This is a genomic window from Limnoraphis robusta CS-951 (assembly GCF_000972705.2).
Window position 1 is genome coordinate 1 of record NZ_LATL02000045.1, and the last position, 45,007, is coordinate 45,007.

The 45,007-nt window shown below is 44.2% G+C and carries 49 protein-coding genes, 1 tRNA gene and 1 pseudogene; 12 read left to right on the forward strand and 39 right to left on the reverse strand.

Going from position 1 to position 45,007, the window contains the following annotated elements; translation table 11 throughout:
- Positions 1–330: 330 nt before the first annotated feature.
- The 31 genes and pseudogenes from WN50_RS03395 to rplC form a co-directional block, all read right to left on the reverse strand.
- Positions 331–543, reverse strand: coding sequence for a helix-turn-helix domain-containing protein (locus WN50_RS03395; protein WP_046277201.1), 213 nt, complete (start codon positions 541–543; stop codon positions 331–333).
- Positions 540–653, reverse strand: a pseudogene (locus WN50_RS33175) (IS607 family transposase); the annotation flags it as partial. The gene WN50_RS03395 and the pseudogene WN50_RS33175, both read right to left, overlap by 4 nt.
- 134 nt (positions 654–787) lie before the next feature.
- Positions 788–1,198 (reverse strand): 30S ribosomal protein S9, encoded by a 411-nt coding sequence (gene rpsI / locus WN50_RS03400; protein WP_046277200.1) that lies wholly within the window; start codon positions 1,196–1,198, stop codon positions 788–790.
- Positions 1,198–1,656: a 50S ribosomal protein L13 gene (rplM, locus tag WN50_RS03405; protein WP_046277199.1), complete on the reverse strand. Its 459-nt coding sequence runs from the start codon at positions 1,654–1,656 to the stop codon at positions 1,198–1,200. The genes rpsI and rplM overlap by 1 nt, the downstream gene beginning before the upstream one ends.
- A 102-nt stretch (positions 1,657–1,758) precedes the next feature.
- Positions 1,759–2,649 (reverse strand): tRNA pseudouridine(38-40) synthase TruA, encoded by an 891-nt coding sequence (gene truA, locus WN50_RS03410; RefSeq protein WP_046277198.1) that lies wholly within the window; start codon positions 2,647–2,649, stop codon positions 1,759–1,761.
- A gap of 51 nt (positions 2,650–2,700) precedes the next feature.
- A complete protein-coding gene (gene rplQ, locus WN50_RS03415; protein ID WP_046277197.1) occupies positions 2,701–3,051 on the reverse strand; it encodes a 50S ribosomal protein L17 in 351 nt (116 codons plus the stop codon).
- Positions 3,052–3,176: 125 nt separating this feature from the next.
- Complete coding sequence (locus tag WN50_RS03420; RefSeq protein ID WP_046277196.1) at positions 3,177–4,121, reverse strand: DNA-directed RNA polymerase subunit alpha; 945 nt, start codon at positions 4,119–4,121, stop codon at positions 3,177–3,179.
- 114 nt (positions 4,122–4,235) lie between these two features.
- On the reverse strand, positions 4,236–4,628 hold the full coding sequence (rpsK, locus tag WN50_RS03425) for a 30S ribosomal protein S11 (RefSeq protein WP_046277195.1): 393 nt from the start codon (positions 4,626–4,628) through the stop codon (positions 4,236–4,238).
- A gap of 90 nt (positions 4,629–4,718) precedes the next feature.
- Positions 4,719–5,102 (reverse strand): 30S ribosomal protein S13, encoded by a 384-nt coding sequence (rpsM, locus tag WN50_RS03430; protein WP_046277194.1) that lies wholly within the window; start codon positions 5,100–5,102, stop codon positions 4,719–4,721.
- Positions 5,103–5,427: 325 nt separating this feature from the next.
- Entirely contained in the window at positions 5,428–5,541 is a 114-nt protein-coding gene (rpmJ, locus tag WN50_RS31765; RefSeq protein ID WP_071782548.1) for a 50S ribosomal protein L36, read from the reverse strand.
- Between the two features lie 109 nt (positions 5,542–5,650).
- Positions 5,651–5,875, reverse strand: coding sequence for a translation initiation factor IF-1 (infA, locus tag WN50_RS03435; RefSeq protein WP_009782729.1), 225 nt, complete (start codon positions 5,873–5,875; stop codon positions 5,651–5,653).
- A 276-nt stretch (positions 5,876–6,151) separates the two neighbouring features.
- Positions 6,152–6,736: an adenylate kinase gene (locus tag WN50_RS03440; protein WP_046277193.1), complete on the reverse strand. Its 585-nt coding sequence runs from the start codon at positions 6,734–6,736 to the stop codon at positions 6,152–6,154.
- Positions 6,736–8,043, reverse strand: coding sequence for a preprotein translocase subunit SecY (gene secY / locus WN50_RS03445; protein WP_046277192.1), 1,308 nt, complete (start codon positions 8,041–8,043; stop codon positions 6,736–6,738). The genes WN50_RS03440 and secY overlap by 1 nt, the downstream gene beginning before the upstream one ends.
- Positions 8,044–8,084: 41 nt before the next feature.
- Entirely contained in the window at positions 8,085–8,582 is a 498-nt protein-coding gene (gene rplO / locus WN50_RS03450) for a 50S ribosomal protein L15 (protein ID WP_046277191.1), read from the reverse strand.
- A gap of 87 nt (positions 8,583–8,669) precedes the next feature.
- Complete coding sequence (gene rpsE / locus WN50_RS03455) at positions 8,670–9,209, reverse strand: 30S ribosomal protein S5 (protein ID WP_046277190.1); 540 nt, start codon at positions 9,207–9,209, stop codon at positions 8,670–8,672.
- Between the two features lie 43 nt (positions 9,210–9,252).
- On the reverse strand, positions 9,253–9,615 hold the full coding sequence (gene rplR / locus WN50_RS03460) for a 50S ribosomal protein L18 (RefSeq protein ID WP_046277189.1): 363 nt from the start codon (positions 9,613–9,615) through the stop codon (positions 9,253–9,255).
- 3 nt (positions 9,616–9,618) lie between these two features.
- Entirely contained in the window at positions 9,619–10,164 is a 546-nt protein-coding gene (rplF, locus tag WN50_RS03465; RefSeq protein ID WP_046277188.1) for a 50S ribosomal protein L6, read from the reverse strand.
- A gap of 94 nt (positions 10,165–10,258) precedes the next feature.
- A complete protein-coding gene (gene rpsH / locus WN50_RS03470) occupies positions 10,259–10,660 on the reverse strand; it encodes a 30S ribosomal protein S8 (protein WP_046277187.1) in 402 nt (133 codons plus the stop codon).
- Positions 10,661–10,795: 135 nt separating this feature from the next.
- Positions 10,796–11,344, reverse strand: a complete 549-nt coding sequence (gene rplE / locus WN50_RS03475) for a 50S ribosomal protein L5 (protein WP_046277186.1) — start codon at positions 11,342–11,344, stop codon at positions 10,796–10,798.
- Positions 11,345–11,434: 90 nt separating this feature from the next.
- Positions 11,435–11,785: a 50S ribosomal protein L24 gene (gene rplX, locus WN50_RS03480; RefSeq protein WP_046277185.1), complete on the reverse strand. Its 351-nt coding sequence runs from the start codon at positions 11,783–11,785 to the stop codon at positions 11,435–11,437.
- On the reverse strand, positions 11,785–12,153 hold the full coding sequence (gene rplN / locus WN50_RS03485; RefSeq protein ID WP_046277184.1) for a 50S ribosomal protein L14: 369 nt from the start codon (positions 12,151–12,153) through the stop codon (positions 11,785–11,787). The genes rplX and rplN overlap by 1 nt, the downstream gene beginning before the upstream one ends.
- 63 nt (positions 12,154–12,216) lie before the next feature.
- Positions 12,217–12,465 (reverse strand): 30S ribosomal protein S17, encoded by a 249-nt coding sequence (rpsQ, locus tag WN50_RS03490; protein ID WP_046277183.1) that lies wholly within the window; start codon positions 12,463–12,465, stop codon positions 12,217–12,219.
- A 75-nt stretch (positions 12,466–12,540) separates the two neighbouring features.
- A complete protein-coding gene (gene rpmC / locus WN50_RS03495) occupies positions 12,541–12,795 on the reverse strand; it encodes a 50S ribosomal protein L29 (RefSeq protein WP_046277182.1) in 255 nt (84 codons plus the stop codon).
- Between the two features lie 42 nt (positions 12,796–12,837).
- On the reverse strand, positions 12,838–13,269 hold the full coding sequence (gene rplP, locus WN50_RS03500; protein ID WP_046277181.1) for a 50S ribosomal protein L16: 432 nt from the start codon (positions 13,267–13,269) through the stop codon (positions 12,838–12,840).
- A gap of 70 nt (positions 13,270–13,339) precedes the next feature.
- On the reverse strand, positions 13,340–14,059 hold the full coding sequence (rpsC, locus tag WN50_RS03505) for a 30S ribosomal protein S3 (RefSeq protein ID WP_046277180.1): 720 nt from the start codon (positions 14,057–14,059) through the stop codon (positions 13,340–13,342).
- A 94-nt stretch (positions 14,060–14,153) separates the two neighbouring features.
- Complete coding sequence (rplV, locus tag WN50_RS03510) at positions 14,154–14,513, reverse strand: 50S ribosomal protein L22 (RefSeq protein ID WP_046277179.1); 360 nt, start codon at positions 14,511–14,513, stop codon at positions 14,154–14,156.
- 82 nt (positions 14,514–14,595) lie between these two features.
- Positions 14,596–14,880: a 30S ribosomal protein S19 gene (gene rpsS, locus WN50_RS03515; RefSeq protein ID WP_046277178.1), complete on the reverse strand. Its 285-nt coding sequence runs from the start codon at positions 14,878–14,880 to the stop codon at positions 14,596–14,598.
- Positions 14,881–14,942: 62 nt separating this feature from the next.
- Positions 14,943–15,806, reverse strand: coding sequence for a 50S ribosomal protein L2 (gene rplB, locus WN50_RS03520; RefSeq protein ID WP_046277177.1), 864 nt, complete (start codon positions 15,804–15,806; stop codon positions 14,943–14,945).
- A 53-nt stretch (positions 15,807–15,859) separates the two neighbouring features.
- The gene (locus WN50_RS03525) at positions 15,860–16,168 is read right to left on the reverse strand and encodes a 50S ribosomal protein L23 (RefSeq protein ID WP_046277176.1); all 309 of its coding nucleotides are present in this window, start codon (positions 16,166–16,168) and stop codon (positions 15,860–15,862) included.
- Positions 16,161–16,793, reverse strand: a complete 633-nt coding sequence (gene rplD / locus WN50_RS03530; protein ID WP_046277175.1) for a 50S ribosomal protein L4 — start codon at positions 16,791–16,793, stop codon at positions 16,161–16,163. Before rplD ends, WN50_RS03525 begins: the two co-directional genes overlap by 8 nt.
- 13 nt (positions 16,794–16,806) lie before the next feature.
- Entirely contained in the window at positions 16,807–17,496 is a 690-nt protein-coding gene (rplC, locus tag WN50_RS03535) for a 50S ribosomal protein L3 (protein ID WP_046277174.1), read from the reverse strand.
- A gap of 826 nt (positions 17,497–18,322) precedes the next feature.
- Between rplC and ndhN the strand changes: the two genes are divergently transcribed.
- The 9 genes from ndhN (at position 18,323) to cheB (ending at position 31,629) form a co-directional block, all read left to right on the forward strand.
- Positions 18,323–18,799 carry an NAD(P)H-quinone oxidoreductase subunit N gene (gene ndhN / locus WN50_RS03540; RefSeq protein ID WP_049557898.1) on the forward strand — a complete coding sequence of 159 codons (477 nt, stop codon included), beginning with the start codon at positions 18,323–18,325 and terminating at the stop codon, positions 18,797–18,799.
- A 314-nt stretch (positions 18,800–19,113) separates the two neighbouring features.
- On the forward strand, positions 19,114–20,304 hold the full coding sequence (ldpA, locus tag WN50_RS03545; RefSeq protein ID WP_410175555.1) for a circadian clock protein LdpA: 1,191 nt from the start codon (positions 19,114–19,116) through the stop codon (positions 20,302–20,304).
- 118 nt (positions 20,305–20,422) lie between these two features.
- Complete coding sequence (locus WN50_RS03550) at positions 20,423–22,168, forward strand: R3H domain-containing nucleic acid-binding protein (protein ID WP_046277171.1); 1,746 nt, start codon at positions 20,423–20,425, stop codon at positions 22,166–22,168.
- Between the two features lie 185 nt (positions 22,169–22,353).
- A complete protein-coding gene (locus WN50_RS03555) occupies positions 22,354–23,877 on the forward strand; it encodes a CheR family methyltransferase (protein ID WP_046277170.1) in 1,524 nt (507 codons plus the stop codon).
- Positions 23,878–23,886: 9 nt separating this feature from the next.
- Positions 23,887–24,945, forward strand: a complete 1,059-nt coding sequence (locus WN50_RS03560) for a chemotaxis protein CheW (RefSeq protein ID WP_046277169.1) — start codon at positions 23,887–23,889, stop codon at positions 24,943–24,945.
- 37 nt (positions 24,946–24,982) lie between these two features.
- Positions 24,983–26,434: a methyl-accepting chemotaxis protein gene (locus WN50_RS03565; protein WP_046277168.1), complete on the forward strand. Its 1,452-nt coding sequence runs from the start codon at positions 24,983–24,985 to the stop codon at positions 26,432–26,434.
- Positions 26,435–26,458: 24 nt separating this feature from the next.
- Positions 26,459–27,913: a methyl-accepting chemotaxis protein gene (locus WN50_RS03570; RefSeq protein WP_046277204.1), complete on the forward strand. Its 1,455-nt coding sequence runs from the start codon at positions 26,459–26,461 to the stop codon at positions 27,911–27,913.
- A gap of 207 nt (positions 27,914–28,120) precedes the next feature.
- On the forward strand, positions 28,121–30,496 hold the full coding sequence (locus WN50_RS03575; RefSeq protein WP_082172280.1) for a hybrid sensor histidine kinase/response regulator: 2,376 nt from the start codon (positions 28,121–28,123) through the stop codon (positions 30,494–30,496).
- A gap of 23 nt (positions 30,497–30,519) precedes the next feature.
- Positions 30,520–31,629 carry a chemotaxis-specific protein-glutamate methyltransferase CheB gene (gene cheB / locus WN50_RS03580; protein WP_046277166.1) on the forward strand — a complete coding sequence of 370 codons (1,110 nt, stop codon included), beginning with the start codon at positions 30,520–30,522 and terminating at the stop codon, positions 31,627–31,629.
- Between the two features lie 8 nt (positions 31,630–31,637).
- Here the strand turns inward: cheB and WN50_RS03585 are convergent, their stop codons facing one another.
- Complete coding sequence (locus WN50_RS03585; RefSeq protein ID WP_046277165.1) at positions 31,638–32,027, reverse strand: response regulator; 390 nt, start codon at positions 32,025–32,027, stop codon at positions 31,638–31,640.
- Positions 32,028–32,569: 542 nt separating this feature from the next.
- Here WN50_RS03585 and WN50_RS03590 point away from each other — a divergent pair.
- The 3 genes from WN50_RS03590 to guaD all read left to right on the forward strand — a co-directional run bounded on the left by WN50_RS03590 (position 32,570) and on the right by guaD (position 37,956).
- Positions 32,570–36,220 carry a PAS domain S-box protein gene (locus tag WN50_RS03590; RefSeq protein WP_063847362.1) on the forward strand — a complete coding sequence of 1,217 codons (3,651 nt, stop codon included), beginning with the start codon at positions 32,570–32,572 and terminating at the stop codon, positions 36,218–36,220.
- Positions 36,221–36,365: 145 nt separating this feature from the next.
- Positions 36,366–36,437 (forward strand) — tRNA-Gln (locus tag WN50_RS03595).
- A gap of 181 nt (positions 36,438–36,618) precedes the next feature.
- Positions 36,619–37,956, forward strand: a complete 1,338-nt coding sequence (gene guaD / locus WN50_RS03600) for a guanine deaminase (protein WP_046277163.1) — start codon at positions 36,619–36,621, stop codon at positions 37,954–37,956.
- 38 nt (positions 37,957–37,994) lie between these two features.
- On the opposite strand, the gene WN50_RS03605 is transcribed toward guaD, so the two are convergent.
- The 7 genes from WN50_RS03605 to WN50_RS03635 all read right to left on the reverse strand — a co-directional run bounded on the left by WN50_RS03605 (position 37,995) and on the right by WN50_RS03635 (position 44,949).
- A complete protein-coding gene (locus tag WN50_RS03605) occupies positions 37,995–40,502 on the reverse strand; it encodes a sigma 54-interacting transcriptional regulator (RefSeq protein WP_046277162.1) in 2,508 nt (835 codons plus the stop codon).
- Positions 40,503–40,731: 229 nt separating this feature from the next.
- Positions 40,732–41,400, reverse strand: a complete 669-nt coding sequence (locus tag WN50_RS03610; RefSeq protein WP_046277161.1) for a response regulator transcription factor — start codon at positions 41,398–41,400, stop codon at positions 40,732–40,734.
- A 307-nt stretch (positions 41,401–41,707) separates the two neighbouring features.
- Complete coding sequence (locus WN50_RS03615; RefSeq protein ID WP_046277160.1) at positions 41,708–43,297, reverse strand: glucose-6-phosphate isomerase; 1,590 nt, start codon at positions 43,295–43,297, stop codon at positions 41,708–41,710.
- Positions 43,298–43,508: 211 nt separating this feature from the next.
- Entirely contained in the window at positions 43,509–43,766 is a 258-nt protein-coding gene (locus WN50_RS03620) for a hypothetical protein (RefSeq protein ID WP_063847363.1), read from the reverse strand.
- 48 nt (positions 43,767–43,814) lie between these two features.
- On the reverse strand, positions 43,815–44,027 hold the full coding sequence (locus WN50_RS03625) for a hypothetical protein (protein WP_046277158.1): 213 nt from the start codon (positions 44,025–44,027) through the stop codon (positions 43,815–43,817).
- Positions 44,028–44,111: 84 nt separating this feature from the next.
- The gene (locus tag WN50_RS03630; RefSeq protein WP_046277202.1) at positions 44,112–44,360 is read right to left on the reverse strand and encodes an HNH endonuclease; all 249 of its coding nucleotides are present in this window, start codon (positions 44,358–44,360) and stop codon (positions 44,112–44,114) included.
- Positions 44,361–44,553: 193 nt separating this feature from the next.
- Entirely contained in the window at positions 44,554–44,949 is a 396-nt protein-coding gene (locus tag WN50_RS03635) for a KGK domain-containing protein (RefSeq protein ID WP_049557908.1), read from the reverse strand.
- Between the last annotated feature and the right edge of the window lie 58 nt (positions 44,950–45,007).

A 45,007-nucleotide genomic window follows, 5' to 3' on the forward strand; every position in this document is an offset into this window, starting at 1 on the left:
TCTCCAAGCCTCACGGCTTTGGATTACTGATTCATTGACAACCCTTACAGCAAGCTGGTTTCCTAACCTACTCCAGAGGGGTGAGTCTCCCCAGTCGTTCATCCCATTTCAGAGATAGTTTCGGTATGCCCTACCGTACTTGAGAAAAAATGCTTTATTCTCTGTACTTGGTGCTTTAAGGTTTTATATGGCCAAAGCATTTCTTGCAAGAACCCCATACCTTAAGTTTTCAAGGTTCATTGCATCCATTAGATGCTGGGTTTTTAGACTGGTTGAATACCCTGCCAGTAGAGTTATTATAGCATTTTTCCTGGCCTTATATCCCCATACCTAAAAGGTAGGGGCGTGTGCGGCAATTTTTGGTAAATCAATTCCGGTGGGAAATTTAATCTTTTTATTCGGGTTGGCTTTGTTGTGTTCGAGAATACCCAAGGTAATACTTAACCCCCAATTCCAAGCATGGCGTGCGGTTCCGGCGTGACGGATAAATGCCGTTTGCTGTTTATTGTTGGGATTAATCTCGGTCTTAAATGCGATTCTCATTTAAAGGATTCAGCAACGTCTCTCAACTCTTTCATCAGATTCTTGTTCTTGTGACTTCTTGACCCATAAAGTCTAGCGGAAAAAACGGTGATTATTTCTAGAACATCCTCGAAAGCAGGATTTTTGACGGGCCGATCAGGGGCTATAGACGGTTTGTGCCATTTTAGTCGCCACTTTACCGAGATTAGACCCCATACAGAGACTTCTGTGAAGTCCCTGTTCGTTCGTTGAAATGGGCTTTCGTTTATCGTTTCGAGTATTGAGGAGCTTTACGGGCTTTGCGTAACCCATACTTTTTCCGTTCTTTAGCACGGGGGTCACGAGTTAAATATCCCTCAATTTTCAAAGGATGACGATTATCAGGACTCAGTTCACACAAGGCTCGAGCTACCCCTAAACGGATAGACTCAGCTTGACCCGTTAGACCTCCCCCTTTGACATTAACCAGAATGTCATAATCGGTTTCTAAGCCCAGAGTTTCCAGAGGGGCTTTAGCAGAGGAGACATAACTAGCATTAAATTGGAGATAGGATTCACCATCTCGACCATTAATCAACAGTTGTCCTGTGCCTGGAACCAGGCGAACTCGGGCGATTGAAGATTTCCGACGACCCGTACCCCAATAAACGGCGCGTTCAGTATCGGTTACTTGCATTATTTTTCTCCTGTGGGAATGGTGTTAATGGTAAGGACTTCAGGCTGTTGAGCGGTGTGGGGATGATTCGGGCCGGGGTAGACTTTCAGCTTTGTAAACAGTTGTCGTCCCAGGGCATTTTTCGGCAACATTCCCTTAACGGCTTGTTCGATAATTCGTTCAGGAATACGACCTTGCAAATGTTCAAAGGTTTCCATCTTCATACCGCCCGGTCTACCCGAATGGCGGCGATAAAGTTTTTGGGAGCTTTTTTTGCCAGTCACTTGAACTTTTTCGGCATTAACAACAATTACAAAATCTCCCGTATCCATATGGGGAGTATAGGTCGGCTTTTTCTTGCCCCGAATAATGCTGGCAATTTCAGTCGCTAGGCGACCCAGCCGTTGATCAGCCGCATCAACCACATACCATTTTCGCTCAATTGAGTCTTCGGTAGGAAGGTAAGTTTTAATGGTCATTGTTCGCTATCCTTTAGCTTACGGACATTAAGTTATCATCAGATCAACTATTGACAACAGAGCAATAGTCATAGGCAATTAGATCAAGTCACTTCAGGGAGCTTAGGAGAAATGAGTCCTGGAGAAAGAGGCGGGAGTAGAACCCAGTACCCACTCCGGATAGGTATCAAACCAGACATCCGGCTCGAAGGGAAAGTCAGGATAGCCGACTCGCAGTAGACAAAGACCCTGAGCTGGAGCCGAATATTTAACGAGATCTCGGCGTTCCTGAACCCAGATCTCGGTAAAGTTTTCCAGCGATCGCCCCAGGGAGCCGACTTCGACCAATAATCCCACCAGCAGCCGCATCATCCCGTATAAAAAACCACTGGCTTGTACTTCAATCCGAATAAACGGCCCTTGTCGCTGACAGGAGACTTCCTGCACCTCCACCCAGGCGTGAGGGCGACGGGTGCCAGCGCGTTGGAAAGCACTGAGATGATGACGTCCCAGTAAGGGGTTCAATGCCGCTTGCATGAGGTTTTCATCCAAGGGTGCATGGTAATAGTGCCAACTCCAAGGACGCACAAACAAATTCGGTCGCGAGTCAGTGTACAGCAGATAACGATAACGTCTCCAGAGGGCGGAGAAGCGGGCGTGCCAACCTTGGTCTACTTGAGCAGAGGCGCGAATCAGAACATCTGAAGGCAAGCGATGATTGAGGATGGTTGCCCATCGATAGCCAGGAATCGGCCCCGTTGCCTCAAAATGAGCCACTTGAGCGGCAGCATGAACGCCTGCATCGGTGCGGCCAGCACCATGTAGGGTGACAGGATGATTCAGGACAGTGGCAATAGCCGTTTCTATTTCTTCCTGCACGGTTCGTCCATTGGGTTGCCGTTGCCACCCGTTAAAGTCAGTTCCCTGGTATTGAATCACTAAGGCAATGCGTTTGCGATCGCTCGTCGGCAAGTCTTGGGTTTCCCTGATTCCTTCTGATGTCGTCGGATTCATGCCTGAGTGTCTCTTGTCTTCGGTCTCGGTTTTCTCCTGAACATCTCAAGATTAAACCAGTTCAATGATCGCCATTTCTGCATTATCACCCCGACGGCGTACCGTTCTGACGACGCGGGTATATCCCCCGTTCCGCGATCCGTATCGGTCTTGAGCCGCTTCAAACAAAGCGTGTACAAGCTGTTTATCATAGATGTATCCCATTGCCGCCCGTCTGGCGGATAAGGAGCCATCTTTAGCCAAGGTAATCATTTTTTCGGCTTCAGATTGTACCGCTTTGGCTCGGGTTTTGGTGGTGGTGATTCGACCATGACGAATCAATTCAGTCGCCAGCGATCGCAGTAAGGCTTTGCGCTGGTCTGCGGGTTTACCCAGTTTGGGAATACGACAACGATGACGCATAATAACTTCCGATTAACAACGTGATAACTAGCGATCTAGCAGGTCTAGTGTGATTTTTCCCAAGCGTTGCAGGGGAGCTAGCCATTTGCCTTCCCCTGCGATTGCATCCTCTCTGTCTCGGACGCTCAGGGTTTACTTGCCCTTTCTTGAGGTAAAGTAATTCCCAGGCGTTTTTGTAGAGCTTCAATCACCTCTTCGGCTGACTTTTGACCAAAGTTTTTGATTTCTAACAGGTCTTCTTGGGTATAGTCCCGTAAGTCGGCCACTGAGTTGATTTGAGCGCGTTTGAGACAGTTGTAAGCTCGCACAGAAAGCTGGAGTTCTTCGATCGGGATTTGACTGGTCGGATCGACATCATCCGTCTGATCCGTTTTAATAGATTCAAGGGTGATATCTTTGAGCGGAACAAACAAATCCACCAAGATTGTCGCGGATAGGCTTAAGGCTTCTTGAGGAGTCAGACTGCCATTCGTCCAGATCTCCATAATCAGCCGATCTTTCTCCACCGCTCCCCCAATCCTCGCATCCTCAACCGTATAATTGACCTTGCGAACGGGCATGAACACGGCATCAATTTGTAGAAAATCAACCGCCGTTGTTTCATCTCGATTCCGATCTACCGCTCGATACCCCGTTCCTTTCTCGACCTGAAATTCCATTTCCAAGGTTGATCCCGGAGACAGGGTAGCGATATATTGGTTTTTGTCTACAACTTCAACCTCTGAGGGCAGGTCAAAGTGACCTGCGGTAACAGTAGCCGGCCCTTGAACCAGTAAACGACCAATTTGTCTTTGGTTAGAATAACTATTAAGGACGACTTCCTTCAAGTTCAGCAAGATTTCTAATACATCTTCTCTTACCCCTTCAATTGTGGCAAACTCATGGTTAACTCCGGCAATCCGAACGGCTGTGATTGCTGTTCCTTCTAAGTTTGACAGGAGTACCCGTCTGAGTGCGTTGCCGACAGTTGTTCCCTGACCGCGATCTAGCGGTTCCAGGACAAATTTACCGTATTGACTCCGGTCTGTATCAGTGTTTGACTCAATACACTCAATCTTAAATTGCGCCACCGATTGACCTCCCTTCTCCTTTGAACCCCGAAGTGTATTTGATTAAAAGCGAAAAATGAAAAAGGACTGACATTTTTCATTTTTCATTCGCATCCCAGCACTGTGAGTTCCTAATCAGACGCGACGCCGTTTAGGAGGACGGCAACCATTATGAGGAATGGGTGTAATGTCTCGAATCAGGGTAATTTCCAATCCCGCCCCTTGCAATGCTCGAATTGCTGTTTCTCGACCCGCACCCGGGCCACTCACCATGACTTCAATTTGTCGCATTCCTTGGTCATTGGCTCGCCGTCCGGCATTTTCCGCCGCCGTCTGAGCGGCAAAAGGAGTCCCTTTTTTGGCGCCTTTAAACCCGGTAGATCCAGCCGAAGCCCAAGAAACGACTTCACCGTTGGGATCAGTAATCGTCACGATGGTATTGTTGAAAGTCGATTGAATGTAAGCGACCCCATTGGGTACGTTCCGCTTTTGCTTTTTTGTTCCTGACTTTTTCGATGGTTTTGCCATAGTCTTTTCTCTAACATGATCTCTTTCGTATCCCTTGCCCACCAGCGAGTTTGGCAAGCTGGTGATTGGGTTCTAGCCCCTTCAACTGGATTATTTCTTGGAGCTTGCCTTTTTCTTACCCGCCACTGTGCGTCTGGCACCCCGACGAGTTCTCGCATTGGTGCGGGTTCGCTGACCCCGTACAGGCAGACCCATGCGATGACGGCGGCCCCGATAGGTGCCGATATCCATCAGACGCTTGATGTTCATCGCTTCCCAGCGTCTGAGATCTCCTTCGACTTGATATTGTCCCTGAACCAAAGCGCGTAAGGCGGCGACTTCCGCATCGCTTAGGTCTTTAACTCGGGTATCTGGGTTGACCCCTGTTTCTGCCAAAATTTCTCGGGACCGTGATAGTCCAATTCCGTAAATGTAAGTCAGACCAATTTCAACACGTTTATCTCGTGGAAGGTCTACTCCGGCTATACGTGCCACACTTGTTTCTCCTGTGAAATACGTGATCTGAAGTTACTTGATTCGCTGATGCAGTAGAATAGCTGCATAATCTTTCACTACCGCGCTCCCCGTCTAAAAATCTTGAGGTGAGCGCAGGTTTTGCTACAACCTTCTTGGGCTAATTGCAGTTCGCTTTGGTAATGGTCGCTTCAATGAGTCGCAATTGGGGTTGAGCTGAAATCAACTCAACGGGTTTTGAGCGAGTAGAATGTTTCTGAACTGGGTCAGACTTGACTCTACATGAGTTTCTCTCAAAGAGCTGATTCAAAGTTCTCGGAGAACTAGGTCTCACTGTTCTGCTAACCTATCCTTGTCGCTGTTTGTGCTTGGGATTGGAACAAATCACCATTACTCGGCCACGACGACGGATGACGCGACACTTTTCACAAATTTTCCGCACGGATGCTCTTACTTTCATGCCGATTCTGGCAATACTACAACAAATTTATTATTATATCATTGATTGAGAAAGTTGATCCAGTATTTTTACCTTTTGCCAATCAAAAAGGCAGTGGATCAACCTCAACCTACTTCTTCTTCAGGCGATATGTAATTCTCCCTTTAGTCAGATCGTAAGGAGTTAATTCCACCTTAACGCGGTCTCCCGGTAAAATTTTGATGTAGTTGCGGCGAATCTTGCCAGAAATATGAGCTAAAACATTGAACCCATTATCAAGATCCACACGAAACATCGCATTCGGAAGAGACTCTGTGACTGTCCCTTCCATCTCAATCAAATCTTGCTTAGACAAGCTGTTGTTTCCTCAATTCAACCAAACTGCTCTTGTCACCCTTCGTTGCTCTTTTTGGCAGACTAGCTCTAACCCCTAAGACACTGGCGGTCAAGATGCAATTCTTAACATATTTTATCAAAATCTTCAAATAAAGGGTGGGACTTATGTCAAGGGGAGACCGCCTTTTGCGGTTAGAGCCAAGCCTCAAGAACAATTCCACCAGGTAGATGAAGACGGGTGCCTTTTTCAACTCATTAAATTCCCACTTCCCTTTGGGGAGAGAACAAGAGACAATTAGGCTGCAACAATTGCCTTTTTCAACTCAGCCGTCACCTGATCAACGGAGAGATTGCCATTAACAATACTCAACTGATTGCGATCGCGATAAAACTGAATCAAGGGTTCAGTTTGTTCGTGATAGACTTGCAAACGATGGCGAATGGTTTGTTCACAATCATCAGCCCGTCCCCGAGCCAATAAACGCTCAATCAGAACCTGATCAGGAACTTCTAAATTGATAGTATTCAGGCTTTTGTCCTGAGCATTTTCAGAAGCATTTTCAGCCTTCTGTTGCAGCACCACCTGTTCAATAAAAGTGGCTTGAGCGACATTGCGAGGAAAACCATCAAGAATCCAACCCTTTTGAGCATCCGGTTGATGGAGGCGATCTAGTACCATATCTAGAATTAATCCATCAGGAACCAAATCGCCGCGATCCATGAAGGCTTTAGCTTTTTGACCCAGATCAGTCTGTTGAGCTACATGAGTTCTCAAGATGTCTCCAGTTGAGATATGAGGAACTTGAAACAGCTCCGACACCCGTGCTGCCTGTGTCCCTTTACCTGAACCTGGAGGCCCTAAGAAAATAACTTGAACCACTATCGCTTCACCATTCCTTCATAGCGTTGAGAAATCACATAGGTTTGCACCTGTTTCGCCGTATCAATCGCCACCCCCACTAAAATCAGCAGAGAAGTAGCACCAAACCCCCGAAAAGTAGGAACCCGAGTCGCCGTTTCAACCACCGTGGGAATAATCGCGACAAACCCTAAAAAGATCGCCCCCAAAAAGGTCAATCGATTCAGAACCCGCTCAATATATTCAGTCGTGGCTTTACCCGGACGAATCCCCGGAATCGAAGCGCCCATTTTCTTCAAGTTCTGAGCCATGTCTACAGGTTGCAAAATCAGCGACGCATAGAAATAGCTAAAGAACAAAATGAGCGTCAAATAGAAAGCGGCATATAGCCAAGGCGTTGGCCCGTTCGGACTGAGAGCCGTAGCGACTTGAACTAAAATCGGATTGTTGGTAAATTGCGATAGGGATGCAGGTAAAATCAGAACAGCCGAAGCAAAAATGATCGGCATCACCCCACCCTGATTCAGTCGCAACGGCAGATAACTGGTTTTTTCCCGATAAAGTTTCCGACCGACCTGACGACGTGCCGAAACAATTGGAATTCGCCTTGTTCCTTCTTGAACAAAGACAATCCCGACGATCATCGCCAAGAAAATCAGCAACAGGATAATCACCCGACCGACAATGGCGCGATCGCCACTTTGGGCCAACTCAATCGTATTTCCCAGAGAGCGGGGCAGAACCGCAACAATATTCACAAAAATCAGCAACGAAGCCCCGTTACCAATTCCTCGTTCTGTAATCAGTTCAGACACCCACATGACAAACATCGCCCCGGCTGATAAGGCAAGGACGACCTCTGCGGTAAACAAAGGCCCCGGATTTTCGGCAAAAGGACTAACCCACAACGCCAAACCGATACTTTGCAGAACAGACCATCCTAAAGCCACATAGCGAGTGATCTGAGAAATCTTCCGCCGTCCAGCTTCCCCTTCATTTTTCTGCAAGTCTTCTAAACTAGGTAATGCTGCCGTCATCAACTGCATGATGATCGAAGCATTAATAAAGGGTAAAATTCCTAAAGCAAAAATCCCCAGTGCTGAAAGACCACCTCCAACGAATAAATCCAAAAAGCCAATCACGGGACTGTTCTGAATATTTTCGCTAAATGCAGCGCGATCAATTCCAGGAATGGGTAAGAAAACGCCCAAACGGACTAAAATCAGTAAGCCAATCGTCACGAGGATACGACCTCGCAACCCGGCGGCTTGAGCCATCTGCATGAATGTCTCTTGTGCAGTTGGCGCTTTATCTCGACTAACGACCATGAAGGACTCCCTATGAACAAACCCAGTTGAACCTGGAGTTCTCAGTTTTGCTCAGTCTGAGTTTCCTGAGTTTCTCCATTTGTTTCACGGCTGGCATCCATCGGTTCACAGCTTCCACCTGCGGCTTCAATTTTTGAGCGAGCCGTTTGGGTAAAAGCGGCGGCTCGGACTCGAAGCGCGACATTGAGTTCTCCGTCTCCTAAGACTTTTAACGGCCCGTTATTGCCCGTTAAAATTCCGGCGGCTTGTAGAGAATCAAGTGTAACTTCTGTACCTGCGCTCAGAGATGCCAACTTTCCTACATTAATGGTAGTGTACTGTTTCCGATTAACTTGGGGAAAGCCCTTTAATTTAGGCAAACGTCGGTAGAGGGGATTTTGACCTCCTTCAAATCCCGGTCGGGTGCTACCACCGGAGCGAGATTTTTGACCGCGCATCCCTTTGCCACAACTTGCACCTTGGCCGGCTGAAATACCTCGACCCAGGCGACGGCGGCGCTTACGGGAGCCGGCTTTTGGTACGGCATCTTCTAATCTCATTGTTTTTTATCGATTGTCAATGATCAGTTTTAAGTGGAGACACGTAGCTCCAACTCAGGTGATAATTTTGATTGGGAATCAAGCGGCTCAACCATAGAGCTGCTCAATGGAAATGCCCCGTTCTCGGGCAACTTCTGACAAGGTTCGCAAGCCAGTCAGGGCATCAACGGCTGCACGGGCATTATTGAGAGGGTTACTGGAACCGAGTTGCTTGGCGAGGATATTCCGAACGCCTGCAAGTTCGAGAACAGTTCGGACTGCTCCCCCAGCAATTACTCCAGTACCAGGTGCTGCGGGTCGAATTAGCACTTTGGCACCGCCACCTTCTCCTTGAACGAGATGGGGAATGGAATAGGATTTGGTCAGAGGCACTTCAATCACGTTTTTGCGACCGTCTGCGACCCCTTTTTTCACGGCTCCAATTACATCGGCGGCTTTTCCGACCCCGACGCCCACTTGACCGCGTTCGTTACCCACAATCACAATGGCACGGAAACTGAGTTTTTTACCGCCCTTGACCACTTTCGTCACCCGACGAATCTGCACGACTCGTTCTTGCCATTCCGTTTCTTTTTCTTTGGTGCGATTTCCTTTTTTCCGACGTTGCTGTTGTTGCTGTTCTGCCATAATCGTTTATCCTTTGATCAAGTTAAGCTGTGAAATGGCGATCTTAGAAGTCTAAACCTGCTTCTCGGGCTGCATCGGCTAGAGCTTTAACTCGTCCGTGATACAAATAGCCGCCTCGATCAAAAACTACTTTGCTGATGCCTTTGGAGAGTAAACGTTGGGCGACAAGCTGTCCGACTTGCACAGATGCTTCACAGGTTCCTCCAGTTTCCATCTGAGTTTTGAAATCGGGATCGAGACTAGAGGCAGCCGCCAGGGTATGATGCTGAGTATCATCAATCACCTGAGCATAGATATGTTTGTGAGAGCGAAACACAGCCAGCCGAGGTCGTTCGGGAGTGCCAAATACTTGGCGTCGGACACGACGATGGCGACGAAGGCGTGATTCTTGTCGAGTCTGTTTCATAGTCTATTTTTTCTTACCTGTTTTACCTGCTTTGCGTCTGACTAATTCTCCGGCATAGCGAATGCCTTTGCCTTTGTAGGGTTCAGGGGGACGAACAGCCCGAATTTGAGCGGCTACATTCCCGACAATTTCTTTATCGATGCCGCTAACAATCACGTTGGTGTTGTTTTCAACCGCTACGGTGATGCCTTGCGGGGGATTCATCTCAACAGGTTTACTGTAGCCGACATTGAGAATCAAATTTCTTCCTTGAACTTGCGCCCGATACCCCACGCCTTGAATTTCTAGGCGTTTTTCAAAGCCTTTGGAGACACCATCAACCATATTGGCCACCAGGGTGCGACATAATCCATGTCGTTGACGAGCCACACGAGACTCATCACGCCGTTTAACGACGAGTAAGGCTTCACCCTCTTGTTCGAGTAGGACTTGAGCGGGTAAAACCCGAGTCAGTTCTCCTTTTGGGCCTTTGACGGTAATTTGTTGTCCCTCAATGGTTAAGGTAACTTTTTGGGGAATCGGAATTGGGCGTTTACCAATTCTAGACATAATGCTTTTGTCAGTTGTGAGTTGTCAATTTTTGTGAGTTAAAAAGCAATTGATCGAGAGGGTTTAAACCTTCGACTCTGCTAACTAACTCGACTTACCAAATGTAACAAAGCACTTCTCCACCGATGCCTTGACTACGGGCTTCTCGGTCGGTCATCACTCCCCGAGAGGTGGAGATAATTGCAATGCCAATCCCACCTAAAACTCGTGGGAGTTCTTTCCGATTGCTATAGACTCTCAAACCAGGTCGGCTGACACGCTTGAGCTTTTTGATAATCGGGGTGCGAGTTTTAGGATTGTACTTCAAAGACAGGACGAGAGATCTTTTAATTCCTTCTCCTGTTTCTTCAAACTCTCCAATGAAGCCTTCATCCCGAAGCACTCGGGCGATGCTGCGCGTCATTTTGGTCGAGGGAATTTGTGTGGTTTGATGCCGCGCCAAGCAAGAGTTGCGAATGCGCGTCAACATATCTGAAATGGTATCGTTTGTTGCCATAGTTGTCTCGTTATTAGAAACGGATATTGACGAATGAAGAACGGATGCGCGTTGACTCAAGGCCGCATAGACTGATGACAAGGGTAAAAAGTGAATCCGTTTTTCTACTGACTATCCGTTGTAAATCTGATAGCCTTAGTTTTCCCGGAAGGGCATTCCCATTTCTTTGAGTAAAGCCCGTCCTTCTTCGTCAGACTGAGCGGTGGTAATAATTGAAATATCTAAACCCCGGATTTGATCGATGCTGTCGTATTCGATTTCCGGGAAAATGAGCTGTTCTCGAACGCCCAAACTATAATTTCCTCTCCCATCGAAGCTTTTGGGGCTAATGCCGCGAAAGTCTCGAATTCGAGGTAATGACAGGTGAATCAGTCGCTCTAAAAAGGAATACATCCGATCTGAGCGTAATGTCACCATCACCCCAACAGGCATCCCTTGACGAATTTTAAATCCAGCGATCGCTTTTTTCGCTCGAGTGACAACGGGTTTTTGTCCAGTGATCACGGCAATTTCATTAAGGGAGGAATCCAAGGCTTTGGCATTCTGTGAAGCTTCTCCCAAGCCTCGATTTAGGGTAATTTTAACGAGCTTGGGAACTTGATGGATATTTTGATATCCAAATTGCTCCATCAGTTTGGGAACAACTTTTTCGAGATACTGAGTCTTGATTTGAGTAGCGGTCATAGTGTTTTGCTCCTTTTTAATCCCTGGGCTTGGTCAGGGAAGGTTTAATTGAGAGATTAGAATAAATTTCTCCGAGTTCCTGTCGAGAAATTAATCGATGATTTCTCCAGTTTTTTTGAGCATTCGCACTTTTCGACCTTCTTCAGTGAAGGTATAACTAATGCGACTCGCCACTTTTTCTTTGGTGGAATAAAGCATGACATTTGAGCTATGAATCGGAGCTTCAAAGGTAATAATTTTACCGGATTCTCCTTCTTGTTGAGGCTTTACGTGTTTGGTGCGAATATTAACATCCTTAACCACAACCTTACTCAACTTCGGGATTGCTCGGATCACTTCTCCAACTTTACCCTTATCTTTTCCGGCGATAATTTGCACTGTATCGCCTTTTTTAACGTGCATTTGATGACGTTCGAGTTTCTGTTGTTTTTTATAAGGCATTAGATGACCTCCGGCGCAAGAGACACAATTTTCATGTAATTTTTCTCCCGCAGTTCCCGAGCAATCGGGCCGAACACGCGGGTGCCTCTGGGATTGCCTTCTGGGTTAATAATCACCGCTGCATTATCGTCAAAGCGGATACTCATCCCACTGTCACGGCGTAGACTATGACGAGTTCTGACGACAACGGCTCTAACGACATCAGAGCGTTTAACAGCCATGTTCGGAATCGCATCTTTAACCACTGCAATAATCTCATCGCCGATACGGGCGTAGCGACGATTACCCCCTCCCAGGATGCGGATACACATTAATTTACGCGCTCCGCTATTATCAGCAACATTAAGAATAGTCTGTGGTTGAATCATGACACTTCATGGATAGTTTAGAGGTGAATTTTCACTGAGTTTCTGAGCGGGTTTGCTGATTAATTACTCAGCTTTGCCACTGATAATTTCAATCACATTCCAACGTTTCGTTTTACTCAGGGGGCGAGTTTCTTGAATTCGGACTCTATCCCCTTCTTTACATTGATTTTCTTCGTCGTGAGCATTATAGTGCTTCGTTTTCACAACAATTTTTCCATACTTGGGATGGGGTGAGCGGTTTTCGATCGCCACCACCACAGTTTTTTGCATTTTGTTGCTGATCACTAAGCCAACTCGTTCTTTAATTGCCATAGTTTTGTGTGCCGCGATAGTTCGTAAAACTCAAAAGAATTGGTGCTAATTCGACTGTCTACACAGGGCGATCGCTTAAGCTGATACGGGTTCATCTGTCGTGCTAGCCGAGGCTGTTTTTTCTGCTTCTGCCTGCTGTTGTCGCTCCCGTTCAACCGTTAGCAATTGAGCCAATTCATGTTGAGCGTGTTTGAACTCATGAGGCTTTTCTAAACGTCCTGTTGCTTTGAGCAAACGCAGATTAGCCAGATTTTTTTTGAGTTCTAGAATTCGGTTAGACAGTTGCTCATCATTTAACTGTCTTGCTTCTTTAACCTTCGGAAAAGACATAACTTTATCCTTAACCTTCGATGTATCCTTTACCCTGTCCCTTTACTCTTCGGAGGTTTCCTCCTGTTTTTGCTGCATAATAAACTTGGTCTTAATCGGTAATTTAAAAGCAGCTAAACGCATGGCTTCCCGGGCGATTTCTTCAGAAACCCCATCCAGTTCAAACATGATCCGTCCAGGCTTAACCACAGCTACCCAATATTCGGGAGCGCCTTTACCGGAACCCATCCGAGTTTCCGCCGGACGCATGGTAATCGGTTTGTCTGGAAAAATCCGAATCCAAATTTTTCCACCCCGACGAATATAACGAGTCATTGCCCGACGTGCGGCTTCGATTTGACGTGCGGTAATCCAGGAGGGTTCGAGAGCTTGCAAGCCATATTCCCCGAAAGTCAGGGTACTTCCTCGGGTCGCTAGACCTCTCATCCGGCCCCGTTGTTGTTTGCGGAATTTTGTTCTTTTGGGACTTAACATCGGTGGTTGATAGTGAGTTGTTGGCTATCTGTCCAAGGTGAAAAGCCATGATTTGCGGCTTTTCTATCCTTTATTCAGAGCGATCATCATATTTTTGACGTCGCGGTTGTTTGCGTTTAGGTTGACCGGCATTGGCGTTTGATGTCTCTTCTTGTCCTGGGATAATTTCGCCTTTGAACACCCACACCTTAATGCCGAGAATGCCATAGATCGTCAAAGCAGTGCAGTAAGCGTAGTCAATATCAGCCCGTAGGGTATGCAGAGGCACTCGACCTTCGCGAGTCCACTCGGTTCGAGCGATTTCTGCCCCGTTCAGACGACCACTAACTTGAACTTTAATGCCTTCAATCCCTGCTTTTTGCGCTCGGGTAATGGCTTGACGAACCACCCGACGAAAGGACACCCGTTTTTCGAGCTGTTGAGCGATGTATTCGGCGATCAACCGAGCATCCGCATCGACTCGGGCGACTTCTACAACGTTGATGCGAATTTGACGATTACTGCCCAGTTCTTTTTGTAAACCGACTCGCAGGGATTCAATCCCCGTACCCCCTCGGCCAACGACTACCCCGGGTCGAGCGGTCATCACTTCTAAGTCGATTTGATCGGCTTTGCGCTCTATCCGTACATCCGAAATGCCTGCATTATTAAGGTTTTTTTGAATGTATTGGCGGATTTTATAGTCTTCCTGCAAGAGTTCGGGATAATGTTTAGCATCAGCGAACCATCTGGATTTGTGTTCTTGGGTGATTCCTAAACGAAAACCGACTGGATTAATTTTTTGTCCCATAGCGAATTAAGTTATGAAATGGGTTAACGATTCATCATTGGATTGAAAGGTACAAGATTGAATGGGCGTAAGGGTGCAACTCGTGCATTTTGATCTAGCTGTCAACTTCAGGGGCGACAGCCACCGTAATATGACAAGTGGGTTTGCGAATTTGGTATGCTCGACCTTGAGCGCGAGGCCGATAGCGTTTTAAACTCGGCCCTTGATCCGCAAAAGCCTGAGAAACAACGAGGGTGGCTGGATCTAAGCCCTGATTGTGTTCGGCATTGGCAACGGCAGAACGCAAAACCTTAAGAATCGGCTGACAAGCCCGATAAGGCATAAATTCTAAAATGATCAACGCCTCTCGATAGGAGCGTCCCCGAATTTGGTCGAGGACTCGTCGTACTTTGTGAGGCGACATCCGGATATAGCGAGCGATCGCTTTAATTTCTGTGCTAGTGTCTACAGGCATTATTGTTTCCTCGATCCCTTAGATGTGGAGATGGCGCTCTAAACGCCTTTCCCCGTCAATGACTTCGGGGAGTGATTTCACCCTATCGGCGAGCCTTTTTGTCGCCTCCAGCATGGCTGCGATAAGTCCGAGTGGGGGCAAATTCACCTAATTTATGTCCCACCATTTGCTCTGTGACAAACACAGGAACGTGTTGGCGGCCATTATGAACGGCGATGGTGTGACCTACCATCAGAGGCAAAATGGTCGAAGCTCGTGACCAGGTTTTGATCACTTCTTTTCCTTTTTTGCCACTGGCATCCAAGGCGGCGACTTTTTTGAGTAAATGATCGGCTACAAATGGGCCTTTCTTCAGTGAACGAGACATAATGACAGCTCTATGGGTTTAATGTACAGCGTTCAAAATTGCACGCGATTTCCCCAAGGGGATTAACTTTGACGACCACCTTTACCGCGCTTGGAAGACTTCCGACGACGACGCACAATTAAGGCTGTGCTGCGTTTTTTGGCGTTCCGGGTTTTCATCCCTAAAGCGGGCTTACCCCAAGGCGTACAGGGGCCACTGCGACCGATGGGAGCGCGTCCTTCTCCACCACCATGCGGGTGATCGACAGGGTTCATAACGCTACCCCGAACGGTAGGTCTTTTTCCTTTCCAACGGTTACGACCGGCTTTACCGATACTGACGTTGCGAGCTTCGATGTTCCCGACTTGTCCGATGGTGGCATAGCAACGAGCCGAGACTTTGCGCTGTTCTCCAGAGGGCAGTTTCAGGGTGACATATTCCCCTTCTTTTGCCATGAGTTGAGCGGTTGCGCCTGCGGAGCGAACCATTTGTCCGCCTTTACCGGGAACTAATTCGATGTTGTGAATATCGGTTCCTAACGGAATTCTCGATAAGGGTAAAGCGTTACCGACTTCAATGGCTGAATCTGGCCCTGAAACAATCACGGTGCCGACTTTTAAGCCAAGCGGATGCAAAATGTATCGCTTTTCGCCGTCGATATAGTGCAGCAAAGCGATACGGGCGTTGCGGTTAGGGTCGTATTCGATTTGAGCGACTTTGGCCGGGATATTGTGTTTATCGCGGCGAAAATCGATGATCCGGTAGAGTTTTTTATGTCCTCCACCCCGATGACGACAGGTAATTACACCTCGGTTATTGCGTCCCTTATGGCGATGTTTGGATGCGATTAGGGAGCGTTCGGGTTCGGTGTGTGTAATTTCAGCAAAGTCTGAAACTGAATGCTGTCGGGTACTTGGGGTATAGGGTCGATATGAACGAATTCCCATAATTGGCCCTCTTTTTTAATCTGCAAAAAACAGTCCTAAATGATCAATTTCCCTTAAACTTCTGGGAATAGAACTTTTCTTAAGGGTTCTCCATCCTCTAGGGTGACAATGGCTCGTTTATAACGAGATTTGTATCCGATAAATTTGCCGACTCTACGCCGTTTTCGGGGAGGATTATGAGTATTGACGCTTAGGACTTTCACGGAGAACAGGAGTTCTATCGCGTCTTTAATTGTGGGCTTACTCGCTCGGGGATCGACATCAAAGGTGAACTGGTTTAGCTCCATTAGGATGGTCGCTTTTTCGGTCACGATGGGTCGTTTCACCACATCAGCGAGATCGCGGGTCTGATATTCAGTCACCGTAAACCTCCTGGATTTTCTCAAGAGCTGCGGGTGTGGTCACAATGTAGTCGGCGTTGAGGATGTCATAGACATTGATACTATCGGCTAGACAAATTCTCATCCGAGCAATGTTGCGTCCTGAAAGATAAACGTTTTCTTGTTTTTCGGGAAGAATCAACAACACTTTAGATTCCGCACCGACTCCCCAACGACTCATCGCAGCCACTAGGTCTTTGGTTTTCGGACGGGGAAGTTGTTCGAGAAATTCTTCAACGACTACGATATCTGCTGTGCGACTTTGCAAAGCTGTCCGTAAAGCCAGACGTCTTTCTTTGCGGTTCATTTTTTGGGAGTAGTCCCGAGGTTTCGGCCCAAAAATGACACCGCCTCCCCGCCACAAGGGAGAACGAATTGACCCGGCTCTGGCTCGACCTGTGCCTTTTTGTCTCCAGGGCTTGCGTCCGCCGCCTCGGACTTCTGAGCGGGTTTTAGCGCAAGCTGTCCCTTGACGGGCGTTGTTCATCTGTCGCACCAAGGCTCGATGAACGATGTGGGAGGCGTTTGCTTCTTTGGCAACTTTCAGGTCTAAGTTGGCTTGTCCAACTTCAACGCCTTCCCAGTTGCGTACAACACAATCAACCATGTTTCTCTCCTCTCTATTTCCGCCCTACTAGGTTGGTTGGGGTGATATTGAGTAAACCGCCTGGTTTTCCGGGAACTGCTCCTTTGATCAGCAGTAAGTTGCGTTCGAGATCGATCCGCACTATGGTCAGTTTGCGGGTGGTTATTTGTTTTCCGCCATAACGTCCAGCCATCTTTTTACCCGGATAAACGCGACCTGGGGTGGTTCCAGGGCCAATCGAACCCGGTTGACGGTGGTTTTTTGAACCGTGAGCCATTGGCCCCCGTTTGAAGTTATGTCGTTTTTGAAAACCCGCAAAACCCCGGCCCATGCTGATTCCGCTTACATCGACGATCTGACCGGGTTCAAACAGATCGGCTTTGAGTTCCTGACCGAGTTCGTAGCTACTGGTATCTTCTAAACGATACTCTCGCAGATGACGAACCAGCCGTCCTCCTGACTTAACCAGGTGTCCCTGTTCGGCATTACTGAGATATTTGTTAACCTCTTTGCCGGGGGATCTGACGGTGTTTAATTTGCGGGTTTTGTCTTTGACTTCCCCGTAACCGAGCTGGATGGCGGTGTAGCCATCGGTGGGTTCGGTCTTAATCTGGGTGATAATGCACGGCCCTGCTTGAATGACCGTCACCGGAATGGCTATCCCGGTTTCGGCTTCAAACACTTGGGTCATGCCGAGTTTTGTGCCAAGGATACCTATAGACACTTCAACTAGCCTCTCTACTCTAATTCCGAACTTTGTTGAGTGGTTCTCCCGTCAAATTGGGTCGGGTTGAGGGGAGTCTTTAAGGGTCTCCGACCAGACAGCCTGCTTTTTTAGGTTCGACGATCAACTTGCTTTGTGCTAACACTCCGTCTAACTTGATCGTCTCAGCAGGTTTTTTTGTAATTTGTTTGCCGCAGGAACGCTCCAGTCGCTCATCCAAGCCACCGTTTGTCCAACGGCTATAATGGATTTTTGCTTTATTGGGTTTGCTGAGGATTACTTCTGAAAATCTCGTTGACCGAGTTCCAGATCCTCACCTTTTGGGATGTTCAGACACGCGAAAAACTTTTCCTACTCAAACTGTAGGATAAAGAGTCGGCTACCTGACACGGCTTTAAGCTATCAACTTGTTTAAGCTGCTCTGTTACCGAAGAATTTCCTCGATACCGAATCAACGTCGCTAGGACTTGAACGGTTGTTCCGCTCAGTATCCTTCATAGGAGAAGGTCAAACCCGATAATTTGCCCGGAGTCGCTGCGATTAGCTTTCACTGAGGTTCACTTTCACTTCACTGATTTGACTCAGCAAGCAACTCTTGAGAGCATGATCGATCTGACACTGTAAGCTTTCACTTAATCTGTGTTTTTGCTTCTCTGAACCTAACGGTTTTTTGACATTTGGCGACAATTTTTTATTTTATTTGAAAATTGGTAGTTTGTCAAGCTTTATCTGGAATTTTTTCCCAGGGTTTTTCCAATTTCGCAAAGGGGCTGAACCTTAACCCTATAATATCTATGAATTGAGCGCAGAAATTCGTAATTTTACTATGGCATTAATCACAACGGGCCGTAAACTGATTCGAGACTTAGAAACTCAAGGTTCCTTGGCTTTGTACGTTCCTTTAGAGGGGGGTATGGAGGGACGCTACCATCGTCGCTTACGGGCTGCGGGTTATACAACCTACAGCTTATCAGCCCGAGGCTTAGGGGATTTATCTGCCTCTTTAACGGGAGTGCATGGGGTACGCCCGCCTCACTTGGGAAAGAAAAGTAGCGGTAATGAAGCGGCGGTCGGTAATGTTTATTATGTTCCTCCTCTGATTAACTATCAACTCGAACACCTCCCTTCTAACTCAAAGGGATTAGTATTGTGGCTGATAGAAGGTTTTGTTTTGTCGAGTCAAGAAATTGAATTTCTGACTCAATTATCGACTCTTGAACCGCGAGTAAAGATCGTAATTGAGATGGGAGGGGATCGCGTTGTTCGTTGGCAGCCTCTCAAAGAAGTTTTAGCTGCTGCTTAGAGTGACCTGTCACCAGTTATCAGTCAGCGTAGCCTCGTGATCCTCGAGTGTGAGCGACGACGAGATGCTCACACTCCCCAACTTTCGACTGCTGTACAGAGCTAGTATTTTAGGTCTCTATTATTTCTCAACTTCTACGGTTGACTATGACTAGCTGTAGCGTCGATCAGGTGTGATTAATGCTACCCGTAGAGTCCCGAGTCCCTGGGAGCTAGAAATCAAGCTAAATCTGATCAAGCTAGGGAGCAACTGCACTTCAGTTTTCTGCTGGAGTGTATGACGAATTTGAGCGGGAGTATGTCACCATATTAATTGTGACAATGAACAGTTCCCCCCTCCAATCCTTGCAAAACGGCAACTGGTTCAAACTGATTTGCGGAGCCAGTTACCAACATTTGCCTGCGGTTCGCAACCTCACCCTTGCTTATACCCTCGCAGGTGTAGACTGTATTGACGTTGCAGCCGATCCAGCCGTGATTGCTGCGGCTCAAGAGGCAATGGCAACAGCCGAACATTGGGTGAAGTTAGCCCAAAAGCGAGGGTTTAGATCGATCCATAAACCTTGGCTGATGGTCAGCTTCAACGACGGAGAAGATCCCCATTTTCGCAAAGCCGAGTTTGACTCCACGGCTTGTCCGGCGGATTGTTGGCGACCCTGCGAAAAGGTTTGTCCGGCGGGTGCGATCGCCTTTAACGATCAAGCTGAACCATCCGAGGGCGGTGTTATCGATCCGCTTTGCTATGGCTGCGGTCGGTGCATCCCCATTTGTCCCAGTCAGATCATCTTTACTCGCTCCTATGTTTCAACTCCAGAAAACATTGCACCCTTAGTGCTATCAACTGGAGTAGACGCGATTGAGATTCACACACAGGTCGGCAGAGTCTCTGATTTTAGACGACTTTGGTACAGTGTGCAACCCTGGATCGGTCAACTCAAACTGGTTTCCATTAGTTGTCCTGATGGTCGGGATCTGATTGACTATTTGTGGACGCTGTATGAGATCATCTCTCCTTTGCCTTGTCAACTGATCTGGCAAACCGACGGTAGACCGATGAGCGGGGATATCGGGGCGGGAACGACCACAGCTAGTATCAAACTGGGTGAAAAAGTGTGTTCGGCGAACTTGCCGGGATATGTGCAGCTAGCGGGTGGTACCAACCATTCTACAGTTGCCAAACTGAAATCTATTGGGTTACTCGCAGAGCAACAGCAAAACCAACCCCAAAGCGGGGAAGGTGGCGCTGTGTTGATCAACCCTCAAGCCTCTAAAAAAACTGTGGCGGGTGTAGCCTATGGCAGCTATGCCCGTGTTTTGTTGTCACCGCTTTTAGAAAAACTAGAATCAAAATATACCCCTGAACCTGGGTCAACCCCAAAACATAATCTGGGGTTAACAACGATCGCTCAACCCAAAGCGCTCACCCAACTGGAAACCCACCCAGATCTGCTTTGGCAAGCGGTGAGCCTAGCTTATTCCCTCGTTGCCCAACTCAAGGGATTTTAGTCAGCCGAAAGGGGTTAATCGTTCGGAACCGAAGCAATGTTATCCCGGCTATTCCACTCCCGTTTAACCCCAAAAACTCGCCCCTGACCATAGGTTTGAAAACGTCACTGTTGGAAGTATGCAGATTACAGACGACCTTAATAGATTGCTTAATATTGTTCCCAAGGAAATTCGACGGAATGTGGAATTACACCCCCAACGCGATAGTCTCATTGAGATTGTCTTAGATTTGGGTCGTCATCCCGAAGCTCGTTTTCCATTAGGAGCGGAGTATATCTCTCAAACGCCAGTTTCTTGGGAAGACCTAGATCATTGTATTTCTCAAATTGGAGAATTTAGCGGTGACAACCGCGCGGGTATCGAGCGCACCTTGCATCGGATCAGTGCCATTCGCAACCGCACAGGCAAAGTGATCGGCCTCACCTGTCGGGTGGGTCGAGCGGTGTTTGGCAAGATTGGCATGATTCGGGATTTAGTGGAAACGGGTCAGTCCATTTTAATGCTAGGTCGTCCGGGGGTCGGTAAAACCACAGCGCTGCGGGAAATTGCCCGGGTGCTGGCCGATGAATTATCCAAACGGGTCGTCATTATTGATACGTCGAATGAAATTGCAGGTGATGGGGATATTCCTCATCCGGCTATTGGTCGCGCTCGTCGGATGCAAGTGGCTCGTCCTGAACTGCAACATCAAGTGATGATCGAGGCGGTGGAAAACCATATGCCGGAAGTGATTGTGATTGATGAAATTGGGACGGAATTGGAGGCTCTAGCGGCTCGAACCATTGCTGAACGTGGGGTACAACTGATTGGGACGGCTCACGGGAATCGGATTGAAAACTTGATGAAAAATCCGACTCTCGCTGACTTAATTGGGGGCATCCAAGCAGTGACGTTGGGGGATGACGAGGCACGGCGGCGAGGCTCTCAAAAAACGGTCTTGGAACGCAAGGCGCCTCCGACGTTTGAGATTGCCATTGAGATGCTAGAACGCGATCGCTGGGTGGTGCATGAGAGTGTTTCGGATACGATTGATAGCTTGTTGCGGGGAATGCAACCGATTCAGCAAGTGCGAACGATGAATGAGGCCGGAGAGGTGACACAGGTTGAGGAACGTTATAGCAGCGCCTCGTCTAATAGTTCTCCTGGCACGATCAGTCCGCAAGTGATGAAAAGTGTTGAAATTGCGGCTCCAGGGCTTACTGGCTTACGGGGTTCGGGTAAGATGATCCCGATTCCACCTCCGAAGCCGATACCGGAAAACAAGTATTTTGAGCAGTTGCTGGATGCTTCTTTTTCGACGGGGTTAAGGGGGATTGTCGGTAATGGTGAACATCCGACAGTCGGCCCGAATGGGGAGGATCTGCCTTTGCACGTCTATCCTTATGGGATTGCTCGTCATCAGCTTGATCAAGTGATTCGTAGTTTACAGTTGCCTGTGGCTTTGACGAAGGATATTGACAGTGCTGATGTGGTTTTGGCGTTGCGATCGCATATTCGCAATCAGTCTAAACTGCGGCATATGGCAAAAACTCGTCAAGTTCCGATTCATGCGGTGAAGTCCGGGAGTGCGCCCCAGGTGGCTCGGGCGTTGCGACGGTTGCTGAATATGGAAGATCCAAATTCGCCGGAAATTCCGGATCTGACGTTGTTTGCGACCAGTGGATCGGAAGATGAAATCGAAGCGCTCGAAGAAGCTCGTTTGGCGGTTGAACAGATTGTGATTCCGAAAGGACAACCTGTGGAACTGCTGCCGCGATCGCCGCAGGTGAGGAAAATGCAGCATGAGTTGGTGGAACATTATCGCTTAAAATCGAACAGTTTTGGTGAAGAACCGAACCGTCGGTTGCGAATTTATCCAGCCTAGTTACGATTGAGTGAGTTTCGATCAACTTAGTCTTAAAAACTCATAATTGAGAGGGAGGGATGATGTAGGGAGTGAGTATCTCCTCGATTTTCCCTCCCGCTCCGATGTTGGGGTAAGTAGAGGAGGTTTGCGTTACCTCGTAAGGTCTTTCGTTGTACTCACCGTTGGGAAAATTGCCTTCTCAAATGGATCAGATTTTAATTGAATGCTTTGCTCAACTGGTTTCGACTTCATACGGTTTACAAATTAGACCGCTAGATTATTCTGGATTTTCTCAGAAAATTTTAACGCGAGTTCGAGAGCTGAGATTCTCTAATGCTGAAGATTATTACAACTTCTTAAAGAGTGAGACGCCCGCCAGCCAGAAAGAATGGCTTCGCCTGATTCCTTTGCTGACGACACCCGAAAGTTATTTTTTTCGCGATCGCGGACAGTTTAAGCTGCTACAAAATGTGATTTTACCGCAGTTAATTGAACGGCAAAAAACGGTCAGAAATTTGCGGATTTGGAGTGCGGGATGTTCGACGGGAGAAGAACCTTATTCTCTCTCTCTGTTGGTTCAAAAATTGATTCCGAACTGGGAAGAATGGAATCTGCTCATTTTGGGGACAGATATTAATGAATTAGCTTTGCAAAAAGCGAGAAAAGGAGTTTATAGTGCTTGGTCATTTCGTCAGGTTGATGCTGAGATTATATCGCAGTCGTTTCTTCCTTGTACAGACGGATGGGCAATTATCCCTCAAGCGAAACAATTCGTCAAATTTATGAACTTTAATCTGCTTCAAGATCAGCGAGTTAGAGACTTTAATTTCCAGGACTTTGATCTTATTTTATGTCGGAATGTCTTTGTCTACTTTGAAAAAGTTAGCATCTCTAAAGTTATTCAGAAGTTTGATCAAGCCCTAAAACCCGGAGGATTTTTTATCACCGCCCATGCTGAACTTCAAGGTTTAGAAATTAATCCCTTTAGAGCTATTATTTTTCCTGAGTCTGTTGTTTATCAACGTCCTCTAGAACAGGGTTGTGATCATCCCGCTTCTCACTCGAACTCGAAGTTAGATCTTTCGGCTTTGTTTTTCGATCTCTCTCCCTTGAATAATCATCTCCATTTTACGCCAAGTCTTACCCCCAAGAATCAAAGTTTTAAGACGAAGTTAACTCCATTGAGTTCTTCACAAAATCCTCGAGAAAATGGTTTGAATAAACGGGGAAAGATAGAAGAAGCAAAAGAACTTTATCATCAAAAAAAGTACAGTGAAGCGATCCAAAAAGTTAAGGAATGTATAAGCCAGACTTCACCGACCTTTGAAGCGTATTATTTGTTAGGGAAAATTTATGCGAACTTAGGTCAATATCAAGAAGCAATACAGTATTGTCAAAAAGCAATGGCTGTGGATTCACTCTCCGTTTTACCCTGTTATATATTATTAAATATTGCTGAAGAAACGAATAATATAGAAGAAGCAAAAAAACTAGCTAAACGAATCATTTATTTATCAGGTATTTCACCGTTATCGATTTCTGCGTATGTTAAACTTGCCTCTTTATATGAACAAGAAAACAATCCAAAAAAAGCGATAAAAACTTATAATATAGCCTTAGAACTTCTGCAAAAACTACCTTCTCAGGCTAAAGTTGAATATACAGACAATGTTACTGTTGCTGAGTTGATCGCATCTCTCAACAGTATAATTAAAAACTTAAATTAGCGTTATTTTATGGAAAAAATACCTTATCTAATTTTTAAACTAAGCAATACACTGTACGGAATTAATGCGCTAGCGGTACAAGAAATTTTCTTGCTTCCTGAAGTGATGCCGATTCCAGAAACACCCGATGAAATTGTGGGAATTATCAATCTGCGGGGTCAGCTTTTAGTGATTATTGATCTCAATTATCGCTGGGGTTCTCCATCCTCTGACTATCATTTAACTGATAGTGTAATTGTGATTGAGTGTAACAACTTCAGACTGGGGCTTTTAGTCAATAAAGTTGATGAACTTCAGATGATTTCTAGCGAAGAAATATCCCGGGAATTATCAAACTTTTCAAGGCAGATATATCCTCACAATAACTCAATTCATCAGTGGATTATCGGCTTCGCAAAAATAGCGGATCACTTGGTAATTTTACTGGAATTAGAAGGATTTATTGAGCAAACCAAAAGTTTATATAAATCAGATTTTTTATCGGAAGAAATACAGAATTATTCAAGTATAAATTCAAGAAAAAACTTGCTGTTTTGTCCCAACGCAAGTTTAGAGGAACGACAGGTTTTTCAAGATCGTGCTAAAAATTTACTAAATGCGAGTGAAAGTCAAGAATTTCAGGGATTAATTCCCTTGGCTGTGATTGGATTAAATCAAGAGTATTTTGGGATACTGTTAACAACAGTTAAGGAATTTATAGAAATTCACAACATTACGCCAATTCCTTGTACCCCAGCGCATATTATTGGTAATATGAATTTACGGGGTGAGATTGTCACCTTAATTGATATTCGCAGTTTTTTAAACTTATCTATGACTCCGAGAAAAAACTTATCAAAAGCCATGATTGTCAAAGTTGAAAATATTGTTTCAGCTTTAGTGGTCGATGAAGTTTTTGATATCATTTATTTAGATTCTGTCAACATTAGAACAACTCCAACGACAGTTCGTTCCAACCAGAATGAATTTCTTCAAGGTACAGCACCTTATCGAAATCGAATGATGAGTATTCTAGATTTAAAAAAATTTTTAACTCAGGAAGAACTTGTTGTTAATGATGAAGTCTAAAATCAATAGAGATCAAAAAATAGGGGGGATATAATCAATGTTTGGCAACTTAAAATTGAGAGGACGTTTATTATTAGGTTATACATTACCTTTTGTATTCTTTATTGGACTGGCTGGGATCGTTTACACCAATATTAGACAAGTCTCCGATATATTTGAAGAAGTAGAACGGGTACAAAATCTATTACTTACTGTTCATAAGATGGACAAAAGTGCGATTGGAGTTGTTCAGAGTTTTCGCGGATATGTAGCCCTAAAAAATACGCAATTTTTAGAAGAATATGATAACTACTTACAACAATTTAACACTCTAGCAACTACAGTTGATCAATTAATGACTTATCCCGAACAAAAAGAGCGTTTATCTCAAATTCGAGAGTTAGTTAATGAGTATGATAGAGTCAGTCGTCCGGCTCTTGAACTTGTTCAACAGGGCAAAACTGCTGAAGGAATCGCGTTAATTGAATCTCAAAATGCGACTCAATATGTGCAGGAAATTGATCGGCTGACTCAACAACTAACAGAGAAAGAAGAAGAAATTTTAGAGCAACAAACAACAGCAACTTTACAAAGTCTAAGCTGGCTGACTTATGCGTTAATTTTCGGCACATTGCTGGTGATTATTTTAGCAATTGTTATTGCAACGTTCATCTCAAATAACATCAGTGCAGGTATTCAGCGAGCAACCCAAGCCATTGCGATTTCATCAACTGAAATTGCGGCGACCCTGGAAGAACAAGAACGAGCCGCTAATCAACAAGCAGCAGCCGTTAATGAAACCACTACAACGATGAATGAATTAAGCACATCATCGCGTTCAACCGCCGATCAAGCTGAATCTGCTGTTAGTGATGCCAAACAAGCTTTAAACCTAACTGAAAATGGCAGTCAAGCCGTCGAAAAAACTCTGGAAGGTATGGCAAATTTACGAGATAAAGTCGATGATATTGCTCAACAAATTATTCGTTTAAGTGAACAAACCAATCAAATTGGCAATATTTCTAAATTAGTCAGTGATTTAGCCAATCAAACCAATATGTTAGCGTTAAATGCAGCCGTAGAAGCGGTGAGAGCAGGGGAACATGGGAAAGGATTTGCAGTGGTAGCAGCCGAAATTCGCAAACTGTCCGATGAAAGCCAAAAATCAGCCCAAAGAATAAATACCTTAGTTACCGATATTCAAAGTGCAATTAATTCGACAGTAATTGTTACCGAAGAAGGAACAAAAACGGTTTTATCAGGGGTTGAAGTTGCTCAAACGACAGCATCGGCATTGATGGGTGTAGCGGATGCGGTGAATAATGTGGTGTTAAATAATCAACAAATTTCTTTAAATACCCAACAACAAGCGATAGCAATTGCTCAAGTATTGGAGGCGATGAACTCAATTAACCAAGGAACAAATGAAACAGCAAATGGTCTGAATCAAACGAAAACGGGACTCCATAAATTGAATCAAGTGGCTTTGGAGTTGCAGTCTTCGATGTAATATTATTAAGGGATGGTGACAACAATGAACATTAAATTGAGTACAAAACTTTATTGGGGCTTTTTTGTTGCTCCAGCGATTCTTTTGTTGGTAATAAGCTTCTACTCAATTGTTTCTTTTAGCCGGATGAATCAACAAGTCGTCACATTATATGATGATCGAATCGTACCCCTTAAAGAACTTAAGTTAGTGTCTGATGCCTACGCTGTTTTAGTCGTTGATGCGGTTAATAAAGCTGATCAAGAAATCATTTCTCTGAATGCAGCATTAGAGTCTATTGACGAAGCCCAGCAAAAAATAAAACTCCATTGGCAATCCTATCGTCAAACGAATCTGACTTCAGAAGAACAGCAAATAGCCCGGGAAGTTGAGAGTTTATTTGTGCCTGTTAATCTCAGGATTACACAACTTAAACAAGCTTTAGAAACTGATGACATTTCTCAGTTAGACGCTTATAACGGACAACTCTATACCGTGATTGATCCGCTAACCGAAAAGATTCAACAGTTAATTAATTTACAGTTAGATGTCGCTGCTCAAGAAAGAACAAAAGCTCAAAGTGTTTACTCTAAAACTTTACTCTTGTTCGGATTGATTACTTTAGGATCTCTAGTGGTTGCTTCTCCAATTGGTTATTCTTTCAGTCAATCTATTACAAAAACTTTGAAAAAAACACTACAAGTTGTTTCCGAAAGCTCGATTGATATTGCGATCGCAGCAGAACAACAGGAACGAACAGCCAGTCAACAAGCAGTAGCCATTAATGAAATCACTACAACAATGAATGAATTAAGCAGTTCTTCCAAATCCACTGCTGAACAAGCGGAATTTTCGGTTAGTGATGCCAAACAAGCTTTAAACCTGACAGAAAATGGTAGTCAAGCCGTAGAAAAAAACCAGGAAGCTATGAAAAATTTACGAGATAAAGTTGATGATATTGCTCAACAAATTATTCGTTTAAGTGAACAAACCAATCAAATTGGCAAGATTTCTAAATTAGTCAGTGATTTAGCCAATCAAACCAATATGTTAGCGTTCAATGCAGCCGTAGAAGCAATAAGAGCGGGGGAACATGGGAAAGGATTTGCCGTCGTCGCAGCCGAAATTCGCAAACTGTCCGATGAAAGTCAAAAATCAGCCCAAAGAATAAATACCTTAGTGACTGATATTCACAATGCAATTAATTCGACGGTTTTAGTAACTGAAGAAGGTAGTAAAACCGTCGTTTACGGTGTCGAAATTGCTCAAAAAACCGCATCAGCATTGATGGGGATTTCAGATGCAGTTAATAATGTGGTGTTAAGTCATCAACAAATTTATTTAAATACTCAAGAACAAGCGATAGCTATTGCTCAAGTGTTGGAGGCGATGAACTCTATTAATCAAGGAACAAATGAAACGGCAAATGGTTTGAAGATCACCAAAACTGGACTACACAAGCTCAATCAATTGGTTTTTGAGTTGCAGTCTTCTATCTAAGTTCAACAGTTGATCAAACGATGAGGGGGAATTTATGTTAGTTTTTAAAAAATTGAGATATGTAATTTTTTTTGGATATTGTATTCCGGTGATCTTGCTAACTTTAGCCGCTTTTTTGGTGACTTCTAACGTAAAGACTGTTCAGGAAGAGCAGCGAAAACTGAATCTTTCTAAAGAAACTACTGAATAGGAGATTGAACTAAAATGATGATCGAAGATGACGAACTCCGAGAAGTCTTTAAAACCGCCAGCGAAGAACATTTACAAAATCTCGATGACGGATTGTTATACTTAGAAAAAAATCCTCAAGATACACAGAAACTCGAAGAACTCCTGCGAGAAGCCCACAGTCTTAAAGGAGATGCAGGAATGTTGGGCGTTAAAGATGTTGCCACCCTCGCCCATCAAATTGAGAATTTATTAGGCGCTATTAATCAAGGTAAAGTAACACTCTCAGCCGAAGTTAGCGATCGCTTATTTCAAGTCTTAGATGCTCTTCGTAAACTTGTTCAAGAAGCCGTTACAGGTGAACCTTCCGGTGTTAATACTTTCCAAATGTTAGCAAGTTTAATTGCGGCTGAAGCCCCAATCCCTCAAGAAACCCCAGCCCAAACAGTTAACGATCGCCATTTTTCAGAAGAACCCCATTCAGACATTTTTCAAGTTCTTGAAGCCAAACCCGTTGAACATCTCACCGTTGAAACCCCGACACCCCCATTAGAAGAAGAAATTAGTGATTCTATTCCCTCTGGAATTGCCGATGTTAGTACACCGCCAAGCGAGGAGAAAGTCACCTTTGATGGGGCGGCTTATCGGATTGAAACAATTCGGGTTTCCACACAGCAACTCGATGCGTTAATGACGCAAACCGGAGAACTAACAGTCACTAAAATTCGCATTTGTCATCGACTGAATGAAGTAGAAGCCCTCACCGCTTTATGGGAAGAATGGACTCGAGATGCCTTTGTTAATCGATTTATTCTCAATGATTTAGAAACCCAATCCACTATTGCTCATAAAACCATCGAGCAACTACAAAATTATTATCATCGCGCAACTAAACACCTCGAACAGTTAGGCTTATTAGTAAACCGTTTGAGAGATACTCTCTATGAAGATACAACCCGTTTAGAACTGATTTCCAATGAACTTGAAGAGGATATTCGCACTTTACGACTGTTACCGCTCTCCACTATTTTTAATCGTTTTTCTCGCATGGTTCGTGATATAGCTCGACAACAAGGCAAACAAGTTGAACTGATTTTAGAAGGGGGTGAAACCCGAGCCGATAAGCGGATTTTAGAAGAAATGAAAGATCCTTTGATGCACTTATTAAGAAATGCGATTGATCACGGCGTAGAAACTCCAGAAGAACGACTTCGATATGGTAAATCTCCTGTGGCTCAAATTCGACTCCGAGGCTATCAAACCGCCACTCATGTTGTTATAGAAGTCAGTGATGATGGTCGAGGTATTGATCCTGAACACATCAAACAAATCGCCCTCAAACGAGGTTTATATCAACTCGAAGAACTTGAAGCGATGATGCCTAGTCAAATTCAGGGTTTGATCTTTGCTCCCGGTTTTACCACACGAACTTTTGTGACGGAAATTTCCGGTCGAGGTGTGGGGATGGATGTTGTTCGCAATAATGTCGAACAGCTTAAAGGAACAATTGAGTTAGAATCAGTTCCGACTAAAGGCTCTACATTTCGGATGCGACTGGGAACAGCCTTAGCTACAACTCACGTTTTGATTGTCCTTGTGCAAGATATTTCTTATGGGGTTCCTGTGGAATTTGTTCGCACGACTCGCTTGGTTTCCCCTGGTGAACAGTTTACAATTGAGGGAAGAGACACGATCATTTTTGAAGAACAACCGCTCTCCGTTGCTCAATTAGCTGATCTCCTAGAACTTGAACGCCCTCAAAAATTGGCTGATTCTGCTACGGCTCTACCTTGTATTATTTTGAAAGTTGGAGAAGAACAATTAGGACTATTTGTCGATGCGTTGATCGATGAACAAGATGTTGTACTCAAGTCACAAAGTCAATTGCTCAAACGAGTCCGAAATATTGCCGGAGCGACGATTCTCGGAACCGGAGAAGTTTGCATGGTTTTGAATGCGGCTGATTTGATCAAATCGGCTCGTAAACTTCTAAATTCTGGGGGTGCTGCGGTCAAAATAGACACCAAAAATTCCGAAGATTTGGTGACTCAAAAACCGATAATTCTGCTCGTTGAAGATTCAATTGCTACCCGTACCCAAGAAAAACGAATTTTAGAGGCAGCCGGTTATGAAGTGATTACCGCCGTTGATGGATTAGATGGCTTTAATAAGCTGAAAACTCAAAACTTTGATGCGGTGATTTCTGATATACAAATGCCCAATTTAGATGGATTGAGTTTAACTGCTAAAATTCGCGAAAATTCAGAATATAACGAATTGCCGATTATTTTGGTAACGTCTTTAGCGTCAGATGAGGATAAACGCCGGGGTGCTGAAGCGGGTGCCAATGCCTACATTACTAAGAGTAGTTTTAATCAAAAGGTACTGTTAGAAACCCTGAGAAGACTGATTTAATCCTATCACTAAAACGCTAAAATATGCCCATTCAAGTTTTTTTGGTCGATGATTCTCCCGTTGCTTTGATTGTTCTCAAACGGATTTTATCTTCATCTCCTGAAGTCGAAGTTGTTGGAACTGCTCGCAACGCAAAAGAGGCTTTAGCAATGATTCCCAGTCTAAAGCCCGATGTCATTTGTACGGATTTTCATATGCCACAAATGGACGGATTGGAATTCACACGGGAAATTATGGCGAATTTTCCTCGACCGATTTTAGTGATTAGTACGGCTGTGCAACTGGAAGATACTTATAATGTTTTTCAATTGTTGAATGCGGGTGCTATTGATGTTTTTCCGAAGCCGAAAGATGGGTTATTGTCTGGAGATTCTCAATTGGCTCAGGATTTAATTCGTAAGATAAAAGTTTTGTCAGGAGTTAAAGTTTTTACTCGAAAAAACCGGGGAAAGGGACATCAAACTCATACCCATTCTCATTTTAAATTTACTTCACCTTTCACTTCCGTTTCGCCTGTGAGTTCTTCCTCAAAAGCCATTCGGATGGTGGCAATTGGGGCTTCGACAGGTGGCCCACAAGCGTTACATACCATCTTAACCCAACTTCCGCCTCGTTTATCTGTTCCTGTGATTTGTATTCAACACATTAGTGAAGGCTTTTTACAGGGTTTAGTGAATTGGTTGAATGTACAATGTTCTCTATCAGTTCAAATTGCACGTAACGGCGAAATTCCTCAAAATGGAACGGTTTATTTTGCACCGGAGCGCTATCATTTAGAGTGGGATCGTCAGGGTCGATTTCTCTACAGTAATGCGCCACCTCTCGCCGGACATCGACCTTCAATTACCATCACGTTTCAGTCGATTGCTCGATATTACGGTGATCGCAGTATCGGGATTTTGTTAACTGGAATGGGGCGGGATGGAGCAGATGGAATGGATGCGATCGCTAAATCTGGTGGAATAACTATTGCTCAAGATGAAGCTAGTTCGGTGGTGTTTGGAATGCCGAAAGAAGCGATCGCTTTAGGTGCAGCCCAACAGATTCTTCCTATCGATGAGATCGCTTCAATGTTGGTGCGACAAATCGAACGTCGGCAATCAAATGGCTGGCAAGCTAACGATAGAGGTTGAGAGAAAATTCACAGATGTTTACTGAGAACTTGAGTAATCACCTCAGAAAGTGTTTGAGGATTAAAGGGTTTAGTTAGATATTCTGTTGCCCCTGCTAGACGCCCCTGCACCTTCTCAAAGGCTCCATCTCGGGCTGTCAGCATAATAATCGGCAACGTTTTAAACTGAGGCAGGTTTCGCACAGTACGACAGAGTTCTAAGCCATCAATCTCTGGCATGGTGACATCTAGAAGTAAAATGGAGACCTTTTCTTGGTATAATAGCGATAGTGCTTCTACTGCATTGTCGGTGACGAGAACCCGGTAATCTTTTCCGAGAGCTTGTTTAACCAAACCGTGCATCACTAGACTATCATCAACGGCTAGGACAGTGGGTATAGGGTGAGCAATTGCAGACATCTTCGTTGTTTTCCTTTGTTAAATCTCATGTCCGCTCGGGGTAGACAATTACAATCTCTATTAATAGTTTAAACGACCTGGAAAAAGAACTCTAAACTCTCAAAGTATTTCTCGGTTGATTGAGGCTTGAAGCCCGAAAAAGCGTTCAAACATCGGGTGATCAATTTTCGACGATAGCGGTGAAATCTCCCAACCCCGCAGTGCGCGATCAAATTTCAGGTTATCTCAATAAAATTTGTAACGAATCTTAGCAAAAAAGTCATAATTAAATGCAGGAAATAAACTTATTGTATATCATTTTTAAGTCCGTTTTTAGCAGTTTTAATATTAATTTTTAGATGAGTCGCCTTCAGAGAAAGTCTTTAGGACTTCCAGGCAACTGCCCTTACCGCTTGTTATGATTGAGATACACTCCAGAATAGTAAAATGAACACCTGGGGATCGAAAATTCAGACTACTAGCTCAAAAACCGATTTCCTTGAATTCTGGATCTTGAGTGCTAAGTCTCGCTCGCTCAATTTTTTGAGGGGAATAGGTTATAGATGGTAATCAAACTTTCAGATTATCGTACAATGGGGGAAGAAGAGAACCTATCTCTACGGGAAATAATGGCATCCGAAACCGCAGTAGCCTTTGACAATTGCACCCAAATTGCCATCCATATCGCTCAAGCTCCGATTGCATATATTAGCTTTATTGATGCGAGTTGTCAGTGGTTAAAATCCCAAGTGGGTTTACAAGCCAAAACCCATCACTATCTCGACTTTTGTGAGCGGGTTATTGCTCTGCATTATACGTCTCGTCAAACTGCAAAATCTCCTCAGCCGGAAACCCCAACATCAACAGAAACCGGGTTATCGACTTCTGAGGAAATGTTATCGGCGATTATTATTGAAGATCTTGCGATTAACAATTCGATAAACAAACAGTTGGCGACTCATCCCCTGGTGAAATCAGATCCCGGAATTCGCTTTTATATCGGTATTCCCATACAAACAAACGAAGGGGTATTAGTGGGGATGCTATCTGTGATGGACTATGAACCTCGCCGCATTAGTACAGATAGCCTCAATGCTTTAGAAGCGATCAGTCGTCAAGTGTTTATGCAGATGGACTTACATCGCCAACTGATTCACAGCAAAGGGAAACTGATTAAGCTCGAAGATACCATCAAAAAACGCTCCTCAGTCTGGGAAATTGTCCGTCAAGAACGGGATTTTGTTTGTAATGTTCTCAATACTTTAAGTGCCTTAGTTGTTGTTCTTGATCCGCAAGGAAAAATTATTCGCTTCAACCACATCTGTGAAGAACTCACCGGATATTCAGCCCAAGAAGTTGAAGGAAAAACTCCTCAAGAAGTCGGACTCTCGATTTATAACTTCCCCGTTCAAACTCAGCCTTTATCCTCAAATTCCTCAGAAACTGATCAGTTTCCCTCACAGTCTGAAAGTGAATGGATCGCTCACGATCGCTCTCATCATTTAATTGCTTGGTCAAATACAATCATTTATAATTCCGATGGTACTATCGAACACATCATCGCCACCGGAACCGACATTACCCTGCGTCGAGAGTCCGAAAAGATGCTGCGTTTATTAGAACGAGCGATCGCTGCGAGTCCCAATGGTATTGTGATCAGTGATGCTCTAATCCCCGAAAAACCGATTATTTATTGTAACCCGACTTTTGAACGGATTACCGGATATTCGAGCAGCGATATTTTAGGAAAAAATTGTCGATTTTTACAAGGAAACGATACTGATCCTGAAACCATTAGCATAATTCGGGCTTGCTTAAAAGAAGCCAAAGATTGTTTAGTCACCTTAAAAAATTACCGTAAAGATGGGACTGCCTTTTGGAACGAATTAGCAATTTCTCCCGTCCGAGATGCGGAAGGTAAAGTCACCCATTTTATTGGCATTCAAACCGATATCAGCGAACGTAAACGAGCCGAAGAAGCCTTAAAAAACAGTGAAGAACGCTATCGACTTTTAGCAGAAAATGCTACTGATTTGATTTCCCGACACAGCTCAGAAGGAATTTATCTTTATGCTTCTCCGGCTTGTCGAAAGTTGCTAAAATATGAACCTGAACAACTGATCGGACATTCAGCCTATGAGTTTTTTCACCCCGATGATGTAGCCTCTGTTCGAGAATCTCATCAAATTTTACTGGCTCAGGGCGAAGTCTCCCTGGTAAGTTATCGCATTCGTTGCTACAACGGAGAATATATTTGGTTTGAAACCACCGCTCACGCTGTTCGAGATCCTAGCACCGGAAAGGTTCGAGAGTTAGTCGCCGTTTCACGAGATATCACCAGCCGTAAAAAGGCAGAAGTCTCTTTACTAGAGCGATCGCATTTGTCCTTACTCGAAGCCGAAGTCGGTAAAGCTTTAGGACAGGGTGGAAAAATCACCAGGATTTTACAAGCTTGTAGCGATGCCATTGCTCATCATCTCAATGTTACAGGTGTCGCTATCTGGACGGTAAGCCGCAAATCGACTCATAATCTGGAACTACAAGTCTCATCCGGTCAGTGTGAAGTAGGAGATTGCCCAAAATGCCAAGAACGGAGCAATCATCATTGTTTGTGTCTTAATTTTGCCTTAGTGGTCGAAGGAAGACAAGTGGGGATGATGGAAATTAGTAGTCGTTACCCGCTCACAGAACAGGTTCAAAATGCTTTATATTGGATTGCCAATGCGATCGCTGTTGGAATTGACCGAGTTGCAGCTTTAGAGGAACTTCACAGTCGTCGCGAAGGGTTATTGTTCCGTCTGGCGAGTCAAATTCGGGATTCTCTCGATCTCAATACGATTTTAGCGAAAGCTGTTAGTGAAATTAGAAGTTTATTGCAAGTGGATCAGTGTCATTTTCTCTGGTATTTACCCACAACTGATCCGCGAACCAGTTTTGTAATTACCCATCAGGCTCAGTCTTCTAGCGTACCTCAAAGTTTACTCGATTATCCGGCCGATTGTGTCAACTGGCTGTCTGAGAAAATTGAGCAGCATCAGATGGTTCAGATCGATGACAGCAGCAAAGTCGAAGGGTTTGATGGACAGACACGAGCCGCTTTAAAACAGGCGGGAGTCGCTTCGATGTTGTTTTTACCCCTAGAAACTCGTTCCGGTCAACGGGGGGCGATCGTTTGCAATCATTATCATAATATCCATGAGTGGGGTGTGAGCGATGTAGAATTATTGCAGGCTGTTGTTGATCAGTTAGCGATCGCCATTGATCAAGCTGAACTCTACGCCCAAACCAGAGCGGCAGCTTTAGCGGCTCAAACTCAAGCGGCTCAACTCTCTCAGGCTTTTCAAGATTTGCAGCAAAAAGAAGCTCAACTGATCCAAAGTGAAAAAATGTCGAGTTTGGGTCAGATGGTGGCGGGGATTGCTCACGAGATTAATAACCCCGTTAACTTTATTTATGGCAATCTAGACTATGTTAGAGATTACACTCAAGATTTATTAGAAGTTCTCAGTCTTTATCAACAAAAATATCCGTCACCTGATTCAGAATTAGAAGAGAAAATAGAAGAAGTTGATCTCGGATTTATTACCGAAGATTTACCCAAAATTATCGCTTCGATGGAGATGGGAGCTGATCGGATTCGTCAAATCGTCGTGAGTTTGCGGAACTTCTCCCGTTTAGATGAAGCGGAAATGAAGCCTGTTGATATCCATGAAGGGATTGATAATACATTATTGATTTTACACAATCGCTGGAAAGCTAAAAAGGTCGGTTCGGGTGTGGAGATTGTCAAAACTTATGGCAAACTTCCGAAAGTTGAATGTTATGCAGGTCAACTGAACCAAGTCTTTATGAATATTATTAGCAATGCGATTGATGCCCTCGATAATCAGCCCGATCCGCGTATTGTCACCATTTGTACGGAGTTATTTCACGTTCAAAATCCCACAGAATCCACTAATCTACCCTATGTTCGGGTGAAAATAAAAGATAATGGTCCTGGTGTTTCAACGGCGGTTAAAAATCGTTTGTTTGATCCGTTCTTCACCACGAAACCTGTGGGAAAAGGAACAGGTTTAGGTTTATCGATCAGCTATCAAATTGTCGTTGAAAAACATGGCGGATCTCTCCAATGTTTCTCCGAACCGGGACAAGGCTGTGAGTTTTGGATCGAGATCCCCGTTGAACCGCCTGCGGAACTGCGACCCTTAGATTGAGATCAATTCAAGAAAACTCCGAAAGCCTTTTGAAATCTAGCTTTCAGGGTTATTGAGTCTGGGGTTCAAAAAAAATCTAATTTCCGCTTAAAAATACTTGACAAACTGAGGGGGAATGCTGCTAATATAGTATATGGTTACGCAATGGGGCGTCGCCAAGCGGTAAGGCATCGGGTTTTGGTCCCGACATCCGGAGGTTCGAATCCTTCCGCCCCAGTTGAGCCTAACGGCATAAAGACTACTGAGGCTTTAATAAAAGATTTCAAACATCCACGCTACGCTCAATTCTATCAAAATTCCCTCAAACAAAAATCCTATCATGGGACTTGAGGGGAAAAATTTGATTAGATAATTAATTGATCAAATCATCAACCCGCCTAAAAACTGATTTTTGTCAAATGGAAAATCCAACAATTTTTAAAGCTTATCGAGGTTCATTTTTAGATTTTGTTGCCGATCCTTTTTTTGTTCCTGAACTTGACAGTATTCGCTATATTCCCGATGGTTTACTAATTGTAGAAAATGGAAAAATCAAAGAATTCGGCAGTTATGAACATCTACAGCCTGAATATCCTGATCTTGAATTCATCACCTATTCTAACAAATTAATTGTACCGGGATTCATTGATTTACACGTTCATTATCCCCAAACCGAAATGATTGCTTCTGATAGTAATCAACTGTTAGACTGGTTAGACAAATACACCTTTTTAACTGAATCTAAATTTAAAAATCCCGATTATTCAAAACAAATTGCAGAGTTTTTTATCGATGAACTCCTGAAAAATGGCACCACAACGGCTGTCGTTTTAGCGGCTGTTTTTAGGGAATCTGTAGAAGCATTTTTTGAAGCAGCAAATCAACGAAACTTGCGAATGATAGCAGGTAAAGTAATGATGGATCGTCATGCACCTGAATATTTACTCGATACAGCAAAATCCTCCTATGAAGATAGTCAAAAACTGATTGAAAAATGGCATAATAAAAACCGCCTTCTCTACGCTGTTACGCCTCGTTTTGCGATAACTTCAACACCTGAACAACTGCATTTAGCAGGGAAATTGCTGCAAGAATATCCTGATGTTTACTTACACACTCATCTGTCTGAAAATCTGAATGAAATTAAATTTGTTGCTGAACTTTTTCCCGAGAGTTTAGACTATTTACAGGTTTATGAACAGTTTGGCTTAGTCGGAAATCAATCAATTTTTGCACATGGAATTCATCTTTCAGACTCAGAATTTCAACGGTTATCAGAAACTCAAGCTGCTATTGCCTTTTGTCCAACTTCTAACTTATTCTTAGGAAGTGGACTGTTTAAACTGCATCAAGCCAAATCTAAAGAGTATCCGATTTCTGTCGGTTTAGCAACCGATGTCGGTGGTGGAACGAGTTTTTCCCTCCTACAAACTGCTAGCGAAGCCTATAAAGTTACCCATTTACAAGGACAAAATTTATCGGGTTTACAAGCTTTATTTTTAGCAACATTAGGCGGGGCAAAAGCTCTCAAATTAGACGATAAAATCGGTAACTTTGAAATGGGTAAAGAAGCCGATTTTGTAGTATTAGATGGACAAGCCACACCTTTACTTACTTTACGAACTCAAGGCAAAATTCCAGCTCAAACAAGAGAAGAAATAGCGGATTTGATTTTTGCTTTAATTATTTTAGGGGATGATCGAGCTGTTGCTGCTACTTATATTTTAGGAGAACAGGCGTACATTCGCAATGCCTAAAAATGGGGTTTGGGGACAATAGGGAAAGATTCTATCAGTTAAAATCCAACAATTACCCGCCATAAACCCACCATTAAAACCCCAGTTACGAGGTGTTGGGGTAACAAAAACTTAAACGGTTGACGGGCAATTTTTTGAGTTAAAATGACAGCCGTCATCGCCCCAAAAATTAACACAGTTCCCTGTAAAAAGCTAATTACAGCCGGATGAGCGATTAATATGGGTAATCCCTCTCCATTTAACCCAAAAGTCGCCAACGCTACCGGAAGAATACGTCCCCCTTCTGATAACCCCAACTGTAAATAATGGGCTAAATTTGCCGCTAAAACTAAAGGTAAATAGCCGTAAGCCAGTTCGACAAAAGAACGAGATTTAAAATTCAAACGGATAATAAAATGAGCAAAGATTGGTAAAATCACAGGGCAACTCAAAACGGCAACCGATAGCCCTAAATGAACGGGAAACTGCGTTAAATTCCAAGGCAAATTCAACTGTGTTTGTAACTCTGGAAGATGATGTAAAAATACCGCTCCCAACATCAAAAATAATAAAGCCACCTCATAACTACGAGAAACATGAGTTGTCCAGAGTTCAATTCCGGGTGGACGTAAATTAAATTCAACTGAACGATGAGGACAAGCTTTTAAACAAGTCATACACAAAACACAGTCTCGGTTATCTTCCAACTGGGCGGGATGAGAATACAATGGACAGCCCTCAGTTGCCCTTCCTTCGCCTTTTTCTGGCCCTCCTTTATAACATTGATAGGTCGTACATTCCGCCGAACAAGTTCCTTGCTGCGCCCTTAATTCAGTCATTGAGAGTTTAGCAAACATCCCATTCATTCCCCCAATGGGACAGAGATAACGACACCAGAACCGACGTTCAAATAGAGCCGAAAAAATCATCGCTCCGGCGGTAATTAATAACAGTAAACAAGCTGATAAATAAGCTGTATTCGTTAAATCCCAGAGTTCTTCCCAGAGTAAAATTAACGCAAATAACCCAAACAAAAACCATCCGCCCCAGCGTTCCGCCGACTGTCTGGGCCAACGTTTCAGTTGACGAGGAAACAACCACAGAGATAATTTTTGGGTGACTTCTCCATAGATCATAAACGGACAAACCGCACACCAAATTCGCCCAAAAAAGGGAAATAAAATCAAAATAATCGGCCACCACCAAGCCCAAAATAAATTCAAAGCAAAGTTTTCTGAACGAGTTTGCGGGCCTAAAAATAAGACTCCAACAATTAATGCAAATGCCGTTAAAGTAAAACCGTAATTAATCCTATCCGGCCACCAAGGACTGCGAAGAAAATGGCGAAGTTCGGGATAAGTATTGAGTAAATTGAGACGAAATTGTTTTTTCTTCGTTTGTGACGGCCAGATAATTTCTTCTGTAATTTCTAAACCGCCTTCGAGTTGAATAATTGCCCGTTCAACTAAGTTGAGAAGTTCCCGTAGATTATTCGGAAAATCATAGGCTTGCAGTCGCCGTAAAGCTTCGGGAGTAATCCGAGCTTTTTCCATGCCTTTAGCGCGACAAATTAAGCTAATATAATATTTTACCCAGTCTTCTAAATCTGCTTTTCTCAAGCGCAATGGCGGAACTTTAATAGAATGATCGACAATAGAATTAATTTCAGAAATCGCTTTTTCAGAGATAATAATAATCTGCGCTTCACAGGTTTTAACAGGGGCTTCTGGTTCTCCTAAACGACTCACAGGACTATAAGCTTTTGTTTGAATCAGGTTAATAATTGTTGGTAAAAGTTCAGGCGGCAGATCATGGACATTATTCAAAATTAAGGTTCCTTCGCCCAAGGTTTCAATTAATCCCGGTTTTCCACCCACACGACCTAATAATTCTGAACCACTGGTTTGTAAGGTGCTACAATCAACTTTAATCAGAGGTTTACGCCGCTCCGACGAACCAAAATGAATTAACGCTGCAATATTATCTTTTTCGAGTCCTGGTTCCCCAAAAATTAACACAGACTGACGATTTTTTGTAGCTTGTTTAATTTGCGATCGCAATCTCACCGCATAGCGACTTCTTCCGACCACTCCCCGTCTGGCTTTTGGGACTAAATAGGGTTGTAAAATTAGCAGTCGTTCCTGTTCATAAACCAGTTGAGAAGATAAGGCTTCGACTTCTTCAACCAATTGCTGAGAAAACACCTGATTAATTTCAGGATATTGACTCACCAATTGATTAAAAGGTTCAGCCGAAATAAACCAAAATTCACATTCACTGAGCGTAATTAACGTTTGTCTAACCGATGTTTTAACTAACAATTCTTGAAGATTAATCGCCGCTCCGGGTAATAAGCCATAGGATCGCCAGCGTTGCAGTTGGGCTTCGATCCGACCCGATCGCAGAATGTAGAGTCCTTCTGGGGGTGTTCCTTCTGTAGTGATCGCTTGTTGTGAGTCTAGAATGCGCTCTTCGAGTTGGGAAGCGATCGCCTCTAGGGTTTCTCGGCTTAGGAGGCTTAAAGCACTTCGTTCTTGCAGCCATGTCACCAACTCTTGAACGTTCATCGCGAGTTCTCCCCTTTACCTTTATCTTCTATTTTAATAGAGAACGAACTATTAACTCAAACCATGATCGAACTTTCTAACTTTTGGGTTCCTGGCGCACTTTTAGGGTTAATTATCTTAGCCGCTATTTTTTTCAGTTCCCGTTAAAAGGTAAAAACCCACCCTAAAACACAGACAAACTGATCTTTGTGTCTCGTGTGTCGAGCGGGTTTTTTAACCCAGACTTGGACTAATCAATCAAATGGTTTTTGAGAGCAAATCGCACTAATTCTGCTCGGTTGCTGCTGTCAGTTTTTCTTAATAAACTGCTCACATATTTTTCAATGGTTCTCGGACTTAAATGCAGGTTTTCACCAATTTGTACATTGGAGAATCCTTCGGTTAACAAGTCCAAAACCTGTTGTTCTCGCTCCGTTAAATTAATCTGAATTGAAGAGACTCCTTTCAACTCCGATGAAGTCGAAGAAGAGCCATTCGCCACCACCACTGACTCAGTAACTCGCGATCGCAATTCCGACTCTATCAACTGCGATCGCTCCAATAAAGCTCGAATGACTACGCCCAATTCGTGAAGTTCAAACGGTTTAGGTAAGTAATTATCGCAGCCCAATTGATAGCCCCGAATTCGTTCAGAAATCGCTGTGTGAGCCGTTAAAAAAATAACCGGAAGCAGACGAAAAGCCGGACGAGAACGGATACGTTTAACGAGATCATAGCCGTCCATCTCAGGCATTGCAATATCGGTGACGATCAGGTGAGGCTTGTGTTTGTCTACCAACTCAAGCGCCTCTTGACCGTTCTCAGCAGAAATCACAGTGTAACCTGCAATTTCCAAATAATCACCGATCGAGAGGCGAGTCCCGAAGTCGTCATCTACAACCAATATCGTTAGGGGCATAGGACGGGGACTGGAAATTCAAGTATAGAAGATCAGTCAGCATTGCTTGTTTTGGATTCGGCTTTTTTATTTTTGACCAAAGAAAACAAGCAATTCTTATAGCTTACATTTGTTCAGCTTATCGATTATACCCTGTCTAGGGCTTAAATCCAATTCCAAAAGTGAGGGAGGGTGATCTAACGGGGTGTTTGAGAACAGTCACCCGCGTAGGGGCGGGTTCTAAGTAGATTTAAGTCACGGACTGACAATCTAATCTACCTACATAAACCCCCCCAACCCTCAGAATGCCTGTTTTGGCTTAATAAACCTAAGCGTTGTAACTCACCGTTAAACTCGCAGGTTGAGCCAGATTTCCTTCAAGCACAATACCGCGATTATTAGCGGCTAGATGTCGTAAAATCTTGTAGGCTTGTTCGACATTTTCAGAAGCACCCGCTTTCTCAACCAAAGCCTCTAAAGACAGTCCAGCCCCTTCTGCAATTAATACTTTCAGCAGTTCTTGTTGCAAATTCAAGACTGTAGCTGCGGCTTTTTTGCCCGATTCGACTCCGGGTTGGTGATAAGCATTAATATTCACCAAGAACCCATAGAAACTCACCGCCCGTTCATACAGCGCAATTAACGCCCCCACCGTGCGCGGTGTTACCTCTGAAATGGTAATCGTAATCGAATCTCGCTGATTTTCATACAACGCCTGTCGAGTCCCTTGCAAAAATCCCGAGAGATAGTCCCCGGCGGTAACATTGGGTTCAACTTCAACAGATGGCCCTTTACGATCTTGCAACACTTCAATAAACGTCGCAAAAAAGTTCGGCACCCCATCCCGCAACTGTTGGACGTAGGCGTGTTGATCGGTAGATCCTTTGTTTCCGTAAACGGCTATCCCCTGGTTAACGACATTGCCATCGAGATCTTTTTCTTTGCCCAAAGACTCCATCACCAACTGTTGCAGGTAGCGGCTAAACACTTGCAAACTGTCTTTGTAGGGCAGCACTACCATGTCTTTTTCGCCCTTACCATTGCCGACATAATACCAACTCAGGGCTAGCAACGCCGAGGGATTGGTTTTCAAGTCAGGTTTACGGGTGGCTTCATCCATGACTTTCGCCCCTTCTAGCATCGAGCGAACATCAATCCCTTGCAGCGCCGCAGGTAACAAACCGACGGCTGAGAGTTCAGAAGTTCGTCCTCCTACCCAGTCCGCCATTGGGAACCTCTCGATCCAGCCTTCAGACTTAGCGAATTGATCGAGTTTGCTACCGACTCCGGTTGTGGCGATCGCGTGTTTGCTAAACTCTAATCCTTGGGCTTCATAGGCGTGTTTGGCTTCTTTCATCCCATTACTGGGTTCAGGAGTCCCGCCCGACTTAGAAATCACCAGAGTTAAAGTGCTTTGAAGTCTATCTTTCAACTCACCCAACACCCGATCAATGCCATCCGGGTCAGTATTGTCAATAAAATGAATTTTCAGGGGGGAAGAGTCTGGTGTCAAGGCTTGTGCGACAAATTGCGGCCCTAGTGCCGAACCCCCAATACCGATGGAGAGTAAGTCGGTAAATTTTGGCGATCCGGGCGGTTTCACTTCGCCGCTATGAACCTTTTTGGCAAAGGCTTCTATTTGTTCGAGGGTGCTAATGATTTCTCGCTTAATTTCCGAAGTCGGGGCCAGATCGGGATCTCGTAACCAATAGTGACCCACCATGCGGTTTTCATCCGGGTTCATGATCGCTCCCCCTTCGAGAGCTTCCATGTCTTTGAACGCTTTGTCAAACTGGGGTTTCATCGACTCGCAGAAAGCATCATCAAAGCGCACGCGACTCACATCGAGGTATAACCCCAAGCCTTCGTGATAGTATAACCAATCTTGGTAGCGTTGCCAAAGTGCTGAGGCATCCATAGTATCGTCTTCCGCTAATTACAAAAGCTAATGCAGAATTTCGCTCAAACTGCTGTTAATGAGGAAAGCCGGACATCACGCCCAATATTTCCTGATCAATCATGGTTATGGTCAGGTAGACCGAACCCTATCTCACAACCGACCCTAATTTACCATTAGTTTTTGAGGAGGAAGGTATTTCATTTACCAAATCTAAAGATTTTATAGCTCGTTAAATTTCCGGCTTGGGTAAAATTCGGATAAATTTAACAATTTGACCCGTTACCTCAATACCAATAAAATAATCATCAAGAGTAAAACGATAAAAAAGCAGGCTGGTGTCTAGGGGGTGCAGTTCCGGTAAGTCGTATAGGCTATCAAGTTGCTGGAACTGAACAAAGACATAATCATACACCCGTTTATAAACCGAGGGTTCTAAACTGATTAAGTCTCTCAGGAAAGAGCGAGCATAACGCACGTCAAGGTTCACAGAAGATTCAGCAATAGCACAAAATGTTAGAAGCTATATCTTTATTTATCAATGTTTAATCATATAATCATTCGACAGCACCCGCATCGCTTCCTCAGTGGTGAAAGAGTCTCCTGGTTTTAAAGTTCTTTGAGCATATTGAATCGCCTTTAGCATATAGGCATCATAATACAACGTTGTCAGGACTTCCCAAGACCGTTCTAGCTCACTTGTTGGCATTTGGTCAACTAAATTGTGCAGTTGTTGGCGACGCGATTTCATTTTCTCTCTATCCAATACGCGATTTAGTCGTTTACAAGATAACTTTTCTAATTCAAATATTGCACAATTATAGAGGGATTGGGGTTAATCTGTATAACGACGCTTGAAACGAGAATCTAAATAATGTCTCTTTTTCAGATTACAACTTCGACAAAGGGTTTGTAAATTGCTGATGTCGTTACTTCCGCCTTTGGCTAAGGGAATAATATGATCAATCGTCAATTCTGCTTCTAAATTCGTTTTTTGACAACTTTGACAACAATAACTATCCCGTTGAAATACATATTTTCTCACTTCAGGCGGAATAATAATTCGCGGTGTTTTTTCGTTCATCTGTTTTTTACTCTTATCTGTAGGTTGGGTTAAGCAATAGCGCAACCCAACAAAAATCATAATAACTGTTGGGTTTAGTTCAGGGGATTGATCCTCGCATCTTGTAGGTTTGGTTAAGCAATAGCGCAACCCAAGAAAAACCATTATAACTGTTGGGTTTTGTTCCTCAACCCAACCTACTTTTTCAATGATTTTAGTTATGTTCCGTTTCACTTTCCATTAACTTCTGACGCAAACTATCTAACGGTGATTCGGGTTCAGAAACTTCGGGTTCATCAGGACAAAATTCAACAATAACTTTTAACCTCACTTTTCCTTTTTGCCATCCCGTTGAACCCATTTTTAAAATTTCACAGTTTTTTCCTTCGTTAAACCACTCTCCATTGGGATTTTCCAGTTTACTTTCCGACTTTGTAATAGGCGCACATTGGACTCCTTTTGATTGTAATTCGTCTACAAAATTAGTAGCTACCCATCCCGTTAAAGCTGTGATCACCTTTTTGTGCAAGTGGCTAATTTTATGGCTTTCATTCTCAAACGAGATCACATCATTTTCACTACAGTTATGCGAAATTAAATTATCTTCCATTTGCAATCTCCTAAACTATTCCATTATATATCACGATATGACCCCCACCAACCTCCCC

What these genes read in the sequence shown, in the direction of transcription:
- WN50_RS03395 (WP_046277201.1), bottom strand. Translation starts at nt 543, where the DNA reads ATGAGAATCGCATTTAAGACCGAGATTAATCCCAACAATAAACAGCAA.
- rpsI (WP_046277200.1), bottom strand. Translation starts at nt 1,198, where the DNA reads ATGCAAGTAACCGATACTGAACGCGCCGTTTATTGGGGTACGGGTCGT.
- rplM (WP_046277199.1), bottom strand. Translation starts at nt 1,656, where the DNA reads ATGACCATTAAAACTTACCTTCCTACCGAAGACTCAATTGAGCGAAAA.
- truA (WP_046277198.1), bottom strand. Translation starts at nt 2,649, where the DNA reads ATGAATCCGACGACATCAGAAGGAATCAGGGAAACCCAAGACTTGCCG.
- rplQ (WP_046277197.1), bottom strand. Translation starts at nt 3,051, where the DNA reads ATGCGTCATCGTTGTCGTATTCCCAAACTGGGTAAACCCGCAGACCAG.
- rpsK (WP_046277195.1), bottom strand. Translation starts at nt 4,628, where the DNA reads ATGGCAAAACCATCGAAAAAGTCAGGAACAAAAAAGCAAAAGCGGAAC.
- rpmJ (WP_071782548.1), bottom strand. Translation starts at nt 5,541, where the DNA reads ATGAAAGTAAGAGCATCCGTGCGGAAAATTTGTGAAAAGTGTCGCGTC.
- secY (WP_046277192.1), bottom strand. Translation starts at nt 8,043, where the DNA reads ATGGTCGTTAGTCGAGATAAAGCGCCAACTGCACAAGAGACATTCATG.
- rplO (WP_046277191.1), bottom strand. Translation starts at nt 8,582, where the DNA reads ATGAGATTAGAAGATGCCGTACCAAAAGCCGGCTCCCGTAAGCGCCGC.
- rpsE (WP_046277190.1), bottom strand. Translation starts at nt 9,209, where the DNA reads ATGGCAGAACAGCAACAACAGCAACGTCGGAAAAAAGGAAATCGCACC.
- rplR (WP_046277189.1), bottom strand. Translation starts at nt 9,615, where the DNA reads ATGAAACAGACTCGACAAGAATCACGCCTTCGTCGCCATCGTCGTGTC.
- rplF (WP_046277188.1), bottom strand. Translation starts at nt 10,164, where the DNA reads ATGTCTAGAATTGGTAAACGCCCAATTCCGATTCCCCAAAAAGTTACC.
- rpsH (WP_046277187.1), bottom strand. Translation starts at nt 10,660, where the DNA reads ATGGCAACAAACGATACCATTTCAGATATGTTGACGCGCATTCGCAAC.
- rplE (WP_046277186.1), bottom strand. Translation starts at nt 11,344, where the DNA reads ATGACCGCTACTCAAATCAAGACTCAGTATCTCGAAAAAGTTGTTCCC.
- rplX (WP_046277185.1), bottom strand. Translation starts at nt 11,785, where the DNA reads ATGCCTTATAAAAAACAACAGAAACTCGAACGTCATCAAATGCACGTT.
- rplN (WP_046277184.1), bottom strand. Translation starts at nt 12,153, where the DNA reads ATGATTCAACCACAGACTATTCTTAATGTTGCTGATAATAGCGGAGCG.
- rpsQ (WP_046277183.1), bottom strand. Translation starts at nt 12,465, where the DNA reads ATGGCAATTAAAGAACGAGTTGGCTTAGTGATCAGCAACAAAATGCAA.
- rpmC (WP_046277182.1), bottom strand. Translation starts at nt 12,795, where the DNA reads ATGTCTTTTCCGAAGGTTAAAGAAGCAAGACAGTTAAATGATGAGCAA.
- rplP (WP_046277181.1), bottom strand. Translation starts at nt 13,269, where the DNA reads ATGTTAAGTCCCAAAAGAACAAAATTCCGCAAACAACAACGGGGCCGG.
- rpsC (WP_046277180.1), bottom strand. Translation starts at nt 14,059, where the DNA reads ATGGGACAAAAAATTAATCCAGTCGGTTTTCGTTTAGGAATCACCCAA.
- rplV (WP_046277179.1), bottom strand. Translation starts at nt 14,513, where the DNA reads ATGCCTGTAGACACTAGCACAGAAATTAAAGCGATCGCTCGCTATATC.
- rpsS (WP_046277178.1), bottom strand. Translation starts at nt 14,880, where the DNA reads ATGTCTCGTTCACTGAAGAAAGGCCCATTTGTAGCCGATCATTTACTC.
- rplB (WP_046277177.1), bottom strand. Translation starts at nt 15,806, where the DNA reads ATGGGAATTCGTTCATATCGACCCTATACCCCAAGTACCCGACAGCAT.
- rplD (WP_046277175.1), bottom strand. Translation starts at nt 16,793, where the DNA reads ATGGTTGATTGTGTTGTACGCAACTGGGAAGGCGTTGAAGTTGGACAA.
- ndhN (WP_049557898.1), top strand. Translation starts at nt 18,323, where the DNA reads ATGGCATTAATCACAACGGGCCGTAAACTGATTCGAGACTTAGAAACT.
- WN50_RS03550 (WP_046277171.1), top strand. Translation starts at nt 20,423, where the DNA reads ATGCAGATTACAGACGACCTTAATAGATTGCTTAATATTGTTCCCAAG.
- WN50_RS03555 (WP_046277170.1), top strand. Translation starts at nt 22,354, where the DNA reads ATGGATCAGATTTTAATTGAATGCTTTGCTCAACTGGTTTCGACTTCA.
- WN50_RS03560 (WP_046277169.1), top strand. Translation starts at nt 23,887, where the DNA reads ATGGAAAAAATACCTTATCTAATTTTTAAACTAAGCAATACACTGTAC.
- WN50_RS03565 (WP_046277168.1), top strand. Translation starts at nt 24,983, where the DNA reads ATGTTTGGCAACTTAAAATTGAGAGGACGTTTATTATTAGGTTATACA.
- WN50_RS03570 (WP_046277204.1), top strand. Translation starts at nt 26,459, where the DNA reads ATGAACATTAAATTGAGTACAAAACTTTATTGGGGCTTTTTTGTTGCT.
- WN50_RS03575 (WP_082172280.1), top strand. Translation starts at nt 28,121, where the DNA reads ATGATCGAAGATGACGAACTCCGAGAAGTCTTTAAAACCGCCAGCGAA.
- cheB (WP_046277166.1), top strand. Translation starts at nt 30,520, where the DNA reads ATGCCCATTCAAGTTTTTTTGGTCGATGATTCTCCCGTTGCTTTGATT.
- WN50_RS03585 (WP_046277165.1), bottom strand. Translation starts at nt 32,027, where the DNA reads ATGTCTGCAATTGCTCACCCTATACCCACTGTCCTAGCCGTTGATGAT.
- WN50_RS03590 (WP_063847362.1), top strand. Translation starts at nt 32,570, where the DNA reads ATGGTAATCAAACTTTCAGATTATCGTACAATGGGGGAAGAAGAGAAC.
- guaD (WP_046277163.1), top strand. Translation starts at nt 36,619, where the DNA reads ATGGAAAATCCAACAATTTTTAAAGCTTATCGAGGTTCATTTTTAGAT.
- WN50_RS03605 (WP_046277162.1), bottom strand. Translation starts at nt 40,502, where the DNA reads ATGAACGTTCAAGAGTTGGTGACATGGCTGCAAGAACGAAGTGCTTTA.
- WN50_RS03610 (WP_046277161.1), bottom strand. Translation starts at nt 41,400, where the DNA reads ATGCCCCTAACGATATTGGTTGTAGATGACGACTTCGGGACTCGCCTC.
- WN50_RS03615 (WP_046277160.1), bottom strand. Translation starts at nt 43,297, where the DNA reads ATGGATGCCTCAGCACTTTGGCAACGCTACCAAGATTGGTTATACTAT.
- WN50_RS03625 (WP_046277158.1), bottom strand. Translation starts at nt 44,027, where the DNA reads ATGAAATCGCGTCGCCAACAACTGCACAATTTAGTTGACCAAATGCCA.
- WN50_RS03630 (WP_046277202.1), bottom strand. Translation starts at nt 44,360, where the DNA reads ATGAACGAAAAAACACCGCGAATTATTATTCCGCCTGAAGTGAGAAAA.
- WN50_RS03635 (WP_049557908.1), bottom strand. Translation starts at nt 44,949, where the DNA reads ATGGAAGATAATTTAATTTCGCATAACTGTAGTGAAAATGATGTGATC.